55 protein-coding genes (1 of these 55 only partly in view) are annotated in these 56315 nt (G+C 64.5%); 32 read left to right on the top strand and 23 right to left on the bottom strand.

Features of this window, described 5'->3' with window-relative positions:
* From ftsY to JN280_RS09770, 4 genes are all read left to right on the top strand, one after another.
* Positions 1-1464 carry the 3' portion of a signal recognition particle-docking protein FtsY gene (gene ftsY, locus JN280_RS09785; RefSeq protein ID WP_202311786.1) on the top strand. The gene continues 318 nt to the left of window position 1, outside the view, so only the last 1464 of its 1782 coding nucleotides appear in the window; its start codon lies beyond the left edge, outside the window; its stop codon occupies positions 1462-1464.
* A gap of 2 nt (positions 1465-1466) precedes the next feature.
* Positions 1467-2111, top strand: coding sequence for a septation protein A (locus tag JN280_RS09780; RefSeq protein ID WP_202314666.1), 645 nt, complete (start codon positions 1467-1469; stop codon positions 2109-2111).
* Positions 2112-2253: 142 nt separating this feature from the next.
* A complete protein-coding gene (locus tag JN280_RS09775) occupies positions 2254-2868 on the top strand; it encodes a pyridoxamine 5'-phosphate oxidase family protein (RefSeq protein ID WP_202311784.1) in 615 nt (204 codons plus the stop codon).
* 301 nt (positions 2869-3169) lie between these two features.
* A complete protein-coding gene (locus JN280_RS09770; RefSeq protein WP_202311782.1) occupies positions 3170-3337 on the top strand; it encodes a hypothetical protein in 168 nt (55 codons plus the stop codon).
* Between the two features lie 31 nt (positions 3338-3368).
* Here the strand turns inward: JN280_RS09770 and JN280_RS09765 are convergent, their stop codons facing one another.
* From JN280_RS09765 to ccmA, 6 genes are all read right to left on the bottom strand, one after another.
* A complete protein-coding gene (locus JN280_RS09765) occupies positions 3369-4244 on the bottom strand; it encodes a bile acid:sodium symporter family protein (RefSeq protein WP_202311780.1) in 876 nt (291 codons plus the stop codon).
* 125 nt (positions 4245-4369) lie between these two features.
* Positions 4370-4951 carry a DsbE family thiol:disulfide interchange protein gene (locus JN280_RS09760; RefSeq protein ID WP_202311779.1) on the bottom strand — a complete coding sequence of 194 codons (582 nt, stop codon included), beginning with the start codon at positions 4949-4951 and terminating at the stop codon, positions 4370-4372.
* The gene (ccmD, locus tag JN280_RS09755; RefSeq protein WP_202311778.1) at positions 4948-5121 is read right to left on the bottom strand and encodes a heme exporter protein CcmD; all 174 of its coding nucleotides are present in this window, start codon (positions 5119-5121) and stop codon (positions 4948-4950) included. The genes JN280_RS09760 and ccmD overlap by 4 nt, the downstream gene beginning before the upstream one ends.
* Positions 5118-5879: a heme ABC transporter permease gene (locus tag JN280_RS09750; protein ID WP_202311777.1), complete on the bottom strand. Its 762-nt coding sequence runs from the start codon at positions 5877-5879 to the stop codon at positions 5118-5120. Before JN280_RS09750 ends, ccmD begins: the two co-directional genes overlap by 4 nt.
* Positions 5880-5962: 83 nt before the next feature.
* The gene (ccmB, locus tag JN280_RS09745; protein WP_202311776.1) at positions 5963-6628 is read right to left on the bottom strand and encodes a heme exporter protein CcmB; all 666 of its coding nucleotides are present in this window, start codon (positions 6626-6628) and stop codon (positions 5963-5965) included.
* A gap of 229 nt (positions 6629-6857) precedes the next feature.
* Positions 6858-7466 (bottom strand): heme ABC exporter ATP-binding protein CcmA, encoded by a 609-nt coding sequence (gene ccmA, locus JN280_RS09740; protein WP_202311775.1) that lies wholly within the window; start codon positions 7464-7466, stop codon positions 6858-6860.
* Between the two features lie 279 nt (positions 7467-7745).
* Here ccmA and acnA point away from each other — a divergent pair, with 279 nt between their 5' ends.
* The 6 genes from acnA to JN280_RS09710 all read left to right on the top strand — a co-directional run bounded on the left by acnA (position 7746) and on the right by JN280_RS09710 (position 17602).
* Positions 7746-10439 (top strand): aconitate hydratase AcnA, encoded by a 2694-nt coding sequence (gene acnA / locus JN280_RS09735; RefSeq protein WP_202311774.1) that lies wholly within the window; start codon positions 7746-7748, stop codon positions 10437-10439.
* A gap of 345 nt (positions 10440-10784) precedes the next feature.
* Entirely contained in the window at positions 10785-11543 is a 759-nt protein-coding gene (locus tag JN280_RS09730; protein ID WP_202311773.1) for a DUF1223 domain-containing protein, read from the top strand.
* Between the two features lie 484 nt (positions 11544-12027).
* Positions 12028-12414 carry a DUF2794 domain-containing protein gene (locus JN280_RS09725; protein WP_202311772.1) on the top strand — a complete coding sequence of 129 codons (387 nt, stop codon included), beginning with the start codon at positions 12028-12030 and terminating at the stop codon, positions 12412-12414.
* A gap of 339 nt (positions 12415-12753) precedes the next feature.
* Positions 12754-13848 (top strand): branched-chain amino acid ABC transporter substrate-binding protein, encoded by a 1095-nt coding sequence (locus JN280_RS09720; protein ID WP_202311771.1) that lies wholly within the window; start codon positions 12754-12756, stop codon positions 13846-13848.
* 117 nt (positions 13849-13965) lie between these two features.
* Positions 13966-15066, top strand: coding sequence for a branched-chain amino acid ABC transporter substrate-binding protein (locus JN280_RS09715; protein WP_202311770.1), 1101 nt, complete (start codon positions 13966-13968; stop codon positions 15064-15066).
* A 79-nt stretch (positions 15067-15145) separates the two neighbouring features.
* A complete protein-coding gene (locus JN280_RS09710; protein ID WP_202334242.1) occupies positions 15146-17602 on the top strand; it encodes an adenylate/guanylate cyclase domain-containing protein in 2457 nt (818 codons plus the stop codon).
* 129 nt (positions 17603-17731) lie between these two features.
* Here the strand turns inward: JN280_RS09710 and JN280_RS09705 are convergent, their stop codons facing one another.
* Positions 17732-18325 carry a GNAT family N-acetyltransferase gene (locus JN280_RS09705; RefSeq protein WP_202311766.1) on the bottom strand — a complete coding sequence of 198 codons (594 nt, stop codon included), beginning with the start codon at positions 18323-18325 and terminating at the stop codon, positions 17732-17734.
* 418 nt (positions 18326-18743) lie between these two features.
* Here JN280_RS09705 and JN280_RS09700 point away from each other — a divergent pair, with 418 nt between their 5' ends.
* Positions 18744-19058: a hypothetical protein gene (locus tag JN280_RS09700; RefSeq protein WP_202311764.1), complete on the top strand. Its 315-nt coding sequence runs from the start codon at positions 18744-18746 to the stop codon at positions 19056-19058.
* 103 nt (positions 19059-19161) lie between these two features.
* On the opposite strand, the gene JN280_RS09695 is transcribed toward JN280_RS09700, so the two are convergent.
* The 4 genes from JN280_RS09695 to JN280_RS09680 form a co-directional block, all read right to left on the bottom strand.
* Positions 19162-19776 carry a LysE family translocator gene (locus JN280_RS09695; protein ID WP_202311762.1) on the bottom strand — a complete coding sequence of 205 codons (615 nt, stop codon included), beginning with the start codon at positions 19774-19776 and terminating at the stop codon, positions 19162-19164.
* Positions 19777-19980: 204 nt separating this feature from the next.
* Entirely contained in the window at positions 19981-21807 is a 1827-nt protein-coding gene (typA, locus tag JN280_RS09690) for a translational GTPase TypA (RefSeq protein ID WP_202311761.1), read from the bottom strand.
* Between the two features lie 243 nt (positions 21808-22050).
* A complete protein-coding gene (gene rpsU / locus JN280_RS09685) occupies positions 22051-22308 on the bottom strand; it encodes a 30S ribosomal protein S21 (protein ID WP_202311760.1) in 258 nt (85 codons plus the stop codon).
* A 207-nt stretch (positions 22309-22515) separates the two neighbouring features.
* Complete coding sequence (locus JN280_RS09680) at positions 22516-23754, bottom strand: flavin monoamine oxidase family protein (RefSeq protein ID WP_202311759.1); 1239 nt, start codon at positions 23752-23754, stop codon at positions 22516-22518.
* A 275-nt stretch (positions 23755-24029) separates the two neighbouring features.
* On the opposite strand from JN280_RS09680, the gene JN280_RS09675 reads away from it, so the two are divergent.
* Positions 24030-24848 (top strand): lytic murein transglycosylase, encoded by an 819-nt coding sequence (locus JN280_RS09675; RefSeq protein ID WP_446720820.1) that lies wholly within the window; start codon positions 24030-24032, stop codon positions 24846-24848.
* 128 nt (positions 24849-24976) lie between these two features.
* Here JN280_RS09675 and JN280_RS09670 read toward each other — a convergent pair whose 3' ends face one another.
* Entirely contained in the window at positions 24977-26200 is a 1224-nt protein-coding gene (locus JN280_RS09670; protein WP_202311757.1) for an argininosuccinate synthase, read from the bottom strand.
* Positions 26201-26394: 194 nt separating this feature from the next.
* Here JN280_RS09670 and JN280_RS09665 point away from each other — a divergent pair, with 194 nt between their 5' ends.
* The 5 genes from JN280_RS09665 to JN280_RS09645 all read left to right on the top strand — a co-directional run bounded on the left by JN280_RS09665 (position 26395) and on the right by JN280_RS09645 (position 30228).
* On the top strand, positions 26395-27294 hold the full coding sequence (locus JN280_RS09665; protein ID WP_202311756.1) for a hypothetical protein: 900 nt from the start codon (positions 26395-26397) through the stop codon (positions 27292-27294).
* 65 nt (positions 27295-27359) lie between these two features.
* Positions 27360-28841, top strand: coding sequence for an ArnT family glycosyltransferase (locus JN280_RS09660; protein ID WP_202311754.1), 1482 nt, complete (start codon positions 27360-27362; stop codon positions 28839-28841).
* 96 nt (positions 28842-28937) lie between these two features.
* On the top strand, positions 28938-29219 hold the full coding sequence (locus tag JN280_RS09655; protein WP_202311752.1) for a type II toxin-antitoxin system ParD family antitoxin: 282 nt from the start codon (positions 28938-28940) through the stop codon (positions 29217-29219).
* Positions 29216-29428 carry a type II toxin-antitoxin system RelE/ParE family toxin gene (locus JN280_RS09650; RefSeq protein WP_244743161.1) on the top strand — a complete coding sequence of 71 codons (213 nt, stop codon included), beginning with the start codon at positions 29216-29218 and terminating at the stop codon, positions 29426-29428. Before JN280_RS09655 ends, JN280_RS09650 begins: the two co-directional genes overlap by 4 nt.
* A 158-nt stretch (positions 29429-29586) precedes the next feature.
* On the top strand, positions 29587-30228 hold the full coding sequence (locus JN280_RS09645; RefSeq protein ID WP_202311751.1) for a LysE family translocator: 642 nt from the start codon (positions 29587-29589) through the stop codon (positions 30226-30228).
* Positions 30229-30252: 24 nt separating this feature from the next.
* Here JN280_RS09645 and JN280_RS09640 read toward each other — a convergent pair whose 3' ends face one another.
* The 3 genes from JN280_RS09640 to JN280_RS09630 form a co-directional block, all read right to left on the bottom strand.
* Positions 30253-30741 carry a hypothetical protein gene (locus tag JN280_RS09640; protein ID WP_202311750.1) on the bottom strand — a complete coding sequence of 163 codons (489 nt, stop codon included), beginning with the start codon at positions 30739-30741 and terminating at the stop codon, positions 30253-30255.
* On the bottom strand, positions 30738-31973 hold the full coding sequence (gene rlmN / locus JN280_RS09635) for a 23S rRNA (adenine(2503)-C(2))-methyltransferase RlmN (RefSeq protein ID WP_202311749.1): 1236 nt from the start codon (positions 31971-31973) through the stop codon (positions 30738-30740). The genes JN280_RS09640 and rlmN overlap by 4 nt, the downstream gene beginning before the upstream one ends.
* A gap of 231 nt (positions 31974-32204) precedes the next feature.
* A complete protein-coding gene (locus tag JN280_RS09630; protein ID WP_202311748.1) occupies positions 32205-32906 on the bottom strand; it encodes an HAD family hydrolase in 702 nt (233 codons plus the stop codon).
* 205 nt (positions 32907-33111) lie between these two features.
* Here JN280_RS09630 and JN280_RS09625 point away from each other — a divergent pair, with 205 nt between their 5' ends.
* Genes JN280_RS09625 through JN280_RS09610 form a run of 4 tightly spaced genes read left to right on the top strand, consistent with a single transcriptional unit; the run spans position 33112 to position 36881 of the window.
* Positions 33112-33903, top strand: a complete 792-nt coding sequence (locus tag JN280_RS09625) for an ABC transporter ATP-binding protein (RefSeq protein ID WP_202311747.1) — start codon at positions 33112-33114, stop codon at positions 33901-33903.
* Positions 33904-34608 (top strand): ABC transporter ATP-binding protein, encoded by a 705-nt coding sequence (locus tag JN280_RS09620; RefSeq protein WP_202311746.1) that lies wholly within the window; start codon positions 33904-33906, stop codon positions 34606-34608.
* Positions 34609-34614: 6 nt separating this feature from the next.
* Positions 34615-35616: a branched-chain amino acid ABC transporter permease gene (locus JN280_RS09615; protein ID WP_202311744.1), complete on the top strand. Its 1002-nt coding sequence runs from the start codon at positions 34615-34617 to the stop codon at positions 35614-35616.
* Positions 35613-36881, top strand: a complete 1269-nt coding sequence (locus JN280_RS09610) for a branched-chain amino acid ABC transporter permease (protein ID WP_202311742.1) — start codon at positions 35613-35615, stop codon at positions 36879-36881. The genes JN280_RS09615 and JN280_RS09610 overlap by 4 nt, the downstream gene beginning before the upstream one ends.
* A gap of 58 nt (positions 36882-36939) precedes the next feature.
* On the opposite strand, the gene JN280_RS09605 is transcribed toward JN280_RS09610, so the two are convergent.
* The 4 genes from JN280_RS09605 to JN280_RS09590 form a co-directional block, all read right to left on the bottom strand.
* Complete coding sequence (locus JN280_RS09605; protein ID WP_202311740.1) at positions 36940-38151, bottom strand: ABC transporter substrate-binding protein; 1212 nt, start codon at positions 38149-38151, stop codon at positions 36940-36942.
* 407 nt (positions 38152-38558) lie between these two features.
* Positions 38559-39062 carry an invasion associated locus B family protein gene (locus JN280_RS09600; RefSeq protein ID WP_202311739.1) on the bottom strand — a complete coding sequence of 168 codons (504 nt, stop codon included), beginning with the start codon at positions 39060-39062 and terminating at the stop codon, positions 38559-38561.
* A 283-nt stretch (positions 39063-39345) separates the two neighbouring features.
* On the bottom strand, positions 39346-39675 hold the full coding sequence (locus JN280_RS09595; RefSeq protein WP_244743156.1) for a YkvA family protein: 330 nt from the start codon (positions 39673-39675) through the stop codon (positions 39346-39348).
* Positions 39676-39758: 83 nt separating this feature from the next.
* On the bottom strand, positions 39759-40052 hold the full coding sequence (locus JN280_RS09590) for a 4a-hydroxytetrahydrobiopterin dehydratase (protein WP_202311735.1): 294 nt from the start codon (positions 40050-40052) through the stop codon (positions 39759-39761).
* Positions 40053-40158: 106 nt separating this feature from the next.
* Between JN280_RS09590 and JN280_RS09585 the strand changes: the two genes are divergently transcribed.
* Complete coding sequence (locus JN280_RS09585; protein WP_202311733.1) at positions 40159-40683, top strand: low molecular weight protein-tyrosine-phosphatase; 525 nt, start codon at positions 40159-40161, stop codon at positions 40681-40683.
* On the opposite strand, the gene JN280_RS09580 is transcribed toward JN280_RS09585, so the two are convergent.
* From JN280_RS09580 to JN280_RS09570, 3 genes are all read right to left on the bottom strand, one after another.
* Entirely contained in the window at positions 40581-41855 is a 1275-nt protein-coding gene (locus JN280_RS09580; RefSeq protein WP_244743154.1) for an adenylate/guanylate cyclase domain-containing protein, read from the bottom strand. The genes JN280_RS09585 and JN280_RS09580 overlap by 103 nt on opposite strands.
* 173 nt (positions 41856-42028) lie before the next feature.
* A complete protein-coding gene (thpR, locus tag JN280_RS09575; protein WP_202311731.1) occupies positions 42029-42622 on the bottom strand; it encodes an RNA 2',3'-cyclic phosphodiesterase in 594 nt (197 codons plus the stop codon).
* Positions 42623-42847: 225 nt separating this feature from the next.
* Positions 42848-43507, bottom strand: coding sequence for an arylesterase (locus tag JN280_RS09570; RefSeq protein WP_202311730.1), 660 nt, complete (start codon positions 43505-43507; stop codon positions 42848-42850).
* Between the two features lie 61 nt (positions 43508-43568).
* On the opposite strand from JN280_RS09570, the gene JN280_RS09565 reads away from it, so the two are divergent.
* A complete protein-coding gene (locus JN280_RS09565; protein WP_202311729.1) occupies positions 43569-44276 on the top strand; it encodes an ABC transporter ATP-binding protein in 708 nt (235 codons plus the stop codon).
* 271 nt (positions 44277-44547) lie between these two features.
* The gene (locus JN280_RS09560) at positions 44548-47046 is read left to right on the top strand and encodes an ABC transporter permease (RefSeq protein WP_202314663.1); all 2499 of its coding nucleotides are present in this window, start codon (positions 44548-44550) and stop codon (positions 47044-47046) included.
* Positions 47047-47109: 63 nt separating this feature from the next.
* Here JN280_RS09560 and JN280_RS09555 read toward each other — a convergent pair whose 3' ends face one another.
* Positions 47110-48069, bottom strand: a complete 960-nt coding sequence (locus JN280_RS09555; RefSeq protein WP_202311728.1) for a LysR family transcriptional regulator — start codon at positions 48067-48069, stop codon at positions 47110-47112.
* Between the two features lie 137 nt (positions 48070-48206).
* Here JN280_RS09555 and JN280_RS09550 point away from each other — a divergent pair, with 137 nt between their 5' ends.
* The 8 genes from JN280_RS09550 (at position 48207) to JN280_RS09515 (ending at position 56257) form a co-directional block, all read left to right on the top strand.
* Positions 48207-48989 (top strand): ABC transporter substrate-binding protein, encoded by a 783-nt coding sequence (locus JN280_RS09550; RefSeq protein ID WP_202311727.1) that lies wholly within the window; start codon positions 48207-48209, stop codon positions 48987-48989.
* A gap of 122 nt (positions 48990-49111) precedes the next feature.
* Positions 49112-49759, top strand: coding sequence for an amino acid ABC transporter permease (locus JN280_RS09545; RefSeq protein ID WP_202311726.1), 648 nt, complete (start codon positions 49112-49114; stop codon positions 49757-49759).
* Positions 49760-49772: 13 nt separating this feature from the next.
* On the top strand, positions 49773-50432 hold the full coding sequence (locus JN280_RS09540; protein ID WP_202311725.1) for an amino acid ABC transporter permease: 660 nt from the start codon (positions 49773-49775) through the stop codon (positions 50430-50432).
* A gap of 11 nt (positions 50433-50443) precedes the next feature.
* Positions 50444-51190 carry an amino acid ABC transporter ATP-binding protein gene (locus JN280_RS09535; protein ID WP_202314662.1) on the top strand — a complete coding sequence of 249 codons (747 nt, stop codon included), beginning with the start codon at positions 50444-50446 and terminating at the stop codon, positions 51188-51190.
* Positions 51191-51204: 14 nt separating this feature from the next.
* On the top strand, positions 51205-52839 hold the full coding sequence (locus JN280_RS09530; protein ID WP_202314661.1) for a N,N-dimethylformamidase beta subunit family domain-containing protein: 1635 nt from the start codon (positions 51205-51207) through the stop codon (positions 52837-52839).
* Positions 52840-52849: 10 nt separating this feature from the next.
* A complete protein-coding gene (locus JN280_RS09525; RefSeq protein WP_202311724.1) occupies positions 52850-54241 on the top strand; it encodes an aminotransferase family protein in 1392 nt (463 codons plus the stop codon).
* A 9-nt stretch (positions 54242-54250) separates the two neighbouring features.
* Positions 54251-55198: a 3-keto-5-aminohexanoate cleavage protein gene (locus JN280_RS09520; protein WP_202311722.1), complete on the top strand. Its 948-nt coding sequence runs from the start codon at positions 54251-54253 to the stop codon at positions 55196-55198.
* A gap of 39 nt (positions 55199-55237) precedes the next feature.
* Complete coding sequence (locus JN280_RS09515; protein ID WP_202311720.1) at positions 55238-56257, top strand: histone deacetylase family protein; 1020 nt, start codon at positions 55238-55240, stop codon at positions 56255-56257.
* Positions 56258-56315 lie beyond the last annotated feature (58 nt).

Genomic DNA, 56315 nt, shown 5'->3' with positions numbered 1-56315 from the left:
GAGAAGCCCAGCGCACCTGTCGAAGAAACGGCGAGCGTCGCCCAGACGATTGCGACCGATGCGCAGCCGGCGCCAGGCGCGGACGAAGCGCCGCGCGCGGCCGAGACAACCCCCTCTGGCCCTTCGGGCCATCTCCCCCTCAAGGGGGGAGAGGATGCCGCGCCGACGTCCCCCTCCCCCTTGAGGGGAGGGTCGATCGGCGAAGCCGATCGGGGTGGGGTCGCCGCAGAACCTGACGCCCCCATCGAGGAAGCGCCTGGCCCTGCCGGGACGATCTCGGCAGAGGCCGTTTCGGAGCCGGTTGCCGAAAAGCCCAGCGCGCCTGTCGAAGAACCGCCGAGCATCGCCGAGACGATTGCGGCCGAAGCACAGCCGGCGCACGATGCAGGTGAGGCGCCGCGCGCGGCCGAGACAACCCCCTCTGGCCCTTCGGACCATCTCCCCCTCAAGGGGGGAGAGGACGTTTCGCCGACACCTGCCGGCAAGGTGACCGTCGCGAAGAAAGTGCAGCAGAAGGCCGAGGCGAAGCCGGTCGAGGCGGCACCGAAACTTTCCTGGTTCCAGCGGCTCAAGCAGGGCCTGTCGCGCTCGTCGAAGGAGCTGTCGAGCAACATTGCCGGCGTCTTCACCAAGCGCAAGCTGGACGAAGACACGCTGCAGGATCTGGAGGACGTGCTGATCCGCGCCGATCTCGGCATGGAGACCGCGATCCGGGTCACCGACGCGCTCGCCTCCGGACGTTACGGCAAGAACGTCTCGGACGACGAAGTGCGCGCCATCATGGCCGAAGAGATGGAGAAGGTCCTGATGCCGGTGGCCATGCCGCTGGAACTCGATCTCTCGCACAAGCCGCATGTGATCCTTGTCGTCGGCGTCAACGGCACGGGCAAGACCACCACCATCGGCAAGCTCGCCGCCAAGCTGGTCGAGGGCGGCCTCGCGGTCACGCTGGCCGCCGGCGACACGTTCCGCGCCGCCGCGATCGAGCAGTTGAAGATCTGGGGCGAGCGGACGGGCTCTCCGGTCGTCTCCTCCAAGCTGGGCGCCGATGCCGCCGGCCTTGCCTACGACGCTTTCGAAAAGGCCAAGCAGGCCGGCTCCGACGTGCTGATCATCGACACGGCCGGCCGGCTGCAGAACAAGGCCGAGCTGATGGCGGAACTGGAGAAGATCGTGCGCGTGCTGGGCAAGCTCGATCCGGACGCCCCGCATACCGTGCTGCAGACCGTCGATGCGACCACCGGCCAGAACGCGCTGAACCAGGTCGAGATCTTCCGCAATGTCGCCGGCGTCAACGGCCTCGTCATGACCAAGCTCGACGGCACGGCGCGCGGCGGTATTTTGGTCGCAATCGCCGCCAAGCATAAGCTGCCGGTCTATTTCATCGGCGTCGGCGAGCAGGTCGACGATCTCGAACCGTTTTCGGCAAGCGACTTCGCCAAGGCGATCGCAGGAGTGGCATGATGATGGACGAACCGATCCTCGAACGCGATCCGACCGACCCGAGGAAGAAGGAAATCAACCCGTTGCTGAAGCTCGCGCTCGAGCTCGGTCCGCTCCTTGTCTTCTTCTTCGCCAACACCCGGGGCGAGGCCCTGATCGCGCGGTTTCCCGCTCTCGGCGAATTCGGCGGCCCGATCTTCCTCGCCACCGCCCTGTTCATGGTGGCGACCGCGGTAGCGCTTACGGTGTCGTGGATCCTCACCCGCTCGCTGCCGATCATGCCGCTGGTTTCAGGCATCGTTGTCTTCGTGTTCGGCGCCCTCACGCTGTGGCTCCAGGACGACGTCTTCATCAAAATGAAGCCGACCATCGTCAACACGCTGTTCGGCGGCGTGCTGCTCGGCGGCCTGCTCTTCGGCAGATCGCTGCTCGGTTACGTCTTCGATTCGGCCTTCCGGCTCGATGCGGAAGGCTGGCGCAAGCTCACCTTGCGCTGGGGCCTGTTCTTCCTGTTCCTGGCCATCGTCAACGAGATCGTCTGGCGGACCTTCTCGACCGACGCCTGGGTAGCATTCAAGGTTTGGGGCATCATGCCGATCACGCTCGTCTTCACGCTGAGCCAGATGCCGCTGATCATGAAGCACTCGCTGGATGACGCGCGGAAGTAGAAAACCTCTTCCCACAGACGCGCAAATTTCACCGACGGCTGCTTTCCCTCTTTTCACCTCTGGTTGAACCGGCGTAACTTCCTCCGCCGCGCCAGGATCGGCCACCGTCGGAGAGCGGTGCTTTGGGGAAAGGACCGCAACGATGCAATTCGTGAGCAACCGCGACGAACTGCGGACGATCTACAAGGAACCCGGCGAAGGCGCGGTGCGCAAGGAACTGAAGTCGCTCGACTTCCATTGCCGCGGCTTCCTCGCCAAGAGCCCGTTCGTCTTGATCGGCTCCTGCGACGACCAAGGCAATGGCGACGTGACGCCGAAGGGCGACAAGCCCGGCTTCGTCGCCATCCTCGACGACAACACGATCGCCATTCCCGACCGGCCCGGCAACAATCGGCTCGACACGCTGGAGAACATCCTGGTCAACCCTGCGGTCGGACTGCTGTTCCTCATTCCCGGCATGAACGAGACGCTGCGCATCAACGGCGAAGCGCGGATCACCGCCGACAAGGCGCTGCGCGAAAGGCTGGCCGTCGACGGGCGGCCCCCGATCAGCGTCATCGTGGTCACCATCAAGGCGGCCTATATGCATTGCGCCAAGGCCTTCATGCGCTCGGAACTTTGGAAGCCCGAAAGCTGGGTGGACCGCTCCACCCTGCCGACGTTGGGCACCATCCTCAAGGACCAGCTCGCGCTCGCCGATTCCGCCGCCAAGACCGACGAGTGGCTGGACGAGAGCTACAAGAAATCCATGTGGTGAGCATCCGGCAACGCCCGTTTCGTTCCGACAGTCCAGACGCGAACATCCTTTCCGATGTCCAATACCAACCATCGATGAAATCGACGTTGAAGCGCGCGACCGCGTGGCCCACGCCTGTTGGCGCGAAAGCCGAGCGGCCCGGAGGGACGCGCCGACGTTTGAGGCGCATTGGATGTGCCATGCAAGGCGCGCATTGCTGCAATGCAGCAGTTTATTTTGCACTGCACCATGATTATGTCATGGTGCATCGGCCGGAGGAGAACAGCACGAGCGCTGGACGCGCTCCGGAAAGGACAAGACCATGATCTTCTCTACCATCGTCGCCCGCACCCAGGACCGTCTCGCCAAGCGCGCCAAGTACCGCCGCCTCGTCGCCGAGATCGAGAGCATGTCGACCCGCGACCTCGTCGACCTGCGCGCCGACCGCAGCGAGATGCTCCATCAGGCCTATCGCTCGGTCTACGGCTGAGCCGGCTTCTTCCAGCGCCAACCTTGGCGCCTCAAACCGCCGCGGCCCCGGCGCGCCGCTTGGCGAGCGCGACGAAGATCGCGGCGGTGATGTAGGCCACCAGCCCGTAGATCGCCGGCGGGATGGCCATCTCGGAATTGTTGAGCAGCAGCGGGCTCATCGCGATGGCGATGACCAGCGTGCTGTTGTGGATGCCGATCTCCATGCAGATGGCGATCGCCTGCTTGTAGCCGAGATTGAACAGTCGCGGCACGCCGTAGCCGATGGCCAGGCTGATGAGGTTGAAGGCGAGCGTCGCCATGCCGATCACCGGCCCCCAGGTCACCAGCGTTTGCCATTCGCGGATCAGTGCGACCAGCACGATCGCTGCGAGGAACACCGCCGACAGGACCTTCACCGGCCGTTCCAGCCCGAGCGCCAGCGTCGGGTAGCGGTTGCGGAGGAACATGCCGGACGCCACCGGAACCAGGACGAGTGCGAAGATCTGCAGGATCCTGTCGAATTGCAGCGGGATCACCTTGCCCTCGCCGTAGAACTGCAGCAGCGAGAAATTGACGATGATCGGTAGCGTGATCATCGCGAGAACCGAATTGATCGCGGTGAGCGTGATGTTCAGCGCCACATCGCCGCCGGCCAGATGGCTGTAGAGATTGGCTGACGAGCCGCCCGGACTGGCCGCCAAGAGCATCATGCCGACCGCGATCGCCGGCGGCAGCGCCGACAGATAGACGATGCCGAAGCAGATGACGGGCAGGATCAGCGCCTGGCAGACGAGCGCTACGACGACCGGCTTCGGCCGCGACAGCACCTTGCGGAAATCCTCCACGGTCAACGACAGGCCGAGGCCCAGCATGATGACCGCGAGCGCCGCGGGCAGGAAAATGCTGAAAACCGCGCTGGACTGCATGCCGGATCGTCCCCTGCGGACCCCCGCGATGATTCCGCGAACAGGAGGTTAGACCAAGACGGCGTTGTGATGAAGTAGGTTCATCACATCTGCGTTACTGAATCGGGAGCAGTGGCGGAACGCCGCTAACCCGGCGCCGCCAGCGCCTTCTCGATCTGCGGCAGCAACTGCCTGCTCACGGCCTCCGGCGTGAGCGGTCCGACATGTTTGTAGAGGATCTTACCGTCCTTCCCGACCAAAAAGCTCTCCGGCACCCCGTAGACGCCCCAATCGATCGCGGTACGCCCCGTTTCGTCGCTGCCGATCGCGCCAAAAGGATTGCCGAGTTCGCCGAGGAACCGCCGCGCGTTTTCCGGCCGGTCCTTGTAGTTGAGCGCGACGATGCCGAAGCGGCGGTCCTGTGCCAGCGCCATCAGCACGGGATGCTCTTCCCGGCACGGTCCGCACCAGGAGGCGAAGACGTTCACCAGCGTCACATTGCCGAGGAAGGCCGCCGAATCGAGACCTGGCAGGTCGAGGCCTGCGAGCGCCGGCAGCCTGGTTTGCGGTGCGGGCGAGCCGATCAGGGCCGACGGCACCACCGAAATGTCGCGGCCGGAATAGAGCTGCACCAGGAATACGGCAGCCAGCGCCAGGAAGGCCGCGAGCGGCAAGAGCACGAACAGCCTGCGCGGCCGCTTCGGCGCCTCGGCCTGCGTGCCGCTCATGGCCGGCCCTCGACGGCGCGATCCGAGCGCCGGCGCACGCCGCTCGCTTCCAGGTCGGCGAGTTCACGGCGGCGGGCGTTGCGGTCTGTGAGCAGCCAGCCGATCAGCCCCGCCATGACGATGAAGGTCACACCGTAGGCCGCCATGACATAGAGAGCATGCGTGCTCATGCCGGCACTTCCGTGCTTTCGGCCCGCCGGGCCGCCACGCGCCGCATGGCCGCCACGCGGCGGCGCCAGATCTCGGTGCGCATCGCCGTGAGATGAAGGGCGAAGAACAGGATCGTGAAACCAAGCGCCATGACCATCAGCGGCCACAGCAGGCTCGGATGGATGGTTGGTCCGTCGAGCCGGAACACCGACGCCGGCTGGTGCAGCGTCGCCCACCAGTCGACGGAGAACTTGATGATGGGGATATTGACGAATCCGACCAGCGCGATCACCGCCGCCGCGCGGGCCGAGCGCGTGTGATCATCCAGCGCCCGGGTCAGTGCGATGATGCCGAGGTAGAGGATGAAGAGCACGAAAACCGAGGTGAGCCGGCCGTCCCACACCCACCACGTTCCCCACATGGGCTTGCCCCAGATCGAGCCGGTGATGAGTGCCAGCGCAGTGAAGGTCGCCCCGATCGGTGCCGCCGCCTTCAGCGCCACGTCGGCCAGCGGGTGACGCCACACCAGGGTCCCGAGCGCCGACGCCGCCATGATCGAGTAGCACATCATGGACAGCCAGGCGAAAGGCACATGGATATACATGATGCGCACCGTGATGCCCTGCTGATAATCCTCGGGCGCGGCGAAACCCATATAGAGGCCGATCGCGAGCACCAGCGCCGCAAGGCCGGCGAACCAGGAGATCAGCCGGTCGGCCAACGCCACGAAGCGTGTCGGATTGGCCAGATCGGTCCAGCGCATGGTCGTATCGTTCATGGACCGTTACATAACGCCGCGCCCCTGTCTCCGCAATTCGCCGACTTTGCCGCATCCGGCTGGCGAAGTCCGTGCAACGGGATTCAGTCGGTTGCGTAGCGCAATGCCACTGCCGCTGCAGCCGGGCCGATCACGGCGAGGAACAGCGTCAGCGCCGAGAGAATGAGAAAAGGCGGCAGGAACGGATCGGGCTCGGCGACCGCTGCATAGGAGGCCGAGACGCCGAAGATCAACACCGGCAACACCAGCGGCAGCACCAGCACCGAAACCAGCACGCCGCCGCGCGGCAGGGCCACGGCGACCGCCGCGCCCGCCGCGCCGACGAAAGCGATCGCCGGCGTGCCGACCAGCAGAGTAAGCGCTGTCGCGCCGATCGCCACGGGCGGCATGTTCATGAACAGGCCGAACAGCGGCGCCGCGACCACCAGCGGCAGGACGCTCACCACCCAGTGGGCCAGGCACTTCACGAAGACGGTGAAGGCCGGCATGTGGCGGTCATGCGCCAGGAGCAGCGCATCGAGGGACCCGTCCTCGCGGTCGGCCTGGAACAGGCGGTCGAGGCCGAGCAGGCTGGACAGCAGTGCGCCGACCCACAAGATCGCCGGGCCTATGCGGGCGAGAAGGTTGAGATCGGGACCGACTGCGAAGGGCACCGCCGTGATCACCGCCAGGAAGAACAGCACGCCGGTCAGTCCCCCGCCGCCGGCCCGGATGCCCAGCCGGATATCGCGCAGGAACAGCGCTAGCATGGGGGGACCGTCCATTGGAGGGAGGAACGAACGTCTGGCGTCGAGGTTATTTTGATACCCCCCTCTGTCCTGCCGGACATCTCCCCCTCAAGGGGGGAGATTCGCTGAGACAGGCCAAGGCGATCATTCTGCGAGGTCGACCCTTTACGTAGAGCGCGCTGCCAGCCGATCTCCCCCCTTGAGGGGGAGATGTCCGGCAGGACAGAGGGGGGTAACGCGGTATGCGATTTCACGATGCCTCTCCCCTCATCGCCAGCGTCTGGCCGTTATCCAGCCCAAGCGGCAGATGAGTCGCCGCCACGATGATGCCGCCGTTCTCGAGATGGGCGTTCATCAGCCCGGAGAAACGCTGCTCGGAGGCCTTGTCGAGGCCGGCCGTTGGTTCGTCGAGCAGCCAGACAGGACGGTGGCTGACCAGCAGCCGTGCGATCGCCGCACGGCGGCGCTGGCCGGTCGACAGATAGCCGAAGGGCAGGTGAGCGATCGCTTCGAGCCCGACTTCGCCGAGCGCCTCTTCGGCGGAGAGTCGCGGCATGCCGCAGAAATCCTGCCAGAAGCGAAGGTTCTCCGACACGGTCAACGCCGCCTTCATCGCGTTCTGATGGCCGAGATAGTGAAGGGCACCCGCGAGTGCCGGCCACTGCCCCCCACCTTCGAAGGAGATGTTCCCCGCCGCTGCGGGCAGAAGTCCCGCCAGCACTCTCAGCAGCGTCGACTTGCCGGCGCCGTTCGGGCCGGTGACGGTCAGGCTCGTACCGGCGTCGAGGATGAAGCCGACGCCGGAGAATATCCGCTCGCCGCCACGCTCGCCCGCCAGTCCGTCGGCTTTCAGCCGCATCTCTCCCCCGTCGCAGGAAGCCCGGCTGCGGCCATGTGCGCCGCAGCAAAATTGCCCGATTCACCGTCTAGAACTATTCCAGGAATTTCTCTATATGCGGGTTGACCATGCCAGCGGTCGGCATGGGAACCGAATTTGCGCCGAACCAGCGCGCGCGCCGCCTTGAACGGCCGGGTGCGAGGGGGCGGACAGCGGAAATGGCCGTACCCGCACCTTTGCGCGTGATTCCAGCATGCCGAGGCGTCCGTTCCCAGGCAGAACAGACCAGTGGGATCGCACGTGTCCAAATCTCTCGACAGTTTCAATTCCCGTAAGACGCTGAAGGTCGGCGACGCGGAATATGTCTATTTCGACCTGGTGGAGGCCGAGAAGAACGGCCTCGCGGGGATTGCCCAGCTCCCCTATTCGATGAAGGTCCTTCTGGAGAATCTGCTCCGCAACGAGGACGGCCGCTCGGTAACCAAGGAAAGCATCCAGGCTGTCGCCGGCTGGCTGACGGACAAGGGCAAGGCCGGCGTCGAGATCGCCTATCGGCCGGCCCGCGTGCTGATGCAGGACTTCACCGGCGTGCCGGCGGTGGTCGACCTCGCCGCCATGCGCGACGCCATGGCCTCGCTGGGCGGCGACCCGCAGAAGATCAACCCGCTGGTGCCGGTCGACCTTGTGATCGACCACTCCGTCATCGTCGACGAGTTCGGCACGCCGATGGCCTTCGCCCGCAATGTCGAGCTCGAATATGAGCGCAACGCAGAGCGCTACCGCTTCCTGAAATGGGGCCAGCAGGCGTTCCGCAACTTCCGCGTGGTGCCGCCCGGCACCGGCATCTGCCACCAGGTCAATCTCGAATATCTCGGCCAGGTGGTGTGGACCAACACCGACGATGACGGCGAGGTGGTCGCATATCCCGACACCTGCGTCGGCACCGATTCGCACACCACCATGATCAATGGCCTGGGCGTGCTCGGCTGGGGCGTCGGCGGCATCGAGGCCGAGGCGGCCATGCTCGGCCAGCCGGTGTCGATGCTTTTGCCCGAGGTGATCGGCTTTCGCCTGACCGGCAAGCTCAAGGAAGGCGTCACCGCGACCGACCTCGTGCTGACCGTCACCCAGATGCTGCGCAAGAAGGGTGTCGTCGGCAAGTTCGTCGAGTTCTTCGGGCCAGGCCTCTCCAACATGACCTTGGCCGACCGCGCCACGATCGGCAACATGGCGCCGGAATACGGCGCCACTTGCGGCTTCTTCCCGGTCGACGCGGAAACCGTGCGCTATCTCACCATGTCCGGCCGCGCCGAGAGCCGCATCGAGCTGGTCGAGGCCTATGCCAAGGCGCAGGGCATGTGGCGCGACAACGGCTCGGCCGACCCCGTCTTCACCGACCTTCTGGAACTCGACCTCGGCGACGTCGTGCCGTCCATGGCCGGTCCGAAGCGCCCGGAGGGCCGCATCCCGCTCGAAGGCATCGCATCGGGCTTCGCCAAGGCGCTGGAGGCTGAATACAAGAAGACCGCCGACGCCGCCAGGCGCTACGCGGTGGAAGGCGCCGACCACGACCTCGGCCATGGCGACGTGGTCATCGCCGCCATCACCTCCTGCACCAACACCTCCAATCCGAGCGTGCTGATCGGCGCCGGCCTGCTGGCGCGCAACGCCAACCGCGTCGGCCTGAAGCAGAAGCCCTGGGTGAAGACCTCGCTCGCCCCCGGCAGCCAGGTGGTCGCGGAGTATCTCGACAAATCAGGCCTGCAGAAGGAGCTCGACCAGATCGGCTTCAACCTCGTCGGTTTCGGCTGCACGACCTGCATCGGCAATTCCGGTCCTCTGCCGGCGCCGATCTCCAAGACAATCAACGACAAGGGGCTGATCGCAGCGGCGGTGCTTTCGGGCAACCGCAATTTCGAGGGCCGCGTGTCGCCCGACGTCCAGGCGAACTACCTCGCCTCACCGCCGCTGGTCGTTGCCCATGCGCTGGCCGGCACGGTGACCAAGGACCTCACCGCCGAGCCGATCGGTGAGGATCGCGACGGCAAGCCGGTCTATCTCAAGGACATCTGGCCGACGACGCAAGAGATCGAACAGTTCATCGCCCAGAACGTCACGCGCGAACTGTTCGCCCGCAAATATGCAGACGTGTTCAAGGGCGATGAGAACTGGCAGAAGGTGCAAGCGCCCGAGGGCCAGACCTATGCCTGGGACGACCAGTCGACCTATGTGCAAAATCCGCCCTATTTCGTCGGCATGGGCGCCAGGCCCGGCGCGATCGGCGAAATCAAGGGTGCGCGCGTCCTCGGCCTCTTCGGCGACAAGATCACCACCGATCACATCTCGCCCGCCGGTTCGATCAAGGCGGCCTCGCCCGCCGGCAAATATCTGATCGACAACGGCGTCGGCGTCGCCGACTTCAACCAGTACGGCACGCGGCGCGGCAACCATGAGGTGATGATGCGCGGCACTTTCGCCAATATCCGTATCAGGAACCACATGCTGGGCGAGAACGGACGCGAAGGCGGCTACACCATCCACTATCCGTCCAAGGAAGAGATGCCGATCTACGACGCGGCGATGGAATATCGCCGCGAGGGCGTGCCGCTGGTGATCTTCGCCGGCGTCGAGTACGGCAACGGGTCGTCGCGCGATTGGGCGGCCAAGGGCACCAACCTGCTCGGCGTACGCGCTGTGATCGCCCAGTCCTTCGAGCGCATCCACCGCTCGAACCTGGTCGGCATGGGCGTCATCCCCTTCGTCTTCGAGGAGGGCACCTCCTGGGCATCGCTCGGCCTGAAGGGCGACGAGACGGTGACCATCGACGGGCTCGATACCATCCGTCCGCGCCAGAAGATGAACGCGACGGTGACCTTCGCGGACGGCACGGTCAAGAACGTGCCAATCCTCTGCCGTATCGATACGGTCGACGAGCTCGACTACTTCAAGAACGGCGGCATCCTGCAATATGTGCTGCGCGACCTGGCGGCGTGAGCCGCCAGCAACGCAAACCTACCGATTTGAAGCCCCGCGCGTCCTCTCGGACGCGCGGGAGCCTCTTCCTGGCACGCGTCCCGAAAGCGGAGCCGAGGCATGTCTCCCGAAAGTGCAGCGGTTTCGGGAAAATGGCAGGCGCGAAATCAAGAACCTGCAGCCTGTCGCATAAATCCTTTCTCGCGACACGCCGCAGGTCCCGAAGCCTGTGCGCAGTTGCGCCTCGAGGGGCTCTGGCAGGCGAAGCTTCAAGTGAACGTGACTTCCCGTTGAAAGTCGCTTCTGCCAGTTTGTCGGGCAATCAAAAGCAGCCGGCTGGCCCGGCGTGCAAGAGCGGAAACGGCCATGGGATTTCGGCACCTTGACGGGCTGGCGGCGGCGCTGGCCCTGTCGGTTATTGCAGCACCTTCGATCGCAGGCGAGATCGGCAATCCGCGTGGTGTCGTCGAACTCTTCACCAGCCAGGGTTGCAGTTCCTGCCCGCCGGCCGACGAGTTGTTCGCCGAGATGGCCGGCAAGGGCGACATCGTGGCGCTGGCCTATCACGTCGATTACTGGGACTATCTCGGCTGGCGCGACACGCTGGCCAAGCCCGAGAACACGGCCCGCCAGCGCGACTACATGCGCACCTTCGGCAGCCGCTCGGTCTACACGCCGCAGGCGGTGATCAATGGCACCACCCATGTAAACGGCTCGGACCGCGCGGCGATCGAGACGGCGCTGGCGTCGGGGAAGGCGGACGCCCAGGGCCTGCCGGTGCCGATTACGGCCAAGCGCCTCGGCGACAGCCTGGTGATCGAGGTGGGCGAAGGCAAGACGGGCGAGAAGGCCCATGTCGTACTGGTCTACTACAATCCGGTGACGCCCATCGCCATCGCCGAAGGCGAGAATCGGGGCCGTACGGTCTCCTACTGGAATGCGGTCACAGACATGCAGACGGCAGGCGTCTGGCACGCCAAGGCAGCGCGATTCGAGATGCCGATGAGCGAGGTGACAAAGCGGGGCGCGGGCGGCTGCGCGGTGCTTCTGCAGTCGGTCGGCAAGGACGACACGCCCGGTCCTATTCTGGGAGCGGCGGCGATCGAATATCCCTCGGGCCTCTGAGATCAACAAGCATGTCGCGTGCTTGTGCGCTCCTGGCTGAGCGCATGTCTTTTTCCCAAACCCTGCACCAGCACCATTTCGGGAGACATGCATTAAAAAACCGGCGCCAGTCGGGACTGACACCGGTTCAGTGGTTTTGGGATCGTCGCACCCGGTTCCTTGCAAAAACCGAGGTTGGTTCGATCCGACGCGGGCCCGTGGGCGGGGGGCTTGGGGTTTACGAGCCGATGCCGGACCGAACCGTCTCAGGCAACGAACGGATGGTCGCCAGACATTGGGGCGTGAGCTTGGATTATTTGTGGCGAGATTGTGGCCAAGGATCACCAATTCTAACACCACCGCTTGCTTTGTGACATGACGCCGCGTGACCCTTGCCCCCCGGAATCGGCGTGATCGGCCCCCGAATTGCGCCCAGGTCTTGCTTTTGCGGGACGAAAGAGCAAACCTGTCGTCGTCTTGTGATTGTCACAAAGGGTCGGATCGGATGACAGAACGCGGATCTGGTGCGGAGGGTGGGGACGAATCCGCAATATTGATCCCGTTTCAGGAAGCGCGTCGCGAGCGCCTCGACATGCCGGTGTCTTTCGACCGGCGCGAGCTCGACCAGATTCTGCGCCTCTATGGCCGAATGGTCGCCGCCAATGAATGGCGGGACTATGCCATCGACCATCTTTCCGACCGCGCCGTGTTCTCCGTCTTCCGCCGCACCAGCGAGACGCCGCTGTTCCAGATCGTCAAGGACCCCAAGCTCGCCCGCAAGCAGGGCGCCTATTCGGTCGTGGCGGCAACAGGCATGATCCTGCGGCGTGGCCACGAACTCGCCCGCGTCCTGGGAATCTTCGACAAGAGGCTGCGGCTTGTCCAGGCCTGATCCAGCCGAGGTCAAGCACCGTTCTCACGGGCGTGAAAAGCTGCTTGACACTCAAGCAAGAACATAGGGCGACAGCGCCGATTCCATTGGCGCGTCCGCCCCTCTAGACCAGACTTGAAAGCCTGATGCTTCGGTACACGGCGCCGAAGGCGGCTCCAAGCGGAACTTTGCCGCTCTAGCCGTCTGTCGGAACAAGCAAGCAGCGCCATAGGCGGCCGTTCGACTGCACATTCGCGAATTGAGAGATTTAGTGACGATGCAGTTGCCCCCAAATGCATGTTGCATACGGTCCAGCATCGTCTAACTTAGAAGAGGCTAATTTAGAAAAAGGGGGCATTCATGCGCTCGTTTTTCTATGCTGGCATCTTGAGCATTGTTTCCTTCGCCAGCGTGCAAGCGGACGTGCTGATCGGCGTGGCAGGCCCCATGACAGGGGCAAATGCTTGGCCCGGCGAGCAGATGCAACGCGGAGCAGAGCTGGCGGTGGCGGACATCAACGCTGCCGGCGGCGTCCTCGGTGATGAAGTGCGGCTCCTGACTGCCGACGATTTCTGCGATCCGGACCAGGGCGTCGCCGCCGCACGGAAGCTGGTCAGCGAGGGTGTGATCTTCGTCGCCGGCCATTATTGTTCCGGGGCCTCCATACCTGCTTCGAAAATCTATCAGGACGCCGGCGTTGTGATGATCTCGCCGGCCTCGAGCAATCCCACCTTGACGGAGCTTGGCCGAGCAAATGTGTTCCGTGTCATCATCCGCGACGACGCGGATGGTATCATGGACGGCAACTATTTGGCCGATCACTGGAAGGGCAAGGAGATCGCGATCCTCCACGACGATTCAGTCTTCGGAAAGGGACTCGCGGATTCCACCAAGGAGCAGCTGCGCAAGCGCGGTGTCACCGAAGCCATCTACAAGGCTTTCCAGCCCGGCAAGTCCGACTATTCGGCGGAGATCGCCGAGCTGCAGAGTGCCAACATAGCGGTGCTCTACGTCGGCGGCTACCAGACCGAGATGGGCCTACTGATCCGCGCGGCGCGCGACAGAGGCTACAACGTCCAGCTCGTAACGGGATCGGGCGTGCTGGCCACGGAGGAATATGGCCTGATAGCAGGCGCGGCTGCCGAGGGCACACTCTTTACGTCGTTTCCCGACCCTCGACTAAACTCCAACGCCGCCGCGGTGATCGAGCGGTTTCGTGCCGACGGCTTCGACCCGGAGGGATACACTCTTCTGACCTATGCCGCGATCCAGACCTGGGCGCTGGCTGTCGAAAAGGCGGGGACGCTGGAACTGCAACCGGTCATCCAATCGCTCCATAAGAATGAATTCAGTACGGTACTCGGCCCGATCGCCTTCGATGCCAAGGGAGACATCACCACCCAGAGCCCGGTCTGGTACGTCTGGAAGGGCGGCACGTATGTCCCGGTCGAATAGGCGCTTCGGGCGCTCGTTAGAGCATCGCTGGCCCGCGATGATCAACATCTCGGCATTCACGATTGCCAGCTGCCGGCCTTCGCTGCCGCGCAGACTGTGCTTTGGAGGGACGTAGCCATGCACCGCGTCGCCTCCATGGCGATCGCCTCGCTCGCGGTCGCGTTCAGCAGTCCGGCGCAAGCGGAGATCCTGATCGGAGCTGCCGGTCAAATCACCGGACCGGTCGCCTGGCAAGGCCAGCAGATCATTCACGGCTCGGAAATGGCCGTCGCCGACATCAACGCCGCAGGTGGTGTGCTCGGACAGCCGCTAAGGTTGATCACGGCAGATGACTTCTGCGATCCCGAGCAGGCGATCGCTGCCGCGCAAAAGCTGGTCGGGGACGATGTGGTGCTCGTCGTAGGGCATGGCTGCTCCGGCGCGTCGATCGCGGCGTCCAAAGTTTACGAGGCTGCGGGGGTCATTCAGATCTCGCCGTCATCGACGAACCCGATGCTCACCGAGCAAGGCCGCGGCAACGTCTTCCGCACCATCGGCCGTGATGACATGCAGGGAAGCGTGGCCGGCAACTATCTGGCCGACCATTGGGCCGACCGAAACATCGCGATTCTGAACGATGGCACGACCTATGGGAAAGGACTGGCCGACGAGACGAAGAGGCAGTTGAACAAGCGCGGCGTCGCCGAGGCGATCTTCAACACTTACGATGCGGGCAAGGCCGACTATTCAGACGAAATGGCTGCGCTGCAGGCGGCCAATGTCGCAGCGCTGTATGTAGGCGGGTATCCGAACGACATTGCGCTCATGGCGCGCGCGGCGCACGATCGAGGCTACACAGTTCAGCTGATCTCGGGCGATACGATCGCGACCGAAGAGTTTGGCCTTGTCGCCGGCACCGCGGCCGAGGGCGTTCTCTTCACCTTTGTCGCCGACCCGCGTAGAAGCCCCGACGCGGTGGAAGTCGTAGAGAGGTTTCGCGCAGAGAACTTCGAACCGGATTCCTTTACTCTGCTCAGCTACGCTGCCGTGCAGGCTTGGGCACACGCTGTCGAGAAGGCGGGCGCGCTGGAGCCGACGGTAGTGATCGCATCGCTGCACAAGAATCAGTTCGACACCGTCCTGGGCCGGATCGACTTCGATGAGAAGGGGGACATCATGGTTCAGAACTGGGTGTGGTACGTGTGGCGTGGCGGCGAATACACGCCCGTGGAGAAATAGGAGGCGGATGCGCGGTTCGGAAGACCCCCGAGGCAATCCCGTGCAGAGGTTGCTCACCGGTCGGTTGGGTCCCCGCGCGCTGCTCGGGCGCTTCGGCATACGCGGGCGCCTGTTGCTTGCTTTCTTCGGAATCAGCATACTCGCCGTGCTGGCGACTGCCGCGGCCTTGTATGCTTTTTTCGAAGTCGGCTCCGCCGTCGAGCGGATCACGAAAAGTCGGGTTCCAGCCGCCCTTTCATCGCTGGAGTTGTCCCGTCAGGCCGAACGGGTCACCGCGACCGCACCGTCAATACTGGCTGCCACCAGCAAGGCCCGACATGACGAGATCAGAGCTGTTGTCGCCGACAGCCTGGCGCAACTCGATGAGTTGCTCGCTTCGTTGAAAGCCGCGAGCCAAGGCACCTCTCCCGTTACCGGGATAGAAGCGGCGGTCGTTGGGCTACGGAGCAATTTCGAGGCGCTCGACGGCATTGTTGCGACCCGCCTGTCGGCGACCGCTCGCAAAGAAGAGCTCTTGCGGCGACTGTCCACGACGGTGAACGCCAGCCAGCGCCTCATTGCGCCCGCCATCCTCGTCATGAACTCGAAGGTCGATAGATGGCGCGCGACCATGGCCGAACCCTCCGCAGCGGCGCAATCGGGCAGCCCCGAGAATGCCGGCTTTCTTGAAGCAATCGCCTCCTATGTCCCACAGCAGAAAGCGCAGCGGGAAGTTGCCAGTATGAACGATGCGCTCCTCAGGGCATCGGTGGCGCCGAGCCCGGGCGACTTGACGCTGATGTCTTTTCCGCTGCACCGGTCTCTGGAGGCACTGAGTGCGTTGGCGCCTGAGATCGACGGAAAGCTTCGCGCTCGTTTTCAGAAACGCGTGGACGAACTCAAGGCTCTGGTCGAGGGCGAAGATAGCATCCTGAAGGCGCGTGCGGACGAACTCACGGTCCTTACGGCCGGAGAGGCGCTCCTCGCGGAGAACAGGCGTCTTTCAAACGATCTCACGGCGGCGGTAGATAGGCTCGTGGCCATTGCCGACCATGATATCAACGAAGCGGAGCGCGAGACTGCCACCGTACAGCGCTACGGCACCGGCGTCGTGCTCGGCGCTGCCTTTCTTAGTCTGCTGACCTCGGCGCTGGTTGTTTGGCTCTACGTGGATCGGAATCTCCTCACGCGCCTGGCGGGCGTAAGCCAAAGCATGCTCGCCATCGCCGGCGGGGACCTTCGAGCGTCCCTGCCATCACCCGGGCGCGACGAGATCGGCCGAATGGCAGAGGCGCTGCGGCTCTTTCGCGACACAGCGATCGAGGTGGAAGAGAAAAATCTGCGCGACGTGGCCGAGGCGCGCCAGCGGCTTGTCGACGCGATCGAGAGCATCTCCGAGGGCTTCGCGCTTTACGATTCCGATGACCGGCTCATCCTCTCCAACAGCCGCTATCGCGAGATCATGTATCCTGGCATCGCCGATATTGTCATGCCGGGTACTCCGTTCGAGGCCATAATCCGTGGGGCGGCGGAACGCGGTCTCGTGGCAGATGCCAAGGGGCGCGAAGAGGATTGGATCGCCGCCCGTCTGCTGCAGCACCGCAATCCCGGCGAGCCGCACGTGCAGCAGCGCGGCGACGGGACATGGATCATGATCAGCGAGCGGCGGATCACCGGCGGCGGGACGGTCGCAGTCTATTCCGACATTACCGAGTTGAAACGGCGGGAAGAAGGTCTGGCGGAAAAATCGGCCGCCCTGGAGGTACTTTCCGGCAAACTCTCCAAATATCTGGCGCCGCAGGTCTACAACTCGATCTTCACCGGACACCAGGACGTGCGCATTGCAAGCCAACGCAAGAAGCTTACCGTGTGCTTTTCGGACATTGCCGGCTTCACGGAAACGGCCGACAAAATGGAGTCTGAGGAACTCACCCAGCTTCTCAATCACTATCTGACCGAGATGTCACGCATTGCTTCGGAGCATGGCGCCACGATCGACAAATATGTCGGCGACGCGATCGTGATGTTCTTCGGCGATCCAGAGAGCCGAGGCGTCAAGGAGGACGCGCTTGCCTGCGTGACGATGGCGCTTGCGATGCAAAGGCGGATGAGCGAGCTCGCACAGGTCTGGAAGGATGCCGGCATGGAGACGCCTCTCCGCTGCCGCATCGGCATACATACCGACTATTGCACCGTCGGCAATTTCGGCAGCGAAGACCGAATGGACTACACGATCATTGGCGGTGCCGTGAACCTTGCGTCTCGCTTGGAGCACGAAGCGCAGCCGGGGACGGTGCTGATTTCCTATGAGACCTTCGCCCAGGTGAAGGACTCGATCCACTGCGAGGAACAGGGCCGCATCCAGGTCAGAGGCATTGCTTATCCTGCGGCCACCTATCGCGTGGTCGATCTGAGGGCCAATCTCGCGGCGAGAGCGCAGCCCATCCTTGCCGAGCTGCCGCATCTGAAGCTGCGCGCCGAACCCGGCCTCATGTCGGCCAAAGAACGCGGCGAGGCAACCAAGACCCTGCGTGACCTCCTTGAGCGGCTAAAGTAGTGCCGAAGCATATCTCCCGAAAGCGGGCAGCGGTTTCGGGAGACATGCGCCAAATCAAGAAACTCACAGCGTGTCGCGAGAATCCTTCGAATCCTTTCTCGCGCGACGCGCTGTGGTCCAGCACGGGATCTATTTTCGGGCGGACCCGCCGGAGAAATTCCGCTCCGGCAGCGACGAGGGATCTGGCGGCAGTGACGAACCGCCGTTGATAGCAAGCTGCATCATCACCGTGTCGAGCCAGCGTCCTTGCTTGAAGCCCGAGCCTTCGAGGGTACCCGAATGGCGGAACCCCAGTTCCTCGTGCAGCCGGACGGACGGGCTCGACGGCGAACCGTCGCCGATCACAGCCAGGACCTGACGGAAGCCAAGCGCCTCGCATTCCCCGACGAGAGACCGCAGCAGCAGCCGGCCGATGCCTCGTCCCTGGCAATCCGCCGCAACATAGATCGAGTCCTCGACGATGAACCTGTAAGCCGGCCGGGGACGAAACGGTCCGGCATAGGCGAAGCCGACGACGCCGCGGCCCTCAACCACCGCTACGATATAGGGATAGCCGCCGTCATGGAGCGCGGCGAAGCGCCCCGCCATGTTGGCCGGCGACGGCGGCTCCAGCTCATAGCTGGCTGTGCCGTGGCGGACCGCATGGGCATAGATCTCGGTGACGGCGTCCATGTCGGCTCGCGTCGCCGGTCTGAGCGAAATCGTCTCCGCCAGTTGCTGCATCAGGGCTCCTTACCGCATCGGCCCGACGTGGCACTCGATCTTCCGAAGGCGCGATGCATCGATTGAAGTGTTAAAGCATGTCTCCCGAAAGTGGACACCGGTTTCGGGAAAAAGACATGCGCCAAATCAAGAACCTACAGTGTGTCGCGTGCATCCTTTTCACGCGACACGCTGTAGGCTGTCCCTTGTGTGTCCAGATGGGCGCGCCGCGTTCCAGGTCGCGTGCCGGCACATTCCGTGCCGGCAAAGCGACGGCCCTGGCCAGGTCCGTCGCCCTCCGCCTCCGCGGCAGAGCTACGACCGGCCGCACCATCAACTCTTCGGGATCGCCATATATGAGCAATTGCTTATTTAAGGTGCCCGCCGGATGATGAAGCGGGCGAGCGGGTTGTTTCTGGGCGTCAACATGGAGCGAGCCATGTCCAAATACCTCTACGTCTATCACGGCGGCAGCATGCCACAGTCGAAGGAAGAAGGTGAGAGGGTCATGAAAGCCTGGACCGACTGGTTCGGCAAGCTCGGCCCCGCCGTGGTCGAGGGCGGCAACCCTGTCGGCATGTCGAACACCGTCAATTCGGATGGCTCGGTTGCCGCCAATGGCGGCGCCAACCCGGCCAGCGGCTATTCGATCATCGAGGCATCCAGCATGGAAGATGCCAACACCAAGGCCAAGGGATGCCCGATCCTGGCCCGTGGCGGCTCGGTCGAAGTGGCGGAGATCATGCAGATGTAGGGCATGTGGCAGCGAAGCCGCGGAAGAGCGATCCTCCCGACCTTTGTTTGCCTCTTCTCCGGCTGGCGCAGACACGACCTGTTCCACGTCACGCGGATGGCCGTCAACTCCGCGCGGCGATCGCCGCGGCAGCTCCGGCCATCGTCGCGGCGCTGACCCGGTTGGCGATCCGCATGGCGCGGGCACTCCTGAGCATCCGGCGCGCCTGAGCGGCGGCGAACACCCAGGCAAGATCGATCGCGACCAGCACGACCGCCATGGTGACGGTGAGCTCAAGCCAGCCGACCACCGTCACTGCCGCAAGATCGATGATGGTCGGCAGCAGCGCCAGATAGAACATCATGATCTTCGGATTGCCGAGCGTCACGGCCATGCCGGCCAGGAACAGCCTGACAGGCGAATCCTCGCGCGGCATTTCGCTCTCGCCGACGGTAACGGGCGCCGTCCACATCTTCCAGGCGAGATAGGCGAGATAGGCGACGCCCAGCCACTTCACGACCACGAACACGGCGTGGAAGGTCTGCGCCACGAAGGCGAGCCCGAAGACCGCCATGGACAGCCAGATCGCCTCGCCGATCCACATCGCGGCCAGGAAGGGGAAGACGTCGCGAAAGCCCTTGCTGATCACGCGCGCGACAAGCGCGGCGATGGACGGTCCCGGCGAGCCGGCCGCGACAATCAGAGCTCCGGCGAAGATCAGCAGCGACGTGAATTCCATGGCACCCATCCCCCTCGCCCGTCGAACGATAGTCTCTCGTCCAGCCATCGCGAATGGGCCAGATCGGGCGAAGCGCTGCCAGTTGCCCTTGACGTGCCGTGCAGTCGTCGAACGCTCGACGGGCTGCGGCCAGCCGTGCGTCATGCACCTTCCTAGAGTTCGGCCTAAGGAAAGGGCGGCTCGAACCGGCCGCCCTTCGAATTGTCAGGCCGCGCCGGCCGTCTTGCTCTTCTCGAACCGCTTGCGCTCATGGGTGTCGAGATAAAGCTTGCGCAGGCGGATCGACTTCGGCGTCACTTCGACAAGCTCGTCGTCCTGGATCCAGGCGAGCGCCCGTTCGAGCGTCATGCGGATCGGCGGGGTGAGGCGCACCGCCTCGTCCTTGCCGGCGGCGCGGATGTTGGTGAGCTTCTTGCCCTTCAACACGTTCACTTCGAGGTCGTTGTCGCGGGTGTGGATGCCGACGATCATGCCGGCATAGACCTTCACGCCGGCGTCGATGACCATGGGCCCGCGATCCTCGAGGTTCCATAGCGCATAGGCGACGGCTTCGCCCGGCTCGTTGGCGATCAGCACGCCGTTGACGCGGCCGGGAATATCGCCCTTGAACGGCTCGTAGGAGTGGAACAGCCGGTTCATGACGGCGGTGCCCCGCGTGTCGGTCAGCAGTTCCGACTGATAGCCGATCAGGCCGCGCGTCGGAGCGTGGAAGACCAGACGCTGGCGATTGCCGCCGGAAGGCTTCAGCTCGACCATCTCGGCCTTGCGCTCCGACATCTTCTGCACGACGACGCCGGCATGCTCCTCGTCGACGTCGATGACGACCTCTTCGACCGGCTCGAGCAACTGGCCGCCCTCATCCTTCTGCATGACGACGCGCGGACGCGAGACGGCGAGTTCGAAGCCCTCGCGGCGCATGGTCTCGATCAGCACCGCGAGTTGGAGCTCGCCGCGGCCGGAGACGTAGAAGGAATCCTTGTCGGCCGATTCCTCGATCTTCAAGGCGACATTGCCTTCGGCCTCGCGCAGCAGACGATCGCGGATGACGCGGCTGGTCACCTTGTCGCCTTCGGTGCCGGCCAGCGGGGAATCGTTGACCAGGAAGCTCATCGTCACCGTCGGCGGGTCGATCGGCTGGGCCGGCAGCGCATCGCTGACGGCAGGATCGCAGAAAGTGTCGGCGACCGTGCCCTTCGACAGGCCGGCGATCGCCACGATGTCGCCCGCCGACGCCTCCTCGATCGGCTGCCGCTCGATGCCGCGGAAGGCGAGGATCTTCGAGACGCGCCCCGTTTCGAGCACGCTACCGTCATGGTGCAGCACCTTGACCGCCTGGTTGGGCTTCAGGGAGCCGGACTCGATGCGGCCGGTGATGATGCGGCCCAGGAACGGGTTGGCTTCGAGGATCGTGCCGATCATGCGGAAGGGTCCGCTGCCTACCTTCGGCGCCGGCACATGCTTCAACACGAGGTCGAACAAGGGCGCAAGGCCCTGGTCCTTGGGACCTTGCGGATCGGCGGCCATCCAGCCGTCGCGGCCGGAACCGTAGAGGATCGGAAAGTCGAGCTGCTCGTCGGTCGCGTCGAGCGCGGCGAACAGGTCGAACACCTCGTTGATGACCTCGACCTCGCGCGCATCGGGCCGGTCGATCTTGTTGATGGCTACGATCGGCCGCAGGCCGACCTTAAGCGCCTTGCCGACGACGAATTTGGTCTGCGGCATCGGGCCCTCGGCCGCGTCGACCAGCACGATCGCACCGTCGACCATGTTGAGGATGCGCTCCACCTCGCCGCCGAAATCGGCGTGACCGGGCGTGTCGACGATGTTGATGCGCGTATCCTTCCACTCCACCGAGGTCGCCTTGGCGAGGATGGTGATGCCACGCTCCTTCTCGAGGTCGTTCGAATCCATGACGCGTTCGGCGACGCGCTGGTTGTCGCGCACGGCGCCCGACTGCTTCAGGAGCGCATCGACCAGCGTCGTCTTGCCATGGTCGACATGCGCGATGATCGCGATATTACGGAGTTGCATTGTCTGCTCGGGATTGCTGGGGCGCACGAAAGACCGCGCCGCGTCTTCGGTTGGCCGCGCTCATACAGTGTTTTTCGCAATTGCGAAAGGGGGCCGACGGCTACAGAGCGCCGCGCGTCCATCCGGACGCGCAACGGGCGCTCCGTCTTTTCATATGGGTCGGCACATCGCGCGTTCCGATATCCGGAGAGCTAAAGCCCGGACTGGACATTCGGAACGGGCGGCTGGCGCCTCGGCGTCGCCTCAGGCGGCGCCGCGGGACGGCCGCTCGGGCCGCGGCTTCTTCTTCGGGGCGGGCAGCAGCCCTTCGCGCTGGGCCTGCTTGCGCGCCGCCTTGCGGCTCCTGCGCACGGCCTCGGCCTTTTCGCGCGCCCGCTTCTCGGACGGCTTCTCATAGGCGCGACGCGCCTTCATCTCGCGGAAGACGCCTTCCCGCTGGAGCTTCTTCTTCAACACCCGCAATGCCTGTTCGACATTGTTCTCGCGAACCAATACCTGCAATAGATTTCCCTACTCTGCCCGCCGTACCGTCACACGAGGCACGCGCAAGCGCTATTGGCCCGCCGGGATGGCGAGCCATGATGGCGCACCCTTTATCAGTTTTTGCGCGGAATGCACCCCTCCACGTTACGAATTTCGACGAAACCGGCGCGAAAGCCTGCGGGCTGCCCTGTCCCAATGCCAATTGCGGGAGAGATGGCGCGAACGCTATCTGGACGCGAGCCGGGCGATCACCTGCAGCGCCACGGCTTCGCCTGAGAGCCGCGCCCCGCCGCAAGTCTGGATCAGCGGCCCCGCGAGATGCTCGCCGGCAAACCATATCCTTTCGGCCACGGGTTCGGCCAGCACCTTGCGCGCACCCGCCTGGCCGGGCCTGGCCGCGGCATAGGCTCCGCGCACCCAGCGCTCGCCGCCCCAATTGGTCATCATGGCGCGTCCGACCTGTCTCCTCAGGTCGTTGCCGAAGATCCCGCAAAGCCGGTTGGTGACGAAGTCGACCCCCGCCTCCTGCCCGGCCGCGGAGAGTTCCCAGGCAAAATCACCGCCGACGAAGCCGATCATGAGATCGAGGTCGAAGGGAAAGCAGAGGAAATAGATGTCATGCTCGGCGCGACGTTCGATCAGCAGGTCCTCGAAAGGCTTGAGACCGAGGCGATTGCCCTTGATCTCGATCGGCAGCTTGGTGAGCATTCCCATCGGCAGGTCGAAAATGGCATCCCGATGGGCATCGGGCAGATCGGGAACGAAGGCTATCTCCTCGAAGGCGAGCACCGCCGGCGAGGCGGTGACGATCGCAGCGCTGGCGCGGACCGCGCCACGGTCGGTCTCGCAGACGACCTCGGGCCCGTCCCAGCGGATCCTGCGCACCGGCGTGGCGAATTCGACGGCCACGTCGGCGCCGTAATGCGCGACCAGCGCGCCGAAGCCTTCCTTGCTGAGATAGTTGGGCTCGAGATCTGCTGCCGCTTTGAAATCGGCGATGGAAATCTCATCATAGTCCTTGCCGAAATCCATCGGCCCCGCGAAAGTCGCGGCCGCGCGCGACGCCTGCCCGTCGGCCAGCAACGCCGACAGACGATCTTCGTGGCCGACATGCGTCTCAAGAAGCGCCGTCAATTGCGCGTCGGCAAGTTTTGTCTCCACTTCGTCCTGTTCGCTCGCCTTTTTACGCCCGAAGTAGAGATGATCGAGATTCATGTCGTGATACTGGAGTGTCCAGCCGGCGGACTTCGCCTCTTCGAAATAGGGATTGCGATCGGCTGCATGCAGCCACGCGCAGCCTATGTCGAAGGGTATCCCGAAGTGTTCCGACGAGGTCCAAGCCCTGCCCCCGATGCGGTTCGTCGCCTCGAACAGGAGGAACGAGCGGCCGGCGCTGCGCAATGTCTTGGCGGCGGACAGCCCCGCGGAGCCTGCGCCGACGATTACGACGTCCACCTCGACCATGGCAGTTCCCGCCCCTCACAGGAGTGCGTCACAGAATAGTTGACCTTACCGCATCGGCGCTAAAGTCGATAACGATTTTCGCAAAGCACTAAGCGTTACTTGAAAGTGCCAGGGCGTCCTTTGCGCATCCGAATGGACGCGCGCCGCGCTGGGGAATTTCCGCCCCTCGCGCCAGTATGACTTGCTTTGGCCGTAAACTTCATCTTAACGATGACCGGGAAGGGTCTTGCCGGCATTGACCGGCGCTCGGGACAATCAGGCAACAGGAGATGGGAATGGCAAGTCTTGCCAAGGTGAAGGTACTGGCCGTGGCGACCGCCATGCTCGGCCTGGCGGCGGGCGCCGCCGAGGCGGCCAAATGCGGCAACAATTCCGCCGGTTTCGAGACATGGAAGGCGGCCTTCTCACGGGAAGCGGCGGCCAACGGTATCGGCCAGAAGGCGCTCGGCGCGCTGGCCCAGACCAGCTATGCATCGAAGACCATCGCGGCGGACCGCAACCAGAAGAGTTTCAAGCTCTCGCTCAACCAGTTCATGGCCAAGCGCGGGGGCAAGACGATCGCCTCCAAGGGCAAGAGCCTGCGCAGGCAGAATGCCGATCTCTTCAACCGGATCGAACAGCGCTACGGCGTGCCGGCTGGACCGCTGATCGCAATCTGGGGCATGGAGACCGGCTTCGGCAGCTTCATGGGCAACTCCAACATCCTCTCGGCTGTGGCGACGCTGGCCTATGACTGCCGCCGTTCGGATTACTTCACCGACCAGCTCTATGCCGCCCTGAAGCTCGTGCAGGCCGGCTCGCTCAGCCCGTCGGCCATCGGCGCCATGCATGGCGAGATCGGCCAGACGCAGTTCCTGCCGCTCAACGTGCTGCGCTACGGCGTCGATGGCGACGGCAACGGCCGGGTCGACCTCATCCGCTCGAAGGCTGACGCACTGGCGTCGACCGCCAACTTCCTGCGCGGCCACGGCTGGAGAGCCGGTGGCGGCTATCAGCCGGGGCAGGCGAACTTCGGCGCCCTGCAGGGCTGGAACGCAGCCAGTGTCTATCAGCAGGCAATCGCGATCATCGGTGCGGAGATCGACGGAGATTGATTCCGGTGAATGGTGAATGGTGAATGGTGAATGGAATGTAGGAGGCGGCGGCTGCCAAACCAGCCCTATCTGCCACCGACCATCTTACCATTCACCATTTTTCCATTCACCATTCACCCCTTCACCGTTCACCCCTTGCGCTTTCTCGCCGCCAATGTGCGCAGCCTCAAGCCATTCAGCCGGATGAAGCCTTCGGCGTCTTTCTGGTCGTAGGCGCCGCGATCGTCCTCGAAAGTCACCAGCGCATCGGAATAGAGCGACGTCGGCGACCTGCGGCCGGTGACGATGACGTTGCCCTTGTAGAGCTTCAGCCGGACGGTGCCCTCGACATCCTCCTGGCTCTTGTCGATCAGGGCCTGCAGCATCTCGCGCTCGGGAGAGTACCAGAAGCCGTTGTAGATCAGCTCGGCATAGCGCGGCATCAGCTCGTCCTTGAGATGTGCCGCACCCCGGTCGAGCGTGATGGATTCGATGGCGCGGCGCGCGGCGATCAGGATCGTGCCGCCGGGCGTCTCGTAGACGCCGCGCGACTTCATACCGACGAAGCGGTTCTCGACGAGGTCGAGGCGGCCGATGCCGTTGTCGCGCCCCAGGTCGTTGAGCCGCGCCAGCAGCGTGGCCGGCGACAGTTTCTCGCCGTTGAGCGCGATCGGGTCGCCCTTCTTGAACTCGATCTCGATCTCGGTGACCTGGTCGGGAGCGTCGATCGGAGAGACGGTGCGCTGATAGACAAATTCCGGCGGCTCGCTCCACGGATCCTCCAGCACCTTGCCCTCGGAGGAGGAGTGCAGCAGGTTGGCGTCGACCGAGAAGGGAGCCTCGCCCTGCTTGTCCTTCGGCACCGGAATCTGATGGTCGCGGGCGAAGTTCAGGAGATCGGTGCGCGATTTGAACGACCAGTCCCGCCAGGGGGCGATGACCTTGATATCAGGGTTGAGCGCATAGGCCGACAGCTCGAAACGCACCTGGTCGTTGCCCTTGCCGGTTGCGCCGTGGGCGATCGCGTCGGCGCCGGTCTCGCGCGCGATCTCGACGAGGTGCTTGGAGATCAGCGGCCGTGCGATCGACGTGCCGAGCAGATAGGTGCCTTCATAAAGCGCATTGGCGCGGAACATCGGGAAGACGAAGTCGCTGACGAACTCCTCGCGCACATCCACGATGCGGATGTCCCTGATGCCCATCAGCTCGGCCTTCTTGCGCGCCGGCTCCAGTTCGCCGCCCTGGCCGAGATCGGCCGTGAAGGTGACGACTTCGGCATTGAGCTCGGTCTGCAGCCATTTCAGGATGATCGAGGTGTCGAGACCGCCCGAATAGGCGAGCACAACCTTCTTGACGTCTTTCCACTTGGACATGTCTGGTTCCGCTTGGATGGGGTTTGCGCCAGCTATCACGCCCTTTCCGGGCTCCGCAAGGGCGCAGCGTCGAACCAGGCCCGATCCGCGCCCCCTATTTCCTTGCGGGACGCACACAAAAATCGTCTTGCCACAATCCACCGTTTCAATCGACCGCTGATTCTTCGAACGATTGATCCGAAAGGTCTGATAAGGTGGAACGCTCCTGGCATCCGGCAATCCTCGCTTCAGCCCTGTCGCTTGCCTCGGTGCCAGCCTTCTCCTCGGAAAAGTGGGAGGCCGCGGCAAGCGGCGCAGTGGCGATCCTGCCGGTGCCCGAGAAGGCGAAAGGCATATCGGGCGGCTCGCTCTATTGCGCCGAGCAGCGCTGGAGCTTTCTCTTCCGCCCCGACGAGAAGCCCCCCGCCGGCACAAGGGTCGCCGGCAAGGTCACGATCGGCGGCGAGCCTTTCCCCGTTCTTGCCGTCGAGGCCAACGGGCTGCTCGGTGCCTCGGTACCCTTCGAGATCCTGGAGCCGCTGAAATCCGCCGCCCGCATGGGCGTCGCGATCGGCGATGGAGACACCTCCATGAACGCGATCTTCCCGCTCAAGGCTTCCCGCGCCGTCATCGAAGCGGTGGCCGCCCGCTGCAGCGCCGTCGACATGTCGGCCTATCAGCGGCTCGCGCTCTCCGAAACCGACCCGGCCGTCGCCGAGGCCGAACGGCTGCTCGCCGGCGAGGCGAAACTGTTCCGCGCCGCGACCGGACTTCAGCCGAGCTACGCAGCAAAGCTCCTGGAACTGCCCGACGGCGGGGCGCTGCTGTTCGCCTCGATCTGCGGCTCGAACCGCTATTATGGCGAATCCGGCTGCAGCCTCGCCGGCTTTGCAAGGTCAGGGGCCGGGCAGGACTGGAAGCCCGTCTACAACACCGAGGGTGTGCAGTTGCATCTGGACCCCGCAACGGCCGCTGCGGGGTTTCCGGGGATTGTCACCTTACCTGACGCAGGTGGCGCCGAGCCGAGCCACTGGGTCTGGAACGGATCGGCCTACCAGATCCGCGATGCCGAGGGGCCGGTCGGCACCATATCGACGCACGAGCCTGCCCGGTAGGCGAACGGGTTGGCGCGGCCGGCCCGATCGGTTATTGACCCCCCACCTTCCACCGGAGCCGGTCCATGGTGACGCAGCCTGTCGAGGCACATCAGGAGAAATCGCTGCTCGGGGCGAATAGCTTCGGCCTCCTGCTGCTCCTTCTTCTCGCGATCCTCGCTCTGCGCATCGCGGGCCTCGCGGTCTCGCATGCCGAACTGTTCTTCGACGAGGCCCAGTACTGGGCCTGGGCGCAGGATCCCGCCTTCGGCTACTACACCAAGCCGCCGCTCATCGCATGGCTGATTACGGCTTCGACGTCCTTGTGCGGCGACAGCCCGGCCTGCATCCGCCTGCCTGCGCCACTGATGCATTTCGCCACGTCGCTGCTCCTCTATGCGGTCGCGGCGAAGCTCTTCGACCGGCGCGTGGCCTTCTGGTCGGCGCTCATCTATGCCGCCATGCCCGGCACGTCGATCTCGGCGACGCTGATCTCGACCGACGTGCCGCTGCTTTTCCTCTGGACGCTCGGCCTCTTCGCCATCGTCCTCCATGTCCAGCGCCCCTCGCTCGCCGCCGGTGCGCTGCTCGGCCTGGCCGTCGGGCTCGGCCTCAACGCCAAATACGCCATGGCGTTTCTTTTGCTGTGCTTCTTCCTCTATGTGATCTTCACCCGCGAGGTGCGCCATCTGCTGAAGCATCCCGGGACATGGCTCGCCGTCGTCATCGCCGTCCTGCTGATCGCGCCGAACGTCTGGTGGAACATGGAGCACAGCTTTGCCACCTTCTCCCACACGCGCGACAATGCCGGCGCCTGGGGTTCGCGTTTCCCCAATCTCATGGGCGCGCTCGAATTCCTCGGCATCCAGGCCGCCATCATCGGCCCAGTGCCTTTCGCCGCCTTCGTGCTGACCTTGTTCGGTGCTTCCGCCAAGGTGGCGAACGGCCCCAGGCGCCTGCTGCTTTTCCATTCGCTGCCGGTCTTCATCGCGATCACCGGCCAGGCGCTTCTCAACAAGGCGAACGGCAACTGGGCCGCAACCGGCTTTCCCGCCGCCGTAATCCTCGCCACGGCAGCCATGCTGGCGCTCGACTGGCGCCGCGGCATGATCGCCACGCTCGTCATATCGGCCGTGGCGCTGGTCGCCGTTTCCTTCGCCGGCGCGCTGGCGGGCACGGTCACCACTGGCCCGGCCGGCCGCGAACTCGGCAAGATGGTCGGCTGGGGCGACCTCGCCGCTGATGTCAAGCGCATCGCCGACGCCAACGGCATCCGGACGGTCGTCCTCTCGCAGCGCGGCCTGACAGCCTCGATGATCTATGAGTTGCGCGACAGCAGCCTCGACGTGCGGGCATGGCGTACCGACCCGAACCACCCGCTCGATCATTTCGAATTGACCCGACCCTGGGGTGCGGGAGATTCCGGCCCGGTCCTGTTCCTCACCATCGGCGAGGCGCCGGTGCCCGAGGCCGTCAAGGCCCGGGCCAGGAGGCTGGAGGTGTTCCCGACGGACGTCTTCATCGCCCGCCGCGTCGGCCAGGTGGCAACCGCCTACAGGATCGACTGAGGCTACCTCCCACACGTCGTGAACTGCCTGTCACCTTTCCGATGCGCGGTCCACCACGGTATGATATTTTCATACCGATACTTACAGGAGGGAAGTATGGCAGCTGCGGAGAAGCGCACGTTCAGCTTGCCGGCCGAGCAAGCAGCTTTCGTCGACAGCCAGGTGAAGTCCGGCGCATATGCGACCGGCAGTGAGGTGATCCGCGCCGGGCTTCGTGCGCTGCAGGAGCGAGACGCCGCCATCGAGCGTTGGCTACGCGAAGAAGTCGTGCCGACTTATGACCGCATGAAGTCCGATCCCAGCAGAGGTATTTCAGCTGAAGACATGGCCGAGCACGCGCGCAAGCGCCATGAAGCTCGTCTGCAGGGGAAAGCGTGAAGCAACGGGCTGTCATTTATGCGCCCGAAGCCGGAGATGACCTCGATTGGATATACGACACCGTCGCGGACGCCAGCAGCCCCGCTACGGCGGATCGCTATGACCAACGTATCCGCACTTTTTGCGAACGCCTCGAATACGGCTCCGAGCGCGGCACGCGCCGCGATGAAAAGAAGGCCTTCGTGTTATCGGGGTTGAGCGAAACGTGACCGTCGCTTTCGTCGCCGAGCCCGACCGCGCGGTAATCTTACGCGTGTTCCATGGCGACGCCAATTGGCAGGAGGAACTGGCTGCAGGCGATGGCGATTGACACCGCCTAAGAAACTTGGGACGGGACTGAGCCGTCTCCTCCCAGCTAAGGCGCGCCATGAGCTTCGTTCCCGAGACCACCGTCATCCTGCAATTCGCGGTCGCCACGCTGATCCTGGCGATCACGCCCGGCCCCGACATGACGCTCTTCGTCAGCCGAACGCTGAGCCAGGGTCGTGCCGCCGGCTTCGCCTCGATGGCCGGCTCCTTCGCCGGCATCGTCGTCCACACCACGCTGGTGGTCGTCGGCATCTCGGCGCTGATCGTGGCCTCGCCGCAGGCGTTCCTGGTGCTGAAGGTGTTCGGCGCCGGCTATCTGGTCTTCCTGGCCTACCAGGCGATCCGCTACGGCTCGGCCTTCTCGCCGGAGAAGAGGGCGGGGAGCGAGCGCTCCCTGTTCCGCAACTGGGTCACGGGCTTCGGCGTCAACCTGCTCAATCCGAAGGTGATCCTGTTCTACATGACCTTCCTGCCGCAATTCGTGTCCGCGCACGACCCGAATGCGCCGGGCAAGCTGTTCTTCCTTGGCCTGATGTTCATCGTGGTGTCCATCCCCGTCACCGCGCCGATGATCCTGGCGGCGGACGGCTTCGCGGCGATGATGAAGAAAAATCCGCGGGTGACGCGCATCATCGACTATCTCTTCGCCGGCGTGTTCTCGGCCTTCGCCCTCAAGATCATCACGGCGCAGGCGAAATAGCCGGAGCCGTTCGGGCCCGCAGGTTCACGGCGCGATGTCCGGCTTGACGCCGGCCCAGCGGCCCGCGGCGAACCAATAGGCGATGCCGCCCACGACGCCGCCGCCGATCATCATCATGATGAAGCCCGCATCCAGGCTGGCGGGATCGCCATGGTTTCGTCCGGCAAAGCCGGCATCCGACAAGGGTCCACTGGCCTGCCACAGGTAGCCGACGACAACAACGGCGACCATGCCTCCCGCGATGGCGTAGAACAGCCAGTCGCGCCTAGCGAGCATCTCGGCGAGCAGGATCACGGGCACGGCAGGGATGAAGGCGAAATAGCCGATCAGCAGCGCCACCACCGGGATGGTGACCATGACCGAGCCGGCCACCACCCATGGAAGCTCTTCCTGACCCCAGTCGAGCGCGCCGAGCGACAGAAGATTGAGGAAGGCGCTGGCCGCGAAGGCGGCGACGGCATAGCCAAAGACGATGACGGCGAAACGGAAAAGGCAAGCCGCGACTAGCGTCACGCTTCCCCATGCCCGGCGATCATCATCGCCTCGAGCGCCAGCCGGTCGGCCTTGCGCATGCGCTCCGATTCAGACTTCAACTGTCCGCAGGCGGCGAGGATGTCGCGGCCGCGCGGCGTGCGGATCGGCGAGGCATAGCCGGCCTGGTTTATGTAGTCGGCGAATTTCTCGATCGTCTCCCAGTCCGAGCACTGATAGTTGGTGCCTGGCCAGGGGTTGAACGGAATCAGGTTGATCTTGGCGGGGATGCCCTTGAGCAGGCGCACCAGTTCCCGGGCGTCGTCGAGTGAATCGTTGACGTCCTTCAGCATCACATATTCGAAGGTGATGCGGCGCGCATTCGAAAGGCCCGGATAGGCCCGGCAGGCGGCCATCAGTTCCTTGAGCGGGTATTTCTTGTTGATCGGCACCAGCATGTCGCGCAGATCGTCGCGCACGGCGTGCAAGGAAATCGCCAGCATGACGCCGATCTCGTCACCTGTACGCGCGATTTCGGGCACGACGCCCGAGGTCGACAGCGTGATGCGGCGCTTCGACAGCGACAGGCCGTCACCGTCCGAGGCGATGAGCAGGGCCTTCTTGACCTCCTCGAAATTGTAGAGCGGCTCGCCCATGCCCATCATTACGATGTTGGTGATCTTGCGGCCCTCGGCCGGCACGATCGCGCCGTCGGGCGTATCGCGGTCGGGAAAGTCGCCGAGGCGGTCGCGCGCCGTCATGAGCTGGGCGAGGATTTCCTCTGCCGTCAGGTTGCGCACCAGCTTCTGCGTGCCGGTGTGGCAGAAGGAACAGGTGAGCGTGCAGCCGACCTGCGAGGAGATGCAAAGCGTTCCGCGGCCTTCCTCGGGGATATAGACCGTCTCGATCTCGACCGGCCGGCCCGCTCCGCGCGACGGGAAGCGGAACAGCCATTTGCGCGTGCCATCGTTCGATACCTGCTCCTCGACGATTTCGGGCCGCGCCACCGTGAAGTGGCGGTCGAGCGAAGCGCGCAGGTCCTTCGAGATGTTGAACATATGGGCGAAGTCCGAGACGCCTCGCACATAGAGCCAGTGCCAGAGCTGCTGGACGCGCATCCTGGCCTGGCGCTCCGGCACGATGCCTGACGAAACGAGAGCTTCGCCCATTTCGGCGCGCGACAGGCCGACCAGCGATGCCTTCTGGGGCGCAGCGACGCGCGCCACGAGCGCAGCGCGGGTGGTATCGGAGGTGAGATCGAGCGAAAAAGCCATGATGGTCGCGAATATAGGGTGCCGGGGTGCGGTTTGTCGAATGGCGCGGGCTCATATCACGCCCGGCGCGCCACGTCACGCCGCAGGTGTGAGGCGGCTGGCCGCGGCCGCGTCTGTTCCGAGATTCCGACGCGAGAGCCGCAGTCACAGTGGAGGCTGCCGAGGCCGACAAGTCGATGCCTCCGGGATCGCTGGCGATCCCCGGGGTCGCTAGTCGATCCCCCGGGGTCGCTAGTCGATCCCGGCGAGAAGGTCGGGCAACTCTGCGAGATGCACGATCTGGCGGAAACGCGCGGCGTCCACCGGCGCCTCGGCATGTTCGAATGCCCAGGTCAGGTCGTGCGGGACATAGACGCCCCAACCGCCGGCCTCGATGGCCGGCACGACGTCGGATTTAAGCGAATTGCCGACCATCATGGCACGCTCGGGCCCGTCGCCGTGCCGGACGAAGATGCGGCGGTAGGTCTCGGCCTGCTTATCGCTGACGATCTCGACGGCTTCGAACAATTCGCCGAGGCCCGACTGGGCGAGCTTGCGTTCCTGGTCGAACAGGTCGCCCTTGGTGATCAGCACCAGGCGATAGGAGCCGGCGAGCCGTTCCAGCGTCTCGCGGACATTGGGCAGGGTCTCGACCGGATGTTCGAGCATGTCGCGGCCGGCGGCGAGGATCTGTTCGATGACGGCGGCCGGCACCTTGCCGTCGGTGATCCCGATCGCCGTCTCGATCATCGAAAGGGTGAACCCTTTGATGCCGAAGCCGTAGAGCTTCAGATTGCTTTTTTGCGCATCGAGCAGCCGCTCCCGAAGCGCGGTAGGGTCGGCATGATCGGCGAGCAGCGAGGCGAAGCGGTCCTCGGTCAGACGATAGAACTGCTCGTTCTGCCAGAGCGTGTCGTCGGCGTCGAAGCCGATGGTGGTCAGTATGGAGGTCATAGCGGGCGATTTACCGCATCGGCTGCGGAAGCGGTACCGCCTTTCGGAAGACCCCTGCCTCGAAAGGCACCGGCGGGAGGGAGATCCTCACGAAAACAGCCTGGACGAACCGGGAGCAACCCATTTTTGTCTTGTTAACAAGTGCCTCGACACCGACAATAGCGACGAGCGATGCCCTCAAGCGGGTAGATTGAAGCGGGAGTCGATGTCGGCGATCATCGACGTAAGAAAAGTCAGAAAGTCGTTCGGCGGATTTACCGCCGTCAATGAGTGTTCCCTGACGGTCGAAAAGGGATCGATAACAGGCCTGATCGGTCCCAATGGCGCAGGCAAATCAACGCTTTTCAACATCATCGCCGGCAACCTGAAGCCGGATCGCGGCGCCGTTGTCTTCGACGACGAGGATATCACCGGCCTATCCCCTCATGAGTTGTTCTCGAAAGGCGTACTCAGAACATTCCAGATCGCACATGAGTTTTCACATATGACGGTGCTTGAAAACCTCATGATGGTTCCTGCCGGGCAGTCAGGTGAAAACCTCGGATCGGCCTGGTTCCGGCCCGGCACCGTGGCACGCCAGGAGAGAACCATCCGCGACAAGGCCGAAGAGATTGTCGAGCTGCTGCAGATCGCCCATGTGAAGCACGAACTTGCCGGTCGCCTGTCAGGTGGGCAAAAAAAGCTGCTCGAGCTCGGCCGCACCATGATGGTGGATGCCAGGGTCGTATTGCTCGACGAGATCGCGGCCGGCGTCAATCGAACGCTGCTCAACAGCGTCGTCGCGAACATCGAACGGCTCAACCGCGAAATGGGTTGCACGTTCTTTGTGATCGAGCACGACATGGATGTGATCGCGAGACTCTGCTCCCCGGTCATCGTCATGGCCGAGGGTACTGTCATGCGGACGGGTTCGATCGAGGAAATACAGAACGACCCTGAGGTCATCGAAGCCTATTTCGGCGGTTCGTTCAGCAGGCAGATGCCAGGAGCGCCATAGATGCCGTTCCTCGAGCTCCGTGACCTTCATGCAGGCTATGGTTCGACGACGATCCTGCACGGGCTCGACCTGGCCCTCGAGGGCGGTGAGATCGGCGTCGTCGTCGGCCCCAACGGCGCGGGAAAGTCGACGACGCTGAAAGCCATCTTCGGCATAGTTGCGATCACCCGCGGAGCCGTCCTGGTCGACGGCGATGACATCACGGGCATGGCGCCGGAAACGCTGGCCGGTCGCGGCATCGCTTTCGTGCCGCAGGAGGCAAACGTATTTCCCACGTTGACGGTTCACGAGAACCTCGAAATGGGAGCCTATGTCCGGCGCGACGACTTCCGTCCGGCGCTCGACAAGGTCTATGAGATCTTTCCGCCATTGAAGGAAAAGCGGGCGCAGCCGGCGGGAGAATTGTCCGGCGGTCAGCGGCAAATGGTGGCGTTTGGGCGAGCGCTGATGATCGAACCGCGCCTGCTGCTCCTCGACGAACCGACGGCCGGTTTGTCCCCGGTTTTCAGGGGAGAGATCTTCGATCGCGTCACCGCCATCAACCGCAGCGGCGTCACCATTGTCATGGTCGAACAGAATGCCAGACAAGCGCTCGCCATCGCGGACAAGGGCTTCGTGCTGGCCAACGGCCGCAACAGGTACACCGGGAAGGGCGCGGACCTTCTGGCCGATGCCGAGGTCGCCCGCAGCTTCCTTGGCGGATAGAAGCGCATGGACGAGTTGGTCTTCTTCGTGAACAAGGGAATTGTCTCCGGGTTGGTGATCGGTTCCATGTACGCCCTCGGCGCGGTCGGCGTGACGATGGTCTTCGGTATCTTGCGCTTCGCCCATTTCGCCCATGCCGATCTCATGACAAGCGGCGCCTTCCTTTCTTATGTGCTGGCAGCGATGGTCGCTTCGACGGGCGCCGTCGCGCCGTTGCCGCTCGCGGTCATGGTCCTGCCGGTTTCCGTCATCCTCACGATCGGTCTGTCGCTGGGCATCGACCGGATGTTCTACCGGCCGCTGCGTAACCAAGGCGCGCGACCCGTTGTTCTCGTCATGGCCTCGATCGGGGTCACCCTGATGCTTCAAGGCCTGATCCGCCTGTTCGCGGGTCCACGTCCACGCGAGATGTATTTTCTTGAGCCCAAGGACATATTTCGCCTCGATGTCCCCGCGGCGACCGCAAAGGTCGTGCTATCCGAGCCGCAGATCGTCCTCATCATTTTCACCCTGGTCGCGGTGTTCGCCTTGCACTGGTTCCTGACCCGGACCAGGCTCGGCAAGGCGATGCGCGCGGTTTCCGACAATCCGGATCTCGCGCGGGTGACTGGCATCCCTATCGAAACGGTTGTGCGGGCTACCTGGGTCATCGGCGGAGGATTGGCGGCGGTCGCCGGCACCATGCTCGCGCTCGACGTCACGCTAAAACCCGACCTGTCCTTCAACATCCTGCTGCCCATCTTCGCGGCAACGATCGTCGGAGGCATCGGCCAGCCCTACGGGGCGATCGCCGGTGGATTCCTCATCGGGTTTTCCGAAACGCTGGCCATATTCAACTGGTCGGTCCTGCTGCGGCCGGTCGCCCGGCTTACCGGCGACGCCTTCGACGTGCCGGCGAAGATCGCGTTCGTTCCCACCGAATACAAGCTGATGGTCCCCTTCGTCATATTGATCTTCGTGCTCATCTGGCGCCCAACAGGTATTTTCCGCGGGAGGACGATCCGATGATCGCCACGTACCGCCGCGACGTGCTGCTTTTCGCCGGACTTGCCGCACTTTTTGCCGGCGTGTTCCTTTCGCAGGGAGCGGCCTATTCGCTGCGAATGCTGGTCGAAGCCACGTGCTATGCCATTGTCGCGCTTGGCCTGTCGCTGCAATGGGGCTCGGCCGGCCTCTTCAATGTGGGCGTCATGGGCTTCGTCGCCGCCGGCGCATTTGCTTCCTTGTTCGTTTCCTTCCCTGTCAGCACCGCGTTCTGGTCGTCACAGGGCCCGGCATTGCTTGGCGGGGTTCTGTTGAAGGCCGCCGTGGGCGCACTGGCGATCTACGCGATAAGCCGGAGCGGCAGGATCGGGGTGCCGAAACGGCTTGTGTCTCTCCTGACCTGGGTCGCGGTTGCGGTAGCCTATCTGGTGGTCACAGGCGCGCTTGATCCGGCCGCAGGCCTGATCGAGAACGAGGCCGGTTTCATCGGCGGACTCGGCCTGCCGGTATTCGTCGGCTGGGCAGCCGCCGGCGCGGTCGCGGGCGCGATTGCTTGGTTCGTCGGAGCGATCTGTCTTGGCCTCAGATCCGACTATCTTGCCATCGCAACGCTCGGGATCGCCCAGATCATCAAGACATTCCTCAAGAATGCCGACTGGCTGACCAGAGGCACGCTTACCGTCTCGCCCTTGCCTTGGCCGATTCCCGACCCGGGCGATGTCGGTTTTGTCTCGGCCCGGTCGGGCTACCTGGCGATGACCGCGATCATGCTGGTGATCATTTACACGCTGCTTCAGCGCGCGCATCGGGCGCCATGGGGGCGCATGATGCGCGCGATCCGGGACAACGAGGATGCGGCGGCCTCGATGGGCAAGGACGTCAACCGTCGGCGCCTCGAGATCTTTGTCTTCGGCAGCATTCTGATGGGGATCGGCGGCGCCGTTCTCATCCACTTCAACACCATCTTCGACCCGTCCGGCTTTCTCGACCTGAACCACACCTTTCTCGTCTGGGTGATGGTGATCCTCGGTGGCGCCCGCAACAATCGCGGCGCGATTTTCGGCGCCTTGTTCGTCTATCTCGTATGGACGATGTCGGAGCCATCCTCGCTCTGGCTGTTCGATCATGTTCGCAGTATCGGTCTCGCCGCTTTCGGTTGGGTGGCGCCGGACGATCTTGATAGCCGCGCGCTTTCCATGCGTGTATTCGTCGTCGGGCTGACGATCGCGCTGGTCCTGCGGTATGCGCCGCAGGGGCTGTTTCCGGAACGGATATCCCGCCAGGACTGAGCGGTGATGGCAACGCCCCTGGCGGCAAATGCGGCCAGGGGCGTGATGTCGTCCTCGATTACTGGGATTCGGTCTTCGCCGGGCCGACCCGCTCGAACTTCCCGCTCTTCACGACCATCTCGTCGAAAACGCCTGGAACATCGCCGTTCTCGTCGAATTCGTGACTTCCGGAGGCGCCTTCGTAATTGATCTCCTTGCCTTCCTTGATCAGTTCCGCTGCTTTTTCCCACTCTCCCGGCAAGATCGTTTCGCCGGGCTGGGTGGCAACTTCGCGCAGCGCCTCATTCAGGCCTTCGGCTTTACCCCCGGTCTTCTCCAAGGCCAGAGCGAGAAGAAAGGCGGCGTCATAAGACTGGGAGGCGAAGGTCGCCTGAGGATCGAAGCCGGTCTCCTTGGCGGCACGACCGAAGATCTCCGTTCCAGGAAGTTCAGGGGCGCCTGGACGGGTGGCGATCATGCCGTCCGCCTGCTCCCCGGCAAGTTCACCGATCCTGTCGCCGACCATCCCATCGCCACCGATGAATTGCGAGAAATCGCCGCCCTCGATGGCTTGCTTGACGATCGTGCCGCCGGAGCCGTCGATATAGGCCAGCACGACGAGCGCAGGGGCGCCGGTCGAGGCGAGCGAACCTATTTCGGCGCGATAGTCGGCTTTGCCGTCTTCATGCGCTTCGGACGCCAGGACCTTGCCGCCCGTCTTTTCAAAGGCTTCCTGGAAGGACCCCGCGAATCCCTTTCCGTAGTCGTTGTTCACATAGGTGACCGCGACCTGGTCGATCCCCTTGGACTTGACGACATTTGCCAGTACCTGGCCCTGAAAGGCATCCGAGGGCGTGGTACGGAAAACCAGATCCTTGTCCTCGAGCGTGGTCACGGCCGGCGAGGTCGAAGCCGGTGAGACCATGACGATGCCGCCGGGGATGGCGGCATTGTGGGCCGCCGAGATGGTGGCACCCGAACACATCGCCCCGACAATGGCGACGACATTCTCGACGTTCACCGCGCGGTCGGCAGCATCGGCAGCCTTGGTCGCGTCCGCACAGGTCGTATCGCCGACCACCAGCTTGATGGGGTTCTTGCCGGAGATGCCGCCGGCTTCATTGACCTGATCCACCGCAAGCCGGGCACCTGCCAGAATCGGCGGCATCAGACTTTCAATAGGGCCCGTCATGCCGCCGAGGAATCCGACCTTCAACTCGTCTGCCAATCCTGCGTTTGTGGCTGCGATAGCGGCGCCTATCGCCAGCACTGCTTTGAACGATCCTTGCATCACATGCCTCCCTTGAATTCATGGCTTTAGATGAATCTGGAGCGATGTTCGCAGCAAGCAACCGAAGCGTATCGGCTTTTATGGGATTCGGGAGAGTTGAGTTGATCGGTTCCGATTCACTTTGCGCAAGCAGGAGGCCGATTGATGGCAAGGCACACCACCCGCGAAGGGTTCAAATATGCGAGTTGTTGCGTTTGTGGAGGAGGGTCATAGCGAGACCGGCGCATTGTCGGATTTCGCCACGTTTCTTGAACAGCATGATGGATTTGAAGCGCGAAACCGGTTCGCTGCGGTCGTCATCGGCCGGATACCATCCCGGCATGTCGGTGCTTCTGGACCGCGCGCCATGCCTGGCGCAGAAAGAAACAGGCCGGGCGGGCCCGGCCCGAACCATGAGATCCGGCGTCCTACTTGCAGTTCGCGATCGACTGCAGCGCTGCCGAGATGCCTTTCAGCGAGAACACGTAGTTGGTCGAATTGCCGCGCCCCGACTTGGCGGCGACCTTCATCTCCGCTCCCGACTTCATGGCCGCGATCAGGGCAGGCTCTTCGGCTGCGTTCTCCATCCAGGCGGACTTGCCGCGGGTGAACATCGAGAACGTCTTGCTGCCGACGCTGACGGCGACCTTGGAGTTCTCCTGGAAATCATAGGAAGCGATGAACTGCGGCTCATATGAGATGTTCTGGCCGGGCTTCTGGCTGACGAAGAAGTAGATGTCGCCGTGATCGAGGGTCGTCGGCTGCATGTCGGTCGGCTTGGTCAGCACGTAGCAGACCTTCCCGTTGCCGGCTTTGTAGGAGTATATTCCCCAATCGTCGTTCTGACCGATCTTGCTGGCCGACTGGGCAAGCGCCGGCGCAACCGTTGCGACCATGGCCAAGCCCGAAAGGAGTGAAATGAGTCCGCGCATTGTTGTTCGTATCTACCCTGTCTGTCGCTTGATGCAGGCACACGGCCTCGCGCCGCAGCCAAGCCGGATTGCTTCATTTTGATTTAATCTGGGTTACCAAAGGATGAATATTTCGGCGAAACCGCCGGATTCGGTACCCTGACACCATCGCCATAACAGCTGTCCGCCCTGCCGCGAGCATCCCGCAGTTGCAGTCCCCTCACGCGTGGTTCAAGACCACGAAAACGGCGAGAGTTTGACTGAGGCAAGGGCAAGATGCGCTGAAGCAGTCTCGGTGCGGATGTCAGGCCTCGGTCAGGGCCTGGCGCGCGGCGATCTTGTGCGCCGGCTTGAGGTGAGCCCGCACGGCCGTGATCGCCGCGGTCAAAACGGCGATATCGTCGGTGAAGCCGAGGCCGAAGATGACATCGGGGATCGTGTCCGCCGGCAGGATGAAGTAGCCGAGGGCGGCCAGCAATATGCCCTTGGTACGCAGCGGCGTCTGCTTGTCGAGCGCGCAGTAGTAGGCCGCGACGACATCTTCCATGAAGGGCACGTGCCGCGCGGCCTTCTTCGCCGTGTGCCAGAAGTTCTCGCGCAGATTCCGCTCGTCCTGGCCTGTTTCGTCCTTCATCGTCACCGCAGATACACCCTCAGGCTTCATATCCGTCGACTGCAATGTGGTGGGTGCATGCCGCCGCTGCAAGGGATCGGTGGCTAAGCCGCGTAGGCGTTCATCTTGCGGGCCAGCTTGAAATCCAGTTCGGTCAGTCCGCCGGCGTCATGGGTGTTGAGTGTCACATCGACGGTCCTGTAGACATTCGTCCAGTCGGGGTGATGGTCGAGTTTCTCCGCCGCCAACGCAACGCGCGTCATGAAGGCGAAGGCCTCGCTGAAATTGCGGAAGGTGAAGCTCCGCCGGATGGAATTGCCGTCCTCGGCGAGTGTCCAGCCTTCCAACCCGGCCAGCGCCTCTTGCACCGCGTCGGCGCCAAGTTTCTCTCTCGCCATGGCTCGCTTCCGTGCTACCCCTCAGCAAAGTGACCGAGCCTGCTTGCGCATCCCTGATGAGAGCGCGGCTGCGTCGGCCGAAGGTGACAATCATAGCGCGCGCCCCATGATCGCAAAGCCCCCCATCTCGATTCTTTTCGTCTGCCTCGGCAACATCTGCCGCTCGCCGCTCGCCGAGGGCATATTCCGCGCGGTGGCCGAGGAAGGCGGGCGTGGTCATGAGTTCCGCATCGATTCGGCGGGCACCGGCGGCTGGCACGCCGGATCGGCGCCCGACCCGCGCTCTATCGCGATCGCCGGACGCCATGGCATCGACATTTCGGGCCAGAAGGCACGTCGGGTGCGACCCGACGATTTCCGCCACTTCGACCTCATCCTCGGCATGGACCGGTCGAATGTCGAGGAACTGAAACGCCTCGCGCCGGCGGACTCGCCCGGACGCGTGCATCTTTTTCTCGACTATGCGCTCGGCCGCGACAGCGACGTTCCCGATCCGTATTACGGCGGATCGGAGGGCTTCGCCGATGTCTACCGCATGATCCGCGAGGCATCCGAAGCGCTGGCCGCTATGGCGAGTTCAGGATCGAGCGTGAACAGCTCGCTGGCGCGTCCGACACCACGCAGGGCATAGCGCCCGACCGACACCAATGTCTCGGCATCAGGCGGCGGAAGCAGCCTCGCGAATTCCGCCGAGCACAGCATGGCGCGCCCTGCCGACCGGCACATGGCCGAAATGCGGCTGACCTCGTTGACTGCCTGCCCCACCACCGTGAAGTCGAGCCGGTCGAGGCTGCCGATATTGCCGTAGAACACGTCGCCGACATGCAGGCCCAAATGAATATCGGCGACGGGCAGCCCGGCCGAGCGGCGGCGGTCTGCAAGGGCGGCCAAACGCTTGCGCATTTCGCTTTCGGCACTCATTGCAGCGCGGCAGGAAAGATCGGGCCTGACGCCGGCGAAGATCGCCAATACGCCGTCACCGATCAGTTTCAGGACATCGCCGCCGGCCGACTGCACCGCATTGATGACCGCTTCGGCGTAGTCGTTGAGCAAAGGAATGAGCTGGTCGCTCTTCACCGTTTCCGACAGGTGCGTATATCCCTCCATATCAGAGAACCAGAGCACAGCGTTTATCTTCTGGACATCTCCCCGCCTGATCGCGCCGCTCAGGACACGCCGGCCGGGATCTCGTCCGAGATAGGCCTCGACCAGCGTCTTGGCCAGCCTTGACTGGGCGGCGGAACGGATAGCAAGGCCGAGATGCACCGTGAGCCGCTCCAACTGCTCGATCTCCTCGCCCGTGAACCCGCCGGGCCGCGAAGTCGTCCAGCGGGCATAGAACCCATCCACGTCCTCCGACCTGGCGGCTTGGCGGATACGATAGACGACGGCGAGATAGTCCGTCTGTCCGGCGTTGCGAAGCTCTTCGATCGGCTGGAATCCGCGTGTTTCACCCTCTTCCAGCTTGCAGCGCAACGTGGTTTCGCGCCGCTGGATCATGTGAAAGAACGGACTGCGCTTCCATAGTTCCGCGCCGGCCCCGTCACGGGTGGATCCGAGCTGTTCCTCGCGGAATCCCACGGCAGGATCCTCGTCCCAGAAGAAGGCCCGGGATTCGTGCTGCGGATGCAGGATGTCGATCATCACGAAAACCTTGCCGAGCGGCAGGCCGGCGTCGACACAGCGCCGGCAAAAGGCTTCCGTCAGCGAGGCTTCGCTGCGCATGCCGAGCAGGCCGGCTTCAGCGAGCCACGCGGCAATCTCATCGGCTTCGGATGCTTTCATCGAACCAGGATAAAGCATGTCTCCCGAAAGTGTGCAGCGGTTTCGGGATAAAAGACATGCACAAGATCAAGACCTGCAGCATGTTGCATGTGTCTTCTTTGACGCAACATGCTGTAGGGCCAGCCACATCGCGGCGGAAGAGGCTGGCGACTGTCGTGGCGCGAGTTGGAAACCGAACGCGAGGCCTCGCCTCAGCGCATGATCCGCGACGCGTCGGAGAAGCTGGCGGAAAAGGCCGGCTGGCGCGAATCGGCGCCGAACAGCGGCCAGGCCTCTTCGACGATGTAGGGGCCGCCGCCGATCGAATCGCGCGACGACATCAGCACGAAACGTCCGACCCGGAACGGCAGGGTGGAGAAGTTGCCCCGGGCCGAGAGATAATGGGCGACGTCGCCGGGATTGGCGTTTTTGAGCCGGGCCAGCGTGACATGCGGCGCGAATTTGCGTGGGTCCGGCGGCAGTCCGAGCCGCTGGCAGATGCGCTCGATCTCACCCTGCAGGGCGTAGAGATCGGGCGACGTGGCGACGCCGGCCCAGACGGCGTGCGGCTTCTTGCCGAAGGCGCCGACACCGGACAGCGTCAACGAGAAGGCCGGACGCCTGACCCGGTCGAGCGCATTGGCGATCTCGTCGGCCACATGGCCCTCGACATCACCGATGAAGCGCAAGGTGAGGTGATAGTTCTCGACGTCTATCCAGCGCGCTCCCGGCAGACCCCCGCGAAGCAGGGATAGCGACATTGCGGCGTCGCGCGGGATTTCGAGGGCGGTGAAAAGTCGCGGCATGGCTCCCTCCCCGAATCGAACTTCATAGCCGCAGCGAATCACCGATTCCCCGGCCGGGCAAGCTGTTTATGCGTGACTGTCGTCCCGCGGGCCTGCCGGGATCCAAGCTGCCCGACGATTCGTCCAGCTTTGTGACAGGCCTGTGGATTCGACCCTCCGGATCATCGGCGGCTTGAGTCAACACCCGAAAAGGAGGCTGCCTCCTGCGCGCCCGGCGCCATGCCCTCAGTCGGCAGGCGCACCTCCGGCCGTCCTTGCGGCGGCAAGCGCTTTCTCCATGTCAGGCATGAAGTTCTCCACCATACGGTCGATCCCGGCAGCATTGGGATGCATGCCGTCGGCAAGCAGGAACCCTTTGTCGGCGGCGACACCGTCGAGAAAGAACGGATAGAGCTGAAGGCCATATTTCTCCGCCAGCCGCGGATAGATCGCGTTGAAGGTCGAGGCGAAGTCGGAGCCCAGATTGGGTGCGGCGACCATGCCGGCCAGAAGCACCGCGATGCCGCGCTGCCGCAGGCTCGCGATCATGGCGTCGAGGTTCTTCTCGGTGATATCAGGCGTGACCCCGCGCAGCATGTCGTTGGCGCCGAGTTCCAGGATGACGAGCTGCGTCCCGTCGGGAACCGACCAGTCGAGCCGCGACAGGCCGGCACTGGTCGTATCGCCCGAAACGCCGGCATTGGCGATCACGACATCGTGACCTTTCTTGCGTAGCGCGGCCTCCAGCTTTTCGGGAAAAGCTTCACCGGGACCGAGCCCGTAACCGGCCATCAGGCTGTCGCCGAAACCGACGACGCGCAACGGTTCGGCGGAGGCAGATGTGAGGATGGCGAGAAGGACGACAATGGCGGCGACAAAGGCCTGCCCGCTCCGTTTGAAAGCCATGATCCACAACCCATATGACGAAAAAGCCGCCCCCGCATCCTCCATATAGGACGATTTCGCCGTGACTGAAGCCGTCATCGAATTGCGGGACGTGTCGCTGACCCTCGGCGAGGGTGCGTCGTCCGTCCATGTTCTGAAGGGCGTGAGCCTCGATGTCATGGCGGGCGAGGCGACGGGCATCGTCGGCCCATCGGGTTCGGGCAAATCCACGCTGCTGATGGTGGTGGCCGGGCTGGAACGTGTCGATACCGGCACGGTGCGCATCGCGGGCGAGCTGCTCAACGGCCGCACCGAGGATCAGATCGCATCGTTTCGGGGCCGCCATATCGGCATCGTCTTCCAGTCCTTCCATCTCATTCCCAACATGACGGCGTTGGAGAACGTCGCCGTGCCGCTGGAGCTCGCCGGCCATCCCGATCCGTTCCGGGTGGCGACGCGCGAGCTCGCCGCGGTCGGGCTGAGCGAGCGCGTCGCCCACTATCCGGGCGAACTTTCAGGAGGCGAGCAGCAGCGCGTCGCGATTGCCCGGGCGCTGGCACCCGAACCGCGCATCCTGATCGCCGACGAGCCCACCGGCAATCTCGACCAGGCCACCGGTCGCCAGATCGCCGACCTTCTCTTCGCCAAGGCGCAGGAGCGCGGCATGACGCTTGTGCTGGTCACCCACGATCCGACATTGGCTGCGCGCTGCACGCGCCAGGTCGCGATGCGTTCCGGGCGCATTGAAGGTGCGTCCTTCGAGGCTCGCTTCGCGAGCACCTCAGGATGAGGGAGGTTTCCGCCATTCCCCAGATCCTCGCGGTTTCGACGCGAAGTCCGAAGGGCGACGCATGTCGGGGCGAGCGGTCATGCGCTACCTCCCTCATCCTGAGGTGTTCGCGAAGCGAGCCTCAAAGGACGCACCTGCCCTTTACCGCTCTATGAGGTCCTAAGTGGACGCCCGCTCGCACGCGCCTGCCACCCTTCCATCCGCTGCGCCCGGCGTGGCTGGCACTAACCTCCGTACGCTCAGGCTCGCCATCCGCTTTTCGCTGCGCGAGATGCGCGGCGGCTTGTCGGGCTTCATGATCTTTCTCACCTGCATCGCGCTGGGCGTCGCGGCGATCGGCGGCGTGAACTCCGTTGCGCGCGCCATTTCGGCCGGCGTCGCCGACGAAGGCCAGTCCCTGCTCGGCGGCGACATCCGCTTCGAGCTCACGCAGCGCGAGGCGACTGCCGCCGAACGCACCTTCCTGAGCCGCCTCGGCACGCCCGCCGCCAGCGCCACGATGCGTTCGATGGCCCGGCTGGAGGACGGGTCGGACCAGGCGCTGGTCGAGGTCAAGGCTGTGGACGGCGACTATCCGCTCTACGGCCCGCTCGAAACGGCTCCTGCCCTGTCGCGCGAGTATCTGCTGGGCGAAAGGAACGGCGTATACGGCGCGGCCGCTCCCGACATCCTCTTCGAACGGCTGAACATCGAGCCCGGCTCCCGCATCAGGCTCGGCGAGGGCACCTTCGAGCTGCGCGCGTTGCTCGTGAGCGAGCCCGACGCGGTGTCGGAAGGTTTCGGCTTCGCGCCGCGCCTCATGGTCTCGCTGGAGGGCCTGCGCGCTTCGGGCCTCATTCAGCCTGGCAGCCTGGTCCATCACGCCTATAAGCTGCGGCTTCCGGACGGGACCAGCGACGCCAGGATCGCAGCGATCCGCGAACAGGCCAGGACCCAGTTCCCGGAGGCGGGCTGGTCGGTCCGCACCCGGTCGAACGCGGCCCCGGCGCTTGCCTCGAACATCGAACGTTTCTCGCAGTTCCTCACTTTGGTCGGGCTGACCGCGCTCGTCGTCGGCGGCGTCGGCGTCGCCAATGCCGTGCGCGCCTATCTCGACGGCAAGCGTGGCGTGATCGCGACCTTCAAGAGCCTCGGCGCCTCCGGCGGCTTCGTCTTCACCGTCTATCTCGTCCAGATCCTGATGATCTCCGGGCTCGGCATCATGGTCGGGCTGGTGCTCGGGGCACTGATGCCTTTCGCCGCGACCGCGGCCCTGGCCTCGGTGCTGCCCGTGCCGGCCGAGGCGTCCGTCTATCCCGCCGCCCTCGGCGTTGCAGCCCTGTTCGGCGTCATGGTGACGCTCGCCTTCGCGCTGCTGCCGCTCGGTCGCGCACGCGACGTGCCGGCGACGGCGCTGTTCCGCGAAATGGGCTTCGAGGGGAGCGGCCTTCCGCGCTTGCCCTACACGGCGGCGGCACTGGGCATCGCCCTGCTGCTTGCGCTGTTCGCAATCTGGTTCTCCGGCGACAGGCGGATCGCGACCATCTTCGTCGGCGCCATGGTCTTCTCCTTCCTCGTTCTGCGTTATGTCGGCGTGCTCGTGCAGTGGCTGGCCCGCAGGAGTCCCCGTGTCAAGTCCACGGCGCTGCGGCTCGCCATCGGCAATATCCACCGTCCCGGGGCGCTGACGCCATCCGTGGTCCTGTCCCTGGGGCTCGGCCTGACGCTGCTGGTCACGCTGGCGCTGATCGACGGCAATCTCAGGCGCCAGATCGCCGGCAGCCTGCCCGAGCGCGCGCCGAACTTCTTCTTCGTCGACATCCAGAACTCGGAGGCCGACGCCTTCTCGCGACTGGTCGAGCAGGAGGCGCCGGAAGGTGCGCTGGCGCGCGTGCCCATGCTGCGCGGCCGGGTGATGGCGATCAACGGGTTGGACGTGCAGAAGATGACCGTTCCCGCCGACGGCGCCTGGGTCCTGCGCGGCGACCGCGGGCTCACCTATGAGGCGGAAAAGCCAGGCAACGCCACGCTCACCGAAGGCAAATGGTGGCCGCGGGACTATTCCGGCGAGCCGCTCGTCTCCTTCTCCTCCGAGGAAGGCAACGCGATCGGCCTGAAGCTGGGCGATACGGTGACGGTCAATGTGCTCGGCCGCAACGTCACCGCGAAGATCGCCAATTTCCGGCAGGTGCAATGGGAATCCATGGGGATCAACTTCGTCATGGTATTTTCGCCCAACACCTTCGCCGGGGCGCCGCATTCCTGGCTGGCGACGCTCACCGCCAGCGAGGCCACGCCGGTCGAGGAGGCTCGGATCCTCAATGCGGTCACGCGTGCCTTTCCGGCCGTCACGACGGTCCGCGTCAAGGACGCGCTCGACATCGTCAATCGGCTCGTCGGCCAGTTGGGGACGGCCATCCGCGCCGCCGCGAGCGTTGCGCTGATCGCTTCCGTGCTGGTGCTTGCCGGGGCCCTGGCAGCCGGCAATCGCGCGCGCATCCATGATGCAGTCGTGCTGAAGACACTGGGTGCCACGCGGCGCACCCTCATCGCGGCCTTTTCACTGGAATATGCGCTGATCGGCCTGGCGACGGCCGTCTTCGCGCTGCTGGCCGGCGGGATCGCCGCCTGGTTCATCGTCGCGCGTATCATGCAACTGCCGTCCGTCTTCCTGCCTGAGGTCGCCGTCGGCACGGTAGTGGCCGCCCTTGCGCTGACCGTCGGCATCGGCCTCGTCGGCACGTGGCGCGTGCTTGGTCACAAGGCCGCGCCCGTGCTGAGGGAGCTCTGATACCGAAGGCACTGGATGTCGATACATCCGGTCGCGCGATCCAGCGGTCGATGTCATCCTTCCTCAGCCGTCATAGATGCGCTCGGCCAGCGGCGTCTCGGCGATCAGCGCCTGCAGGGTGGAGATCAGCGCGGCTTCCGCCCGGTTCAGCGTCTTCTCCGGATTGACCAGCAGGAAGATGTCGATTTCGGGCGGCGCGTCGTAGGGCGGCAGGCGCCAAAGAAGACCATCGGCCGCGTCCCGTCGTGCCACATGCAGCGGCAGCGGTCCGATCCCGAGCCCAGCCACGATCATGCGGCGGACCTCCTCCAGGCTGGAGGACACGCCGACCACGTCGGCATCGAGTTTCGCCTCGCTGCGCAGCAACGCCACCGGCCGCAGCGCGTCGGAGATGTGGTCGGTCTGGAACGAGACCGAGCTTTCCCCTTCCAGATCGGCCAGTGAGAGCTCCTCGCGCCCGAACAGCCGGTGGTCCGGACCGCAGAAGAAACCGAAGAACTCGCGATAGACCATGGTGTAGTCGATCATCGGGTCGCGCTGGCTCACCAGGCAGATGCCGAAGGAGGCGCGGCGCTCGCGGACCTGCTTGGTCACCTCGGTACTGGGCGCAACCGATATGGTCAGGCTGGCCCGGGGGTGTTTGCTGTGGAACGCGGCGAGCGCCCGGTCGAACAGCGGCGAAACGACATGGCTCGCCACCGCGATGTTGACATGGCCGGTGACGTCGTCGCTCACGCCGCGCACCAGCATCGGGAGTTGCGAAATCGTGCCGAAGACCTCGATCCCCTGCTCATAGAGCAGGCGACCGACCTCCGTCAGTTCGAAGCGCGTGGCGTCCCTCTCCACCAGCCTGCGGCCGACCCGCTCCTCCAGCCGCCGCAAGGCGTTGCTGACGCTCGGCTGCTTCAGGTTCAGCCGTTCGGCCGCGCGCGTGATGCTCTTCACTTCGGCGATGACGACGAAGGTGCGCAGCAGGTTCCAGTCGAGGTCCCAGACCAGCCTTTCGAGTCGCGAGCCAACCATTCCTGAGATCTATGCCTTCCATTTCCATTATCTATTTGCGTAATGCTTCACCAAACGCAATCATGACGCCAGGAAAAAGCGCTGCCAGCATCTGAAGAACAGCGGCCGCGCTCCACATCCAGGGAAGAGGACACCCCATGAAAAGACTGCTTTCCGGCCTCGCGGCCACGGGCCTGCTTGTCGCCTCCGTCTTTGCCGCCGTTTCCGCCAGGGCCGATGACCTGGAGGCGGTGAAGGCATCCGGTGAACTGAAGATCGCCATGAGCGGCCAATACCCGCCCTTCAACTTCGTCAACGACAAGAACGAGGTCGTCGGCTTCGACGCATCGGTCGGCCAGGCGATCGCGGAGCGCATCGGGGTCAAGGGCACGATCGTGACGACGGCCTGGGATGGCATCATTGCCGGGCTGCTCGCCCAGAAATACGACACGATTGTCGGTTCGATGACGATCACGCCGGAGCGCGAGAAGGTCGTCGATTTCGTCGGCCCCTACTACCATGCCGGACGCGCCGTCTTCGTCGCGGAGGACTCCGCTGTGAAGAACCTTGACGAGTTGAAGGGCAAGACCATCGGCGTGACGCTCGGCGAGACCCATGAGAAATGGGCCCGCGCCCAGGGCGGCTGGGACATCCGCACCTACAAGGGCCTGCCCGAGTTGCTGCTCGAGCTCAAGGCGGGGCGCGTCGACGCCATCGTCGTCGACAACATCCCCGTCATGGTGGCCGTCAAGCAGACCGGCGAGAAGGTACGCAGGCTCGAAACCCCCAACATCGAGGGCGGCAGCGTCGCCATCGGCATCGCCATCCGCAAGGACAATCCCGAGCTGAAGGCCGCGATGCAGAAGGCGCTGGACGAGATGATGGCCGACGGAGCCTACGAGAAGATCTCCATGGAGTGGATCGGCAGCGACATCCGCTGACGCCTTCATAGAGGTAGCCGGCCGCCGCCTGCGGCAGGAGAAGAGTCCAGGCAGGTGAAGCGTGGGCGAAACCACGCCAGCCTGCTTGGACCGGAACGCAAGCAGTCATCCGGAGCCTCCTCATGGATTTCCCGCTGATCGAGCGCGTCTTCCCGTTCTTCCTGGGAGCCGCCCTGGTGACGATCGAGATCTCGGCGCTTGCCCTGATCCTGGGGCTCGCCGTCGCGGCTCTCGCCGCCGCCGCGAAGCTGTCGCGGTCCCGCATCCTGCGGACCCTGGGCACCGCCTATGTCAGCCTGTTTCGCGGCACCCCGTGCCTGATCCAGCTCTTCATCCTCTATTTCGGCGGGCCGCAGGTGGGCATCAATCTCGAGCCCTTCGCCGCCGGCGTCATCGGCCTCGGCCTCAACATCGGCGCCTATATGGCCGAGTCGATCAGGGGGGCCGTGCTGGCCGTCGACCGCGGGCAGACCGAAGCCGCCCGCACGATCGGCTTCAGCCGTGGCCAGACGCTGCGCAAGGTCGTGCTGCCGCAGGCGGCTCGCCTGATGATCCGGCCGCTCGGCGTGAACACCGTCGCCCTGGTCAAGGGATCAGCCCTTGTCTCCACCATATCCGTGGTCGAACTCACCTATACGGCGCAGCGTTTCATCGGCTCGACCTACAAGCCCTTCGAGATATTCGGGATCGCCGCCCTGCTCTACATGATCATCGTCTACGTCATCGCCCGCGTCGTCGACCTGCTCGATCGGCGTTTCGCGATCGCCTGACGGGAGCGCCGCGATGCAAGGCCTCGATTTCAGCGTCGTCCTGCCCTATGCGGGCATATTGTGGACCGGTCTGTGGTGGACGGTGGTGCTCACGGTGTCGGCAGCCGCGCTCAGCTTCTTCTGCGGCATCCTGTTCGCGGTCGCGGTGCTATACGCGCCGCGAGCGATCGCCTACCCCGTGCGCTTCCTGATCTGGCTGTTCATGGGCACACCACTCTTGCTGCAGCTCTTCCTCATCTATTTCGGCCTGGTGCAGATCGGCATCGACATCCCCGCGCTCGCCGCCGGCATCATCGGGCTCGGCCTGCATTTCGCCGTCTACAATGCGGATGTGCTGAGAGCCGGCATCGTCACCGTCGATCCCGGCCAGACCGAAGGCGCGCGCAGCATCGGCTTCGGCAAGTGGCAGACGCTGCGTTACGTCGTGATCCCGCAGGCGGTGCGCAACACCGCCCCGCCCATCGGCGGCAACATGATCGCGCTTCTCAAGGAATCCTCGGTCGTGTCCGTGATCGGCATCGCCGAACTGGTCCATGCCGCCCAACTCGGCATCAGCGAGACGTTCCGCCCGTTCGAATTCTATATCACCGCGGCGGCGCTCTATTACATTCTCAACCTCGTCCTCGAGGCGCTGCTGCGCCGGGTCGAGAAGAAGACGGAGGTATCGCGATGACCGCGCGGCCAATGGTCGAGGTGCGTGGCGCCCGCAAGGCTTTCGGCGCCCTGGAAGTGCTGAAGGGCATCGACCTGTCGGTCCGCCGGGGCCAGATCGTCGCCATCATCGGCCCGAGCGGTTCGGGCAAGAGCACGCTGCTGCGCTCGATCAACCATCTTGAACCGTTGAACGGCGGCGAGGTCTGGCTCGACGGCGTGCAGGTCAACCAGGATCTGCACGGCCGCGCCTTCGAGCGCCACATCAATGCGGTGCGCCAGCAGATGGGCATGGTGTTCCAGCACTTCAATCTGTTCCCGCATCTGACCGTGCTCGACAACATCACCATGGGACCGATGATCCTCAAGGGAATGGGCAGGAAGGAAGCGCGCGACCTGGCCCATGGCCTGCTGTCCAAGGTGGGCCTTGCGGACAAGATCGACGCCTATCCGTCGCGCCTCTCGGGTGGGCAGAAGCAGCGCGTCGCCATTGCCCGCGCGCTCGCCATGCAGCCCAAGGTCATGTTGTTCGACGAGGCGACGTCGGCGCTCGATCCCGAGCTGGTCGACGAGGTCAACGCGGTGATGCGCCAGCTCGCCGCCGAGCACATGACCATGCTGATCGTCACCCACGAGATGCGTTTCGCCGCCGATGTCGCCGATCACGTGCTGTTCATGGATGGCGGCGTGGCGGTCGAGGAAGGACCACCTGGCGAGATTTTCCGCGCGCCGCGACAGGAGCGCACGCGTTCGTTCCTCAAGAAATATCTCGCCGCCTGAAGGATGCCGTGACCATGGATGGTTTTCCCGATTTCGGGCTGACGCCGGAACAGCGCCGCGAGGCCGTGCTCGGCCATTATTACGAATATCCCGGGATGGATGGCGAACGGGGCGAGATCTGGTGCTACACCGACGCCTACGCCTACCGCCCGGGTGCGACCGCAAGGCTGCAGGTCAGCTCCACCGCACCTCGTTTCACGATCGAGATCGTCCGCGACGGCGCAACCGAAACACCCGTGTTTCGTCGCGAGGGCCTGATTGCGCGCTGGCAGGAAACGCCGGACCAGTGTTCCGTCGTCGGCTGCGGCTGGGACACTTCCTTCGAGTTCAAGGTCGACGAGGCGTGGCCGTCCGGCGCCTATCGCATCACGCTGACGGCGGAAGGGCGGGACGGCACGCCGATCCGCTGCCATCATCTTTTCATCATGCGCCCCGCCCTCGGCCGCAAGCCGGGACGGCTTCTGCAGGTCGCGGCGACCGGCACCTGGACCGCCTACAACACCTGGGGCGGCTCGAACCACTACCAGGGCATAACCGGCCCGGGGCGGGACCAGTACGCCACCACGGTCAGCATCGAGCGTCCGTTCTGCCGGGGTTTCGTGACCCTGCCGAAAGACGCGCCGCGCGTGCCGCTGGAAATCCATACCCCGCCCTCTGCTGCGCCGCGCTATCCGCATATGGAGTGGGCCTATGCCAACGGCTATTCGAAGAAATACGCATCGTCCGGCTGGGCCAGCTACGACAGCCATTTCTTCCGCTGGGCCGAGCGCGCGGGATACCAGGTCGATCTCGCCAGCCAGCACGAGCTGCATTTCGAGCCCGAGATACTCGACGGCTACGACTGCGTCGTCTTGGTCGGCCACGACGAATACTGGAGCTGGGAGATGCGTGACGCCGTCGACGGCTATGTCGAGCGCGGCGGTCGCGCCGCGCGTTTCGCCGGCAACTTCATGTGGCAGACGCGGCTCGAGGACGGCGGGAGGAGGCAGGTCTGCTACAAATATCGGGCCCGCGCCGAAGACCCCGTCTATCGCTCGGCCGACCCCAGCCGCACATCGGGTTGCTGGGAAGCGGCCGAGACCGGCAGGCCCGCCGCGCAGACCTTCGGCCTGAACGCGCTCCGTGGCCTCTATGTCGGATGGGGCGGCTGCGCGCCGCGCGGCGTCCGCGGCTTCCCGGTCTACCGGCCCGAGCACTGGGCCTTTGCCGGCACCGGCATCTATTACGGCGACCTGCTCGGTGCGGAAGGTCATGCCTTCGGCTACGAGGTCGACGGGCTCGACTATGTGATCCGCGGCGGACTGCCGGAGCCGGCGGAGAACTCCGGCGCACCGGAAGGTCTCGAAATACTTGCGCTCGGCATGTCGTCGCTGAAGGAGGAGAGCGCCGACATTCCCGCCGACGACCAGTTCCTGTCGGATGCGGACGCCAAATTCGTCGCCGGGACGCTGATCGGCAATGATGGCGATGACGCCGTCGACCGGGTCAAGCGCGGCTGCGGCATGATCGTCAATTTTCCGCGCGGCAAGGGCGAGGTGTTTCACGCCGGAAGCTGCGAATGGGTCGCCGCTCTCATGCGCGGCGACGCGATGGTCGAGCGTGTCACCGCCAACGTCCTCGACCGCTACCTCCAGCCAACCGACCGATAGGGCCCGTCCAATGTCCCAGGCCGCCAGCCTACCCTTTGCCTATGCCGCCGAGCCGGAGCGTCCGGCCTCGCATCTCTTCTACGTGACCAGGCTTCGCCGGCCGCTCGTCGACCGCGCCGAAGGCATCTATCTGTGGGACCAGCGCGGCCGCCGCATGATCGACGGTTCGAGCGGCGCCATGGTCGTCAATCTCGGGCACGGCAACAGGAACGTGCTCGACGCGATGAAGCGGCAGATGGACCGCGTCACCTTCGCATACCGGCTGCATTTCGAGAACGAAGCCGCCGAGGAGTTGGCACGGCGCCTGGCCGCAAGAATGCCCGGCGACCTCGACCGGATCTTTTTCGTGTCCGGCGGCTCGGAGGCAGTGGAATCGGCGATCAAGCTGGCGCGCCAATGGGCTGTCGCCACCAACCAGCCGAAGCGCTGGAAGGTGATTGCGCGCTTCCCCTCCTATCACGGCGGCACCATCGGCGCGCTGGCGGTCACCGGCGACCTGGCCCTGACGGAGAGCTTCGCCCCGCAGATCCGCGACATGCCGAGTGTGCCTGCGCCGGCGGCCTATCGGGATCGCGACAACCTCAGCATGGAGCAGCGCGGCCTGCGTTACGCCGACATGCTGGAGGAGAAGATCCTTTCCGAGGGCCCCGAAAGCGTGCTTGCCTTCATCATGGAGCCGATCGGCGGCGCCGCGACGGCCGCACTTGTCCCACCCGACAGCTACTTCCCGCGTATCCGCGAGATCTGCGACAGATACGGCATCCTGCTCATCCATGACGAGGTGATGACCGGCGCGGCGCGCACCGGCCGGTATCTCGGCGGCGATCATTGGTCCTGCCGGCCGGACATCATCACCCTGTCCAAGGGCATCGGCTCCGGCTACGCGCCGCTCGGGGCGATGGCGGCGTCACGCAGGCTGGTCAAGCCGGTGCTCGACATGGGCGGGTTCCAGCACGGCTACACCTATGCGGGCAACCCGCTGTCCTGCGCCGCAGGCCTAGCTGTGCTCGACGAGATGGAACGGCTCGACTGCGCCGGCAACGCCGCCGCCATGGGCGAGCTTCTCCAGCAGGAACTGCTCGGGCTCTCCCGGCGTTTCCCATTCGTCGCCGGCGTGCGCGGCAAGGGACTGCTGATCGGCGCCGACCTCGTCGCCGACCCCCAGACCTTCGCCCCGCTGCCCAAGTCCTTCAACGCCAACCAGCGGCTTCTCGACCTCGCCTATGAGCGCGGCATGATCGTCTATTCCCGGCGCATCCGCGGCGGCGGCGCGGAGCTCGACAACATCATCCTGGCGCCGCCGCTCGTCATCGACGCGGCGCAGGTCGGCGAGATGTCGGCCATATTGGGCGATGCGCTCGAGGCGCTGGCGGCCGAACTCGACCTTCCCGTCAACCGCTGAGGCAACAAGATGGCAGCCACAAAAACCACCCGCGGCAAGGTTGTCGTCACCTGCGCCGTGACCGGCTCGGTACATACGCCGACCATGTCGCCCTATCTGCCCGTGACGCCCGACCAGATTGCCGCCGAGGCGATCGCCGCGGCCGAGGCCGGCGCCTCCATCCTGCACCTCCATGCGCGCGACCCGCAAGACGGGCGCCCCTCCGCCGACCCTGACGTGTTCATGCGCTTCCTGCCGCGCATCAAGCAGGCGACGGACGCGGTGATCAACATCTCAACCGGCGGCTCCTCTCTAATGTCGCTCGACGACAGGCTCGCCGCCGCGCTGCGGGCCGAGCCGGAAATGTGCTCGCTCAACATGGGCTCGATGAATTTCGCCCTGTTTCCGGCGCTCGACAAGCCGGTCGCCTGGCAGCACGACTGGGAGCCGCAACTCCTGGAGGCAACACGCAGTTCCATCTTCAGGAACACCTTTGCCGACATGGAGCACATCCTCGACCGCCTCGGCCGAGGCTGCGGGACCCGGTTCGAGTTCGAGTGCTACGACGTCGGCCATCTCTACTCGCTCGCGCATTTCCGCGACCGGGGCCTGGTGTCGGGACCTCTCTTCATCCAGTTCGTCTTTGGCGTACTCGGCGGCATCGGCGCCGATCCGGAGAACCTTGCCCATATGAAGCGCATCGCCGACAAGCTGTTCGGCGATTCCTACAGCTTCTCCGTGCTCGCCGCGGGACGGCACCAGATGCCGATGATCACCATGGCCGCGGCCATGGGCGGCAATGTACGGGTCGGACTCGAGGACAGCCTCTACGACGGACGTGGCCAGCTTGCCCGATCCAATGCCGATCAGGTACGTCGCATCAGGACCGTGCTCGAGGCGTTGTCGCTTGAGGTCGCTACACCGGCGGAAGCGCGCGACCTGCTGGCGCTGAAGGGTGGGGATCGGGTGGCCTTTTAAGGACGACCTGCGAGTCCAGATCGAGATCGAGGAGCCGCGATGAAAGCCTTCTACGCCGCCGAGCAGAAACGTCACGACCCCAAGGCATTCCTGTCGAGCGGAGCGCCGCAGCCCAACCCCGAGCAGCCGGAGCGGGTGGAACGGCTGCTTGCCGGCGCCCGCGCGGCCGGTTGCCGGATAGTGCGACCGCGCGACCACGGGCTTGGGCCGATCGCGGCCGTCCATACGCCGGAATATCTCGACTTCCTCCAGCACATCTATCAGCGCTGGCAGCGCATTCCGGGGGCCTCGGACGAAGTCATCCCAAACATCCATCCGATCGCGCGCGGCGGCAGCTATCCGGCTTCGGCTGTCGGCCAGGCAGGCTACCACATGGCGGACACGGCCTGCCCGATCTCGGCCGAGACCTGGGAAAGCGTCTGCTGGAGCGCCTGGAGCGCGGTCGGCGCGGCCGACGCCGTGCTGGCCGGCGAAGCGGCCGCCTATGCGCTCAGCCGCCCGCCCGGCCATCACGCCTTCGCCGACGTCGCCGGCGGCTTCTGCTTCGTCAACAATTCCGCGGTCGCCGCACAGCGGCTGCGCGGCGAGGCCGCGCGCGTGGCCATCCTCGATGTCGACCTGCATCACGGCAACGGGACGCAGGGCATCTTCTATGCCCGGCCCGATGTGCTGACCGTCTCCATCCATGCCGACCCCATACGTTTCTACCCTTTCTTCTGGGGTCATGCGGACGAGCGCGGCGAGGGGCCGGGGCTCGGCTATAACCTCAATCTTCCGCTGCCACGAAAATCTGGCGACGGCGACTTCCTGGCCGCGCTCGACACGGCCCTCCGCCGCATCCGCGCTTTCGCCCCGGAGGCGCTGGTCGTGGCGCTCGGCCTCGACGCCTTCGAAGGCGATCCTTTCGGCGGCCTTTCGGTGACGACGCCGGGCTTCGGCCGTATCGCCGAGGCGATCGGTGGCCTCGGGCTGCCGACGGTCGTCGTCCAGGAGGGCGGTTACCTCTGCGACGCGCTCTCGGACAATCTGACGGCCTTCCTGACGGGTCTCGGACGATAGGCCCGCATCGGCCGCCGAGGCCTTGTACCACAGGTGACAGGATCGACCGGTGGAGCAC

The sequence above is a fragment of the Mesorhizobium sp. L-8-10 genome, from assembly GCF_016756635.1.
Taxonomy (GTDB): Bacteria; Pseudomonadota; Alphaproteobacteria; order Rhizobiales; family Rhizobiaceae.
Note: the sequence above shows the minus strand (reverse complement) of the source record. Positions and strands in the feature narration are given on the sequence as shown.

What these genes read in the sequence shown, in the direction of transcription:
- JN280_RS09725 (WP_202311772.1), top strand. Translation starts at nt 12,028, where the DNA reads ATGACAGAACGCGGATCTGGTGCGGAGGGTGGGGACGAATCCGCAATA.
- JN280_RS09535 (WP_202314662.1), top strand. Translation starts at nt 50,444, where the DNA reads ATGGTCGAGGTGCGTGGCGCCCGCAAGGCTTTCGGCGCCCTGGAAGTG.
- JN280_RS09675 (WP_446720820.1), top strand. Translation starts at nt 24,030, where the DNA reads ATGGCAAGTCTTGCCAAGGTGAAGGTACTGGCCGTGGCGACCGCCATG.
- ccmD (WP_202311778.1), bottom strand. Translation starts at nt 5,121, where the DNA reads ATGAGCACGCATGCTCTCTATGTCATGGCGGCCTACGGTGTGACCTTC.
- JN280_RS09600 (WP_202311739.1), bottom strand. Translation starts at nt 39,062, where the DNA reads ATGCGCGGACTCATTTCACTCCTTTCGGGCTTGGCCATGGTCGCAACG.
- JN280_RS09560 (WP_202314663.1), top strand. Translation starts at nt 44,548, where the DNA reads ATGCGCGGCGGCTTGTCGGGCTTCATGATCTTTCTCACCTGCATCGCG.
- JN280_RS09625 (WP_202311747.1), top strand. Translation starts at nt 33,112, where the DNA reads ATGTCGGCGATCATCGACGTAAGAAAAGTCAGAAAGTCGTTCGGCGGA.
- JN280_RS09550 (WP_202311727.1), top strand. Translation starts at nt 48,207, where the DNA reads ATGAAAAGACTGCTTTCCGGCCTCGCGGCCACGGGCCTGCTTGTCGCC.
- JN280_RS09605 (WP_202311740.1), bottom strand. Translation starts at nt 38,151, where the DNA reads ATGCAAGGATCGTTCAAAGCAGTGCTGGCGATAGGCGCCGCTATCGCA.
- JN280_RS09645 (WP_202311751.1), top strand. Translation starts at nt 29,587, where the DNA reads ATGAGCTTCGTTCCCGAGACCACCGTCATCCTGCAATTCGCGGTCGCC.
- JN280_RS09545 (WP_202311726.1), top strand. Translation starts at nt 49,112, where the DNA reads ATGGATTTCCCGCTGATCGAGCGCGTCTTCCCGTTCTTCCTGGGAGCC.
- JN280_RS09770 (WP_202311782.1), top strand. Translation starts at nt 3,170, where the DNA reads ATGATCTTCTCTACCATCGTCGCCCGCACCCAGGACCGTCTCGCCAAG.
- thpR (WP_202311731.1), bottom strand. Translation starts at nt 42,622, where the DNA reads ATGCCGCGACTTTTCACCGCCCTCGAAATCCCGCGCGACGCCGCAATG.
- JN280_RS09695 (WP_202311762.1), bottom strand. Translation starts at nt 19,776, where the DNA reads ATGGAATTCACGTCGCTGCTGATCTTCGCCGGAGCTCTGATTGTCGCG.
- JN280_RS09520 (WP_202311722.1), top strand. Translation starts at nt 54,251, where the DNA reads ATGGCAGCCACAAAAACCACCCGCGGCAAGGTTGTCGTCACCTGCGCC.
- JN280_RS09715 (WP_202311770.1), top strand. Translation starts at nt 13,966, where the DNA reads ATGCACCGCGTCGCCTCCATGGCGATCGCCTCGCTCGCGGTCGCGTTC.
- ccmA (WP_202311775.1), bottom strand. Translation starts at nt 7,466, where the DNA reads ATGCGGCTGAAAGCCGACGGACTGGCGGGCGAGCGTGGCGGCGAGCGG.
- JN280_RS09760 (WP_202311779.1), bottom strand. Translation starts at nt 4,951, where the DNA reads ATGAGCGGCACGCAGGCCGAGGCGCCGAAGCGGCCGCGCAGGCTGTTC.
- JN280_RS09660 (WP_202311754.1), top strand. Translation starts at nt 27,360, where the DNA reads ATGGTGACGCAGCCTGTCGAGGCACATCAGGAGAAATCGCTGCTCGGG.
- JN280_RS09630 (WP_202311748.1), bottom strand. Translation starts at nt 32,906, where the DNA reads ATGACCTCCATACTGACCACCATCGGCTTCGACGCCGACGACACGCTC.
- JN280_RS09700 (WP_202311764.1), top strand. Translation starts at nt 18,744, where the DNA reads ATGTCCAAATACCTCTACGTCTATCACGGCGGCAGCATGCCACAGTCG.
- typA (WP_202311761.1), bottom strand. Translation starts at nt 21,807, where the DNA reads ATGCAACTCCGTAATATCGCGATCATCGCGCATGTCGACCATGGCAAG.
- JN280_RS09515 (WP_202311720.1), top strand. Translation starts at nt 55,238, where the DNA reads ATGAAAGCCTTCTACGCCGCCGAGCAGAAACGTCACGACCCCAAGGCA.
- JN280_RS09620 (WP_202311746.1), top strand. Translation starts at nt 33,904, where the DNA reads ATGCCGTTCCTCGAGCTCCGTGACCTTCATGCAGGCTATGGTTCGACG.
- JN280_RS09525 (WP_202311724.1), top strand. Translation starts at nt 52,850, where the DNA reads ATGTCCCAGGCCGCCAGCCTACCCTTTGCCTATGCCGCCGAGCCGGAG.
- JN280_RS09595 (WP_244743156.1), bottom strand. Translation starts at nt 39,675, where the DNA reads ATGAAGGACGAAACAGGCCAGGACGAGCGGAATCTGCGCGAGAACTTC.
- JN280_RS09775 (WP_202311784.1), top strand. Translation starts at nt 2,254, where the DNA reads ATGCAATTCGTGAGCAACCGCGACGAACTGCGGACGATCTACAAGGAA.
- JN280_RS09765 (WP_202311780.1), bottom strand. Translation starts at nt 4,244, where the DNA reads ATGCAGTCCAGCGCGGTTTTCAGCATTTTCCTGCCCGCGGCGCTCGCG.
- JN280_RS09555 (WP_202311728.1), bottom strand. Translation starts at nt 48,069, where the DNA reads ATGGTTGGCTCGCGACTCGAAAGGCTGGTCTGGGACCTCGACTGGAAC.
- JN280_RS09585 (WP_202311733.1), top strand. Translation starts at nt 40,159, where the DNA reads ATGATCGCAAAGCCCCCCATCTCGATTCTTTTCGTCTGCCTCGGCAAC.
- JN280_RS09750 (WP_202311777.1), bottom strand. Translation starts at nt 5,879, where the DNA reads ATGAACGATACGACCATGCGCTGGACCGATCTGGCCAATCCGACACGC.
- JN280_RS09540 (WP_202311725.1), top strand. Translation starts at nt 49,773, where the DNA reads ATGCAAGGCCTCGATTTCAGCGTCGTCCTGCCCTATGCGGGCATATTG.
- JN280_RS09680 (WP_202311759.1), bottom strand. Translation starts at nt 23,754, where the DNA reads ATGGTCGAGGTGGACGTCGTAATCGTCGGCGCAGGCTCCGCGGGGCTG.
- rlmN (WP_202311749.1), bottom strand. Translation starts at nt 31,973, where the DNA reads ATGGCTTTTTCGCTCGATCTCACCTCCGATACCACCCGCGCTGCGCTC.
- JN280_RS09720 (WP_202311771.1), top strand. Translation starts at nt 12,754, where the DNA reads ATGCGCTCGTTTTTCTATGCTGGCATCTTGAGCATTGTTTCCTTCGCC.
- JN280_RS09580 (WP_244743154.1), bottom strand. Translation starts at nt 41,855, where the DNA reads ATGCTTTATCCTGGTTCGATGAAAGCATCCGAAGCCGATGAGATTGCC.
- JN280_RS09780 (WP_202314666.1), top strand. Translation starts at nt 1,467, where the DNA reads ATGGACGAACCGATCCTCGAACGCGATCCGACCGACCCGAGGAAGAAG.
- JN280_RS09610 (WP_202311742.1), top strand. Translation starts at nt 35,613, where the DNA reads ATGATCGCCACGTACCGCCGCGACGTGCTGCTTTTCGCCGGACTTGCC.
- JN280_RS09570 (WP_202311730.1), bottom strand. Translation starts at nt 43,507, where the DNA reads ATGGCTTTCAAACGGAGCGGGCAGGCCTTTGTCGCCGCCATTGTCGTC.
- JN280_RS09705 (WP_202311766.1), bottom strand. Translation starts at nt 18,325, where the DNA reads ATGCAGCAACTGGCGGAGACGATTTCGCTCAGACCGGCGACGCGAGCC.
- JN280_RS09530 (WP_202314661.1), top strand. Translation starts at nt 51,205, where the DNA reads ATGGATGGTTTTCCCGATTTCGGGCTGACGCCGGAACAGCGCCGCGAG.
- JN280_RS09590 (WP_202311735.1), bottom strand. Translation starts at nt 40,052, where the DNA reads ATGGCGAGAGAGAAACTTGGCGCCGACGCGGTGCAAGAGGCGCTGGCC.
- JN280_RS09655 (WP_202311752.1), top strand. Translation starts at nt 28,938, where the DNA reads ATGGCAGCTGCGGAGAAGCGCACGTTCAGCTTGCCGGCCGAGCAAGCA.
- ccmB (WP_202311776.1), bottom strand. Translation starts at nt 6,628, where the DNA reads ATGCTAGCGCTGTTCCTGCGCGATATCCGGCTGGGCATCCGGGCCGGC.
- JN280_RS09670 (WP_202311757.1), bottom strand. Translation starts at nt 26,200, where the DNA reads ATGTCCAAGTGGAAAGACGTCAAGAAGGTTGTGCTCGCCTATTCGGGC.
- JN280_RS09615 (WP_202311744.1), top strand. Translation starts at nt 34,615, where the DNA reads ATGGACGAGTTGGTCTTCTTCGTGAACAAGGGAATTGTCTCCGGGTTG.
- JN280_RS09730 (WP_202311773.1), top strand. Translation starts at nt 10,785, where the DNA reads ATGGGATTTCGGCACCTTGACGGGCTGGCGGCGGCGCTGGCCCTGTCG.